General features: G+C 72.3%; 52 protein-coding genes (1 of these 52 running past the window's edge). 19 read left to right on the top strand and 33 right to left on the bottom strand.

Going from position 1 to position 55784, the window contains the following annotated elements:
* From AC0IY1_RS13115 to yajC, 5 genes are all read right to left on the bottom strand, one after another.
* On the bottom strand, positions 1 to 333 hold the 5' end (the start) of the coding sequence (locus AC0IY1_RS13115) for a phytoene/squalene synthase family protein (protein ID WP_055949120.1). Its footprint begins 549 nt before the window's first position; 333 of the gene's 882 nt are visible here — the first part of the coding sequence; it begins with the start codon at positions 331 to 333; its stop codon lies beyond the left edge, outside the window.
* Positions 330 to 719 carry an Mth938-like domain-containing protein gene (locus tag AC0IY1_RS13110; protein WP_055949117.1) on the bottom strand — a complete coding sequence of 130 codons (390 nt, stop codon included), beginning with the start codon at positions 717 to 719 and terminating at the stop codon, positions 330 to 332. The genes AC0IY1_RS13115 and AC0IY1_RS13110 overlap by 4 nt, the downstream gene beginning before the upstream one ends.
* Before the next feature lie 7 nt (positions 720 to 726).
* On the bottom strand, positions 727 to 1674 hold the full coding sequence (gene secF / locus AC0IY1_RS13105; protein ID WP_055949114.1) for a protein translocase subunit SecF: 948 nt from the start codon (positions 1672 to 1674) through the stop codon (positions 727 to 729).
* 76 nt (positions 1675 to 1750) lie between these two features.
* Positions 1751 to 3361 carry a protein translocase subunit SecD gene (secD, locus tag AC0IY1_RS13100; RefSeq protein ID WP_471770076.1) on the bottom strand — a complete coding sequence of 537 codons (1611 nt, stop codon included), beginning with the start codon at positions 3359 to 3361 and terminating at the stop codon, positions 1751 to 1753.
* A 121-nt stretch (positions 3362 to 3482) separates the two neighbouring features.
* Positions 3483 to 3818 (bottom strand): preprotein translocase subunit YajC, encoded by a 336-nt coding sequence (gene yajC, locus AC0IY1_RS13095; RefSeq protein ID WP_055949106.1) that lies wholly within the window; start codon positions 3816 to 3818, stop codon positions 3483 to 3485.
* Between the two features lie 259 nt (positions 3819 to 4077).
* Here yajC and AC0IY1_RS13090 point away from each other — a divergent pair, with 259 nt between their 5' ends.
* Entirely contained in the window at positions 4078 to 4971 is an 894-nt protein-coding gene (locus tag AC0IY1_RS13090) for an ATP-binding protein (protein WP_055949103.1), read from the top strand.
* Positions 4972 to 5189: 218 nt separating this feature from the next.
* Here the strand turns inward: AC0IY1_RS13090 and AC0IY1_RS13085 are convergent, their stop codons facing one another.
* On the bottom strand, positions 5190 to 5603 hold the full coding sequence (locus AC0IY1_RS13085) for a DUF3597 domain-containing protein (RefSeq protein WP_055949101.1): 414 nt from the start codon (positions 5601 to 5603) through the stop codon (positions 5190 to 5192).
* 360 nt (positions 5604 to 5963) lie between these two features.
* Between AC0IY1_RS13085 and AC0IY1_RS13080 the strand changes: the two genes are divergently transcribed.
* Entirely contained in the window at positions 5964 to 7001 is a 1038-nt protein-coding gene (locus AC0IY1_RS13080; protein ID WP_471770074.1) for an ABC transporter substrate-binding protein, read from the top strand.
* Positions 7002 to 7174: 173 nt separating this feature from the next.
* On the opposite strand, the gene AC0IY1_RS13075 is transcribed toward AC0IY1_RS13080, so the two are convergent.
* On the bottom strand, positions 7175 to 8743 hold the full coding sequence (locus AC0IY1_RS13075) for a helicase HerA domain-containing protein (protein ID WP_055949093.1): 1569 nt from the start codon (positions 8741 to 8743) through the stop codon (positions 7175 to 7177).
* Positions 8744 to 9219: 476 nt separating this feature from the next.
* On the opposite strand from AC0IY1_RS13075, the gene AC0IY1_RS13070 reads away from it, so the two are divergent.
* Entirely contained in the window at positions 9220 to 9426 is a 207-nt protein-coding gene (locus AC0IY1_RS13070) for a hypothetical protein (RefSeq protein ID WP_055949090.1), read from the top strand.
* Positions 9427 to 9448: 22 nt separating this feature from the next.
* Positions 9449 to 9733: a hypothetical protein gene (locus AC0IY1_RS13065; protein ID WP_103709432.1), complete on the top strand. Its 285-nt coding sequence runs from the start codon at positions 9449 to 9451 to the stop codon at positions 9731 to 9733.
* Between the two features lie 91 nt (positions 9734 to 9824).
* Here AC0IY1_RS13065 and AC0IY1_RS13060 read toward each other — a convergent pair whose 3' ends face one another.
* Entirely contained in the window at positions 9825 to 10826 is a 1002-nt protein-coding gene (locus AC0IY1_RS13060; protein ID WP_471770072.1) for a P1 family peptidase, read from the bottom strand.
* Positions 10820 to 11665 carry an NAD(P)H-dependent oxidoreductase gene (locus AC0IY1_RS13055; protein ID WP_471770070.1) on the bottom strand — a complete coding sequence of 282 codons (846 nt, stop codon included), beginning with the start codon at positions 11663 to 11665 and terminating at the stop codon, positions 10820 to 10822. Before AC0IY1_RS13055 ends, AC0IY1_RS13060 begins: the two co-directional genes overlap by 7 nt.
* Before the next feature lie 91 nt (positions 11666 to 11756).
* Between AC0IY1_RS13055 and AC0IY1_RS13050 the strand changes: the two genes are divergently transcribed.
* Positions 11757 to 12677: a LysR family transcriptional regulator gene (locus AC0IY1_RS13050; protein WP_471770068.1), complete on the top strand. Its 921-nt coding sequence runs from the start codon at positions 11757 to 11759 to the stop codon at positions 12675 to 12677.
* Between the two features lie 70 nt (positions 12678 to 12747).
* On the opposite strand, the gene rarD is transcribed toward AC0IY1_RS13050, so the two are convergent.
* The 7 genes from rarD to AC0IY1_RS13015 all read right to left on the bottom strand — a co-directional run bounded on the left by rarD (position 12748) and on the right by AC0IY1_RS13015 (position 18933).
* Positions 12748 to 13605, bottom strand: coding sequence for an EamA family transporter RarD (gene rarD / locus AC0IY1_RS13045; RefSeq protein WP_471770066.1), 858 nt, complete (start codon positions 13603 to 13605; stop codon positions 12748 to 12750).
* 134 nt (positions 13606 to 13739) lie between these two features.
* Positions 13740 to 14189 carry a hypothetical protein gene (locus AC0IY1_RS13040; protein ID WP_471770064.1) on the bottom strand — a complete coding sequence of 150 codons (450 nt, stop codon included), beginning with the start codon at positions 14187 to 14189 and terminating at the stop codon, positions 13740 to 13742.
* Positions 14190 to 14315: 126 nt separating this feature from the next.
* The gene (locus tag AC0IY1_RS13035; protein ID WP_471770062.1) at positions 14316 to 14516 is read right to left on the bottom strand and encodes a hypothetical protein; all 201 of its coding nucleotides are present in this window, start codon (positions 14514 to 14516) and stop codon (positions 14316 to 14318) included.
* A 244-nt stretch (positions 14517 to 14760) separates the two neighbouring features.
* Positions 14761 to 15513: an amino acid ABC transporter ATP-binding protein gene (locus AC0IY1_RS13030; RefSeq protein ID WP_471770224.1), complete on the bottom strand. Its 753-nt coding sequence runs from the start codon at positions 15511 to 15513 to the stop codon at positions 14761 to 14763.
* Entirely contained in the window at positions 15513 to 16649 is a 1137-nt protein-coding gene (locus AC0IY1_RS13025) for an amino acid ABC transporter permease (protein WP_471770060.1), read from the bottom strand. The genes AC0IY1_RS13030 and AC0IY1_RS13025 overlap by 1 nt, the downstream gene beginning before the upstream one ends.
* Before the next feature lie 41 nt (positions 16650 to 16690).
* Positions 16691 to 17905 (bottom strand): amino acid ABC transporter permease, encoded by a 1215-nt coding sequence (locus tag AC0IY1_RS13020; RefSeq protein WP_471770058.1) that lies wholly within the window; start codon positions 17903 to 17905, stop codon positions 16691 to 16693.
* Positions 17902 to 18933 carry an amino acid ABC transporter substrate-binding protein gene (locus tag AC0IY1_RS13015; protein ID WP_471770055.1) on the bottom strand — a complete coding sequence of 344 codons (1032 nt, stop codon included), beginning with the start codon at positions 18931 to 18933 and terminating at the stop codon, positions 17902 to 17904. The genes AC0IY1_RS13020 and AC0IY1_RS13015 overlap by 4 nt, the downstream gene beginning before the upstream one ends.
* A gap of 235 nt (positions 18934 to 19168) precedes the next feature.
* Between AC0IY1_RS13015 and metC the strand changes: the two genes are divergently transcribed.
* Positions 19169 to 20356: a cystathionine beta-lyase gene (metC, locus tag AC0IY1_RS13010; protein ID WP_471770053.1), complete on the top strand. Its 1188-nt coding sequence runs from the start codon at positions 19169 to 19171 to the stop codon at positions 20354 to 20356.
* A gap of 627 nt (positions 20357 to 20983) precedes the next feature.
* Here the strand turns inward: metC and AC0IY1_RS13005 are convergent.
* The 5 genes from AC0IY1_RS13005 to AC0IY1_RS12985 form a co-directional block, all read right to left on the bottom strand.
* Positions 20984 to 21577, bottom strand: coding sequence for a pyridoxamine 5'-phosphate oxidase family protein (locus AC0IY1_RS13005; RefSeq protein ID WP_471770051.1), 594 nt, complete (start codon positions 21575 to 21577; stop codon positions 20984 to 20986).
* Positions 21574 to 21915 (bottom strand): lipid-A-disaccharide synthase N-terminal domain-containing protein, encoded by a 342-nt coding sequence (locus AC0IY1_RS13000; protein WP_055949066.1) that lies wholly within the window; start codon positions 21913 to 21915, stop codon positions 21574 to 21576. Before AC0IY1_RS13000 ends, AC0IY1_RS13005 begins: the two co-directional genes overlap by 4 nt.
* Positions 21916 to 21918: 3 nt before the next feature.
* On the bottom strand, positions 21919 to 22644 hold the full coding sequence (locus tag AC0IY1_RS12995) for a glycosyltransferase (protein ID WP_103709444.1): 726 nt from the start codon (positions 22642 to 22644) through the stop codon (positions 21919 to 21921).
* Positions 22645 to 22665: 21 nt separating this feature from the next.
* Positions 22666 to 24573 carry an ArnT family glycosyltransferase gene (locus AC0IY1_RS12990; protein ID WP_471770049.1) on the bottom strand — a complete coding sequence of 636 codons (1908 nt, stop codon included), beginning with the start codon at positions 24571 to 24573 and terminating at the stop codon, positions 22666 to 22668.
* A 124-nt stretch (positions 24574 to 24697) separates the two neighbouring features.
* Complete coding sequence (locus AC0IY1_RS12985) at positions 24698 to 25864, bottom strand: GlxA family transcriptional regulator (protein WP_471770047.1); 1167 nt, start codon at positions 25862 to 25864, stop codon at positions 24698 to 24700.
* Positions 25865 to 25921: 57 nt separating this feature from the next.
* Between AC0IY1_RS12985 and AC0IY1_RS12980 the strand changes: the two genes are divergently transcribed.
* The 5 genes from AC0IY1_RS12980 to AC0IY1_RS12960 all read left to right on the top strand — a co-directional run bounded on the left by AC0IY1_RS12980 (position 25922) and on the right by AC0IY1_RS12960 (position 31657).
* Entirely contained in the window at positions 25922 to 26629 is a 708-nt protein-coding gene (locus AC0IY1_RS12980) for a DJ-1/PfpI family protein (protein ID WP_471770045.1), read from the top strand.
* A gap of 130 nt (positions 26630 to 26759) precedes the next feature.
* Positions 26760 to 28079: an O-antigen ligase family protein gene (locus AC0IY1_RS12975; protein ID WP_471770042.1), complete on the top strand. Its 1320-nt coding sequence runs from the start codon at positions 26760 to 26762 to the stop codon at positions 28077 to 28079.
* Positions 28076 to 29236, top strand: coding sequence for an acyltransferase family protein (locus tag AC0IY1_RS12970; protein WP_471770040.1), 1161 nt, complete (start codon positions 28076 to 28078; stop codon positions 29234 to 29236). The genes AC0IY1_RS12975 and AC0IY1_RS12970 overlap by 4 nt, the downstream gene beginning before the upstream one ends.
* Positions 29237 to 29397: 161 nt before the next feature.
* Complete coding sequence (locus tag AC0IY1_RS12965; RefSeq protein WP_055949227.1) at positions 29398 to 29703, top strand: GCG_CRPN prefix-to-repeats domain-containing protein; 306 nt, start codon at positions 29398 to 29400, stop codon at positions 29701 to 29703.
* A 163-nt stretch (positions 29704 to 29866) separates the two neighbouring features.
* On the top strand, positions 29867 to 31657 hold the full coding sequence (locus tag AC0IY1_RS12960) for a methanol/ethanol family PQQ-dependent dehydrogenase (RefSeq protein WP_471770037.1): 1791 nt from the start codon (positions 29867 to 29869) through the stop codon (positions 31655 to 31657).
* A gap of 100 nt (positions 31658 to 31757) precedes the next feature.
* On the opposite strand, the gene AC0IY1_RS12955 is transcribed toward AC0IY1_RS12960, so the two are convergent.
* Both AC0IY1_RS12955 and AC0IY1_RS12950 read right to left on the bottom strand, forming a co-directional pair.
* Positions 31758 to 32261, bottom strand: a complete 504-nt coding sequence (locus tag AC0IY1_RS12955) for a hypothetical protein (protein ID WP_055949046.1) — start codon at positions 32259 to 32261, stop codon at positions 31758 to 31760.
* A gap of 115 nt (positions 32262 to 32376) precedes the next feature.
* Positions 32377 to 33471 carry a replication protein RepA gene (locus AC0IY1_RS12950; protein ID WP_471770034.1) on the bottom strand — a complete coding sequence of 365 codons (1095 nt, stop codon included), beginning with the start codon at positions 33469 to 33471 and terminating at the stop codon, positions 32377 to 32379.
* 616 nt (positions 33472 to 34087) lie between these two features.
* On the opposite strand from AC0IY1_RS12950, the gene mazG reads away from it, so the two are divergent.
* Positions 34088 to 34897: a nucleoside triphosphate pyrophosphohydrolase gene (gene mazG / locus AC0IY1_RS12945; RefSeq protein ID WP_280137529.1), complete on the top strand. Its 810-nt coding sequence runs from the start codon at positions 34088 to 34090 to the stop codon at positions 34895 to 34897.
* A gap of 49 nt (positions 34898 to 34946) precedes the next feature.
* Here the strand turns inward: mazG and AC0IY1_RS12940 are convergent, their stop codons facing one another.
* Genes AC0IY1_RS12940 through pabB form a run of 4 tightly spaced genes read right to left on the bottom strand, consistent with a single transcriptional unit; the run spans position 34947 to position 38256 of the window.
* Positions 34947 to 35348 (bottom strand): DoxX family protein, encoded by a 402-nt coding sequence (locus AC0IY1_RS12940; RefSeq protein WP_055949043.1) that lies wholly within the window; start codon positions 35346 to 35348, stop codon positions 34947 to 34949.
* A gap of 13 nt (positions 35349 to 35361) precedes the next feature.
* Positions 35362 to 36195, bottom strand: a complete 834-nt coding sequence (locus tag AC0IY1_RS12935) for an aminotransferase class IV (RefSeq protein WP_055949040.1) — start codon at positions 36193 to 36195, stop codon at positions 35362 to 35364.
* Complete coding sequence (locus AC0IY1_RS12930; protein WP_055949037.1) at positions 36182 to 36802, bottom strand: anthranilate synthase component II; 621 nt, start codon at positions 36800 to 36802, stop codon at positions 36182 to 36184. Before AC0IY1_RS12930 ends, AC0IY1_RS12935 begins: the two co-directional genes overlap by 14 nt.
* Complete coding sequence (pabB, locus tag AC0IY1_RS12925) at positions 36799 to 38256, bottom strand: aminodeoxychorismate synthase component I (protein WP_471770032.1); 1458 nt, start codon at positions 38254 to 38256, stop codon at positions 36799 to 36801. The genes AC0IY1_RS12930 and pabB overlap by 4 nt, the downstream gene beginning before the upstream one ends.
* A 269-nt stretch (positions 38257 to 38525) precedes the next feature.
* Between pabB and rimO the strand changes: the two genes are divergently transcribed.
* The gene (gene rimO / locus AC0IY1_RS12920) at positions 38526 to 39881 is read left to right on the top strand and encodes a 30S ribosomal protein S12 methylthiotransferase RimO (RefSeq protein ID WP_055949031.1); all 1356 of its coding nucleotides are present in this window, start codon (positions 38526 to 38528) and stop codon (positions 39879 to 39881) included.
* Between the two features lie 354 nt (positions 39882 to 40235).
* Here the strand turns inward: rimO and AC0IY1_RS12915 are convergent, their stop codons facing one another.
* Together AC0IY1_RS12915 and AC0IY1_RS12910 are read right to left on the bottom strand one after the other, a co-directional pair.
* Positions 40236 to 40868, bottom strand: a complete 633-nt coding sequence (locus AC0IY1_RS12915; protein ID WP_103709456.1) for a nicotinamidase — start codon at positions 40866 to 40868, stop codon at positions 40236 to 40238.
* A gap of 28 nt (positions 40869 to 40896) precedes the next feature.
* Positions 40897 to 41871 (bottom strand): quinone oxidoreductase family protein, encoded by a 975-nt coding sequence (locus AC0IY1_RS12910; protein ID WP_471770030.1) that lies wholly within the window; start codon positions 41869 to 41871, stop codon positions 40897 to 40899.
* A gap of 342 nt (positions 41872 to 42213) precedes the next feature.
* Between AC0IY1_RS12910 and AC0IY1_RS12905 the strand changes: the two genes are divergently transcribed.
* Complete coding sequence (locus tag AC0IY1_RS12905; protein ID WP_471770027.1) at positions 42214 to 42492, top strand: hypothetical protein; 279 nt, start codon at positions 42214 to 42216, stop codon at positions 42490 to 42492.
* A 3-nt stretch (positions 42493 to 42495) separates the two neighbouring features.
* Here the strand turns inward: AC0IY1_RS12905 and AC0IY1_RS12900 are convergent, their stop codons facing one another.
* Positions 42496 to 43887, bottom strand: a complete 1392-nt coding sequence (locus AC0IY1_RS12900; RefSeq protein WP_471770025.1) for a GntP family permease — start codon at positions 43885 to 43887, stop codon at positions 42496 to 42498.
* Positions 43888 to 44073: 186 nt separating this feature from the next.
* Between AC0IY1_RS12900 and AC0IY1_RS12895 the strand changes: the two genes are divergently transcribed.
* A complete protein-coding gene (locus AC0IY1_RS12895) occupies positions 44074 to 45285 on the top strand; it encodes an FAD-dependent monooxygenase (protein WP_471770022.1) in 1212 nt (403 codons plus the stop codon).
* On the opposite strand, the gene AC0IY1_RS12890 is transcribed toward AC0IY1_RS12895, so the two are convergent.
* Complete coding sequence (locus tag AC0IY1_RS12890) at positions 45286 to 46572, bottom strand: patatin-like phospholipase family protein (RefSeq protein ID WP_471770020.1); 1287 nt, start codon at positions 46570 to 46572, stop codon at positions 45286 to 45288.
* 227 nt (positions 46573 to 46799) lie between these two features.
* On the opposite strand from AC0IY1_RS12890, the gene AC0IY1_RS12885 reads away from it, so the two are divergent.
* Together AC0IY1_RS12885 and hspQ are read left to right on the top strand one after the other, a co-directional pair.
* Positions 46800 to 47852, top strand: coding sequence for an HpcH/HpaI aldolase/citrate lyase family protein (locus AC0IY1_RS12885; RefSeq protein WP_055949013.1), 1053 nt, complete (start codon positions 46800 to 46802; stop codon positions 47850 to 47852).
* A gap of 107 nt (positions 47853 to 47959) precedes the next feature.
* Positions 47960 to 48286: a heat shock protein HspQ gene (gene hspQ / locus AC0IY1_RS12880; protein WP_244472571.1), complete on the top strand. Its 327-nt coding sequence runs from the start codon at positions 47960 to 47962 to the stop codon at positions 48284 to 48286.
* Positions 48287 to 48408: 122 nt separating this feature from the next.
* On the opposite strand, the gene AC0IY1_RS12875 is transcribed toward hspQ, so the two are convergent.
* Positions 48409 to 49203, bottom strand: a complete 795-nt coding sequence (locus AC0IY1_RS12875; RefSeq protein WP_471770018.1) for an invasion associated locus B family protein — start codon at positions 49201 to 49203, stop codon at positions 48409 to 48411.
* 460 nt (positions 49204 to 49663) lie between these two features.
* Between AC0IY1_RS12875 and AC0IY1_RS12870 the strand changes: the two genes are divergently transcribed.
* Both AC0IY1_RS12870 and AC0IY1_RS12865 read left to right on the top strand, forming a co-directional pair.
* A complete protein-coding gene (locus AC0IY1_RS12870) occupies positions 49664 to 51064 on the top strand; it encodes a class I adenylate-forming enzyme family protein (RefSeq protein ID WP_348271569.1) in 1401 nt (466 codons plus the stop codon).
* Between the two features lie 307 nt (positions 51065 to 51371).
* The gene (locus AC0IY1_RS12865) at positions 51372 to 51716 is read left to right on the top strand and encodes a hypothetical protein (protein WP_055949215.1); all 345 of its coding nucleotides are present in this window, start codon (positions 51372 to 51374) and stop codon (positions 51714 to 51716) included.
* A 202-nt stretch (positions 51717 to 51918) separates the two neighbouring features.
* Here the strand turns inward: AC0IY1_RS12865 and mfd are convergent, their stop codons facing one another.
* On the bottom strand, positions 51919 to 55515 hold the full coding sequence (gene mfd / locus AC0IY1_RS12860; protein ID WP_471770016.1) for a transcription-repair coupling factor: 3597 nt from the start codon (positions 55513 to 55515) through the stop codon (positions 51919 to 51921).
* Positions 55516 to 55784: the final 269 nt, after the last annotated feature.

Below are 55784 nucleotides of genomic sequence, written 5' to 3'. Positions count from 1 at the left end.
CTGGCGCCCGAGCTTGCGCCGGACGATGGCGTCGTCGAGGGCGGCGGCCACGGGGTTGGCCTTCACGTCGCCGCGGGCCTCGCCCTGGAGGGCGTCGCGCCACCATTGCAGGCGGATCTCGCCGGCCATCGGGTTGGAGGCGGCCTCGCGCACCCGCGCGACGGTGAGGCTGAAGGCGATGAGGGCGAAGAGGTGGGGACGGGCGCTCGCGGGCGCGAACAGGGTGGCGAAGTAGCGGTCGGGATCGCCCGCCCGGACCAGGGCCTCGCAATGCTGGAAGGCGAAGGCGAGGTTGCCCTCGGCCGGGCTGGTCCGGGTGTCCGAGTCCGTCATGCGACCGCGATCAAGGCGGCGGCGACCTTGCGGTTCTCCGCCATGAGGATGTTGTAGGTGCGCGCCGCCGCCCCCGTCTGCATCACGTCGAGGCCGATGCCCCCCTCCTTCAGCCAGCGCCGGAGCGCATCAGGAAAAGGCGCGATATCGAGCCCGGTTCCGATCAGGAGCAGTTCGACCGTCCCGGCCTCGGCCAGGATCGGGCGAAGGGCGTTCCGGTCGATGGCGCGGGGCTCGCGCACGTCCCAGGCCCGGATGCCCGACGGCGTGACCAGGATCGAGCCGCGATGCGACATCTCGGCGAAGCGGAAGCCGCCGTTCCCGTAGGCGTCGATGAGGTGGCGCCCGGGAACGAAGCCGTCGTGCAGGCTGCCGGAGGACGCCATGCCCGCGCTACTCCGCCGCCTGGGGCACGCGCCCGCCGGCCGGGCGCCCCTGCGCCTTCACGCCCGAGAGCATCAGGCCGAGATAGATCAGCACCGGCGTCGAGACGAAGATCGCCGAGTAGGTGCAGATCACGACGCCGGCCAGCATCACGATGGCGAAGCCCTTGATCGCCTCGCCGCCGAACAGCACCAGGGCGAGCAGCGACAGGAAGGCCGAGGTCGCGGTCATCACCGTGCGCGACATGGTGGAGTTGATCGAGAGGTTGAGGAGTTCCACCGTCGGAATGGTCTTGTAGCGCCGCATCAGCTCGCGGGTCCGGTCGAACACCACCACGGTCTCGTTGAGCGAGTAGCCCACGATGGTGAGGATCGCGGCGATCGAGGTCATGTTGAACTCGATGCGGCTGATGACGAAGACGCCGAGCGTCAGCACGATGTCGTGCAGGGTGCCGACGATGGCGCCCAGCGCCAGCTCCCGCTCGAAGCGGAACCAGAGGTAGAACAGCACGGCGAGCACCGAGAGCACGACGCCGATGGTGCCGGACTGCACGAGTTCGCCCGAGACGCGCGGCCCCACGGTCTCGGTGCGGCGGAAGACGTAGTCGGCGTCGAAGGCGGCGTGCGCCTTCTGCATCACCGCCGTCTGGCCCTGCTCGCCCGGCTGCAGGGGGAAGCGGACCAGCACCGTGCCCTCGCCGCCGAGCTCCTGCACCTCGGTCTCGCCGAAGCCGAAGCCGTTGGCGGTATGGCGGACGGCCCCGACATCGGCCGTCTTCGACTTCGCCTGCAGCTCCACCAGGGTGCCGCCCTTGAAGTCGATGCCGAAGTTCAGGCCGACGGTGAGGAACAGCACCACCGTCGCCACCGACAGGAACGCCGAGAGCGGGAAGGTGAAGCGCCGGAAGCGCATGAAGTCGACGTGCGACTCGTCGGGCCAGAGGCGGAGCAGGCGCATGATCGGTCTCGAAACTCTTGTCCGGGACGTCGGCCGGGAAAGCCGTGTCCGTCCCCGGGAGGCGGCAGGGCCGGGATCAGAACGGCAGGGTCTTGGGCCGCGCCATGTTGTACCACAGGGCGATCATCATCCGGGTCAGGGTCACGGCGGTGATGACCGTCGTGAGAATGCCGAGGATGAAGACCACGGCGAAGCCCTTCACGGGGCCGGAGCCGAGGAAGAACAGGATCAGGGCGGCGATCGCCATGGTCGAGTTCGAATCGATGATGGTGGCGAAGGCCTTGTCGAAGCCGGCCTGGAGCGCCGACACGATGGAGCGCCCGGCCCGGACCTCCTCGCGCACGCGCTCGTAGATCAGCACGTTGGAATCCACCGCCGTGCCGATGGTGAGCACGATGCCGGCGATGCCCGGCAGGGTCATGGTCGCCTCCAGCACCGACATCAGGCCGAGGATGAGGCCCACGTGCACGATGAGGGCGATGTTGGCGAAGAAGCCGAACACCCCGTAGGTGGCGAACATGAAGGCGATGACCAGGGCGCCGGCCACCAGGGTGGCGTACTTGCCGGCCTGGATCGAGTCGCTGCCGAGGCCGGGGCCGACGACGCGGCGCTCCACCACGGTGAGCTTGGCCGGCAGCGCGCCGGCCCGCAGCAGGATCGAGAGCTCGTTGGCCTGGGCCACGGTGAAGTTGCCGGTGATCTGGCCGGAGCCGCCGGTGATCGGCGTGTTGATGCGGGGCGCCGAGACCACCTCGTTGTCGAGGACGATGGCCATGCGGCGGCCGACATTCTCCGAGGTCGCCTGGCCGAAGCTCTGGGCGCCCTTCAGGTTGAACTTGAAGCTGACCATCGGCTCCTGGGTCTGATGGTCGAAGGCCGGCTGGGCGTCGGTGAGGTCGGCGCCGGAGGCCATCACGCGGCGCTCGACGGGGACGCGGGCGCCCTTCTCGTCCTTGGAGGGCAGCAGGTCGACGTCGCCGGAGGGCGAATCCGCCAGCATCCGGAACTCGAGCTTGGCCGTCTTGCCGAGCTGGTCCTCCAGCTTCTGCGGATCCTGGAGGCCGGGGACCTGGACCAGGATGCGGTCGGCGCCCTGCTGCTGGATCGAGGGCTCCTTGGTGCCGCCGAAATCGATGCGGCGCCGGATGACCTCGATGGCCTGGGTCACGGCCCGGCGCGTCCGGTCGGTCAGGCCCGCATCCGTCAGGGTGATCTGGATCACGCCCTCGGGCTTCTCGGTGATGTTGAGGGTCTGGCCGCCGCCCTGGCTCACCAGGGCGTTGGAGATCGGCTGCGAGAGCTCGCGCAGCTTCGGCAGCACCTTGGCGCGGGCGGCCTCGTTCGCGATCCGGAGCTGGACGCCGCGCGGGATGATCTGGATGCCGCCCTCCGGGGTCACGCCGCCGGCCTCGCGCAGGACCCGGCGGACATCGTCGCGCAGGGCCGTCGTCAGGGACTTGGCGAGGTCGTTCTGGTCGACCTCGAGGAGGAGCTGCGAGCCGCCCTGGAGGTCGAGGCCCAGCACGATGGCGCGCTGGGGCACGATCCAGCTCGGGAACCAGCTCGGGAGCGAGGCCATGAAGCCGGCGCGCTGCTCGGCCGAGAAGAAGCTCGGCACGGCGAGGCTGAGGCCGATCAGGATGACGGCCAGCGTCGTGACGATCTTGGTTCTCGAGAAGCGCAGCATCCGCCGGGTCCGTCCTGTGTCCGTGTTCTCAGGGGCGATGCGGGCCCTTGTGCCCCGCCCGCAATCCCCGCCCGCAATCCCCACCCGTATGACCGGGTGGCTGCCGTCAGGCGGCCTTGCGTCAGGCGGCCTTGACCGGCGCGCCCTTGACGCGGACTTCCGAGATCATCGCGCGCACGACCTTGACGCGGACGTTGGGCGCGATCTCGACCTCGATCTCCGAGGCCTCGTCGGCGACCTTGGTGACACGGCCGACGATGCCGCCGGTGGTGACGACGGTGTCGTCGCGGCGGACGTTCTTGACCATGTTCTGATGCTCCTTCACGCGGCGCTGCTGCGGGCGCAGGATCAGGAAGTACATGATCACGAAGATGAGGACGAACGGCACCACCTGCAAGGCGATGTCCGCTCCGCCAGCGGCCGAGGTGGCCCCTTGCGCGAAGGCGGGGGTGATCAAGCGGGTGACTCCTCGAGGATAAGGCCCGCGCCGCCAGACCCTCGGTCGAGGGGGCGTCCGGGCTTGCCAAAAAGCGCGCGGACTATAGCCAGGGCCTAAGTGAAAGCAACGCCGCCCGGGTGAGGCGAATGGGTCAGCGGGCCGCAAATCGCCGGCCGCGACGCGATTTATCGGGTTCATCGCGGCGCGCCGGCACCGTAAAGCACGGCACCCGTCGCCACGGCCCCATCGCTCGACCCCGCGTTTCGAGGAACCGTCCATGACCGCCACGCCCCCCGCCGACTCCTCCGCCCTTGCGGCGTTCCTGCCGGTGCTGGAGCGGATCGCCGCCGCCCTGGAGCGCGCCGCCCCCGCCTCCCGCGCGCCCGTCGACCTGACGGCCGCGGACGCCTTCCTGTGGGGACCGGAGCGCCGGCTGATCCCGGTGGCTAAGGTCAACCGGGTGGCGATCGGCCTGCTCACCGGCATCGACCGGGCCCGCGACACCCTGGTGGAGAACACCCAGCGCTTCGCCGACGGCCTGCCGGCCAACAACGCGCTCCTCTGGGGCGCGCGCGGCATGGGCAAGTCCTCGCTGGTCAAGGCGGCGCAGGCCGAGATCAATGCCGCGCGGGCGCCCGGCGCCCTCCCCCTGAAGCTGGTGGAGATCCACCGCGAGGACATCGAGGCGCTGCCCGACCTGATGGCGACGCTGCGGGGCGACGCCCATCGCTGGATCGTCTTCTGCGACGACCTCTCCTTCGACGGCGACGACACCTCGTACAAGTCCCTGAAGACGGCGCTGGACGGCGGCATCGAGGGACGCCCCGAGAACGTGCTGTTCTACGCCACCTCGAACCGGCGCCACCTGCTGGCCCGGGACATGGTGGAGAACGAGCGCTCCACGGCGATCAATCCGGGCGAGGCGGTGGAGGAGAAGGTCTCGCTCTCGGACCGCTTCGGCCTCTGGCTCGGCTTCCACAAGTGCAGCCAGGACGAGTACCTGGCGATGATCCGCGCCTACGTGGCGCGGCACGGCCTCCGGGCCGATCCCGAAAGCGTCCGGGCCGAGGCCCTCGAATGGGCGACCACCCGCGGCTCCCGCTCGGGCCGCACCGCGTTCCAGTTCATCCAGGATCTCGCCGGACGCCTGGGGCAGCGGCTGGAGGGCTGAGGCGGGCTCCCGGCTCGTCGTTGCGCGCCGTCTTCCCGGGTCGTCGTCGCGCGCCCCGGCGGCGCAGCGGGGGGCGACGGCTCCGTCTGCGCCGCGGCCGAGGGCCGGGAACCGCAGGTCAAACGAAAAGGGCAGAGGACGATGTCCCCTGCCCCCTCGGGCGTCACCCTGAATCAGGCCAAGCCGAAATCAGGCCAAGCCGAACCTTTGATCAGGAATCAATCCTTGAGATCGGCCGGCACCTTGCCGCCGTTCTCCTCGAGCTTCTTGATGACCTGCTTGTGCAGCCAGACGTTCATCGTGGCCGAGTCCTCCTTGTCGCCGGTGTAGTGCAGCTCGTCGGCGAGCTGCTTGCGGGCGGTGAGGCTCGAATCGAGATCGAGGAGCTTCATCAGGTCGACGATCGAGGTGCGCCAGTTCAGGGACTGCGAATTCTTCGCCGCCATGCCGTTGAGGACCTGCTCGACGTCGACGGGACCGCCGGCCGGGGCGCCGGTGCTGGTGGGGGTCGAGGCGGGGGCATCCGAGCCGCCGGCGGAGGGCTGTGCGTTCGCCTCGGACGGCTTGGCCTGCGCGTCGCCGCCGCCGAAGGGGTGGAGGATCTTGCTGACGATGCTGCCGAGGAGGCTCATAACGGGGTTTCCCTCAATCTCACGTCGGCGGCCGGTGCCGCGACGGGGTGACAACGACAGGCGTCCGGCCGCGTTCCCGTAACGAGACAGATCACCGGACGGCCCGTCCGAATCCGGTGGGTTCCCGACCGTGCCGGTCCGTGCTCCGGTTCTTCGCCGGCGGGAGATTCCGCTTCTCCCTTACACGGCACGGAGAGATGAAAACCCTAAACATCCGGGGCGGGACGCCGAGACCGGAGCGGATTCTTGCGCTGCGGTCCCGTGCGTGCCACTGCGCGGCATCCTCGTCCCCGGCCCCGCCGCACGCCGTCCCGCCGCGTGCGGGCCCGGGTTCGGCCTGCCCCTGACCGGAACCACCCGATGCGCCTGACCCGCCGGACTGCCACCTTCGCCGCCACCCTCGCCGCCTGCGCGGGTCTCCTCGCCGCCGGACCGTCCGCGGCGCAGACCGCCGCCCCGGTCCCGGTCCGCATCGGCGTCATCCCGGTGATCGGCGCGGCGCCGGTCTTCGTGGCCAACGGCGAGGGCTGGCTCAAGGAGGCGGGCCTCGCCCCCACCTTCACCACCTTCGAATCCGGCCCGAACATGATCCAGGCCCTGGCCTCCGGCACCATCGACGTCTACGTCGCGGGCGTCGCGCCGCTGGCCGTGGCCCGCACCAAGGGCATCGACGTGCGGGTGGTGGCCGCCACCGCCATCGAGGAGATGGTGTTCGTGGCGGGCCCGAAGCTCGCCCCCTACTTCGCCGACGGCGCCGACAAGGCGGAGGCCTTCGCGAAGTTCCGGGCCAAGGAGGGCAAGGCCGCCCGCCTCGCCACCCAGCCGGCGGGCTCGGTGCCCAACACCACCCTGCAGCACTGGCTCTGGCAGGTGGCCAAGGCCGACAAGGCCAATGCCGAGGTGGTGGCGATGGGCATCGACGCGACCCAGCAGGCGATGCTGGCCGGGGCCGTCGACGGCGCCTCGATCCGCGAGCCGGCGCTCACCATCGTGCAGATGCGCAATCCCGCCATCAAGCTGATCGCCACCGGGGGCGAGATGTTCCCCGACCAGCCGGGCACCGTGGTGGGCGTGTTCGGCGCCTTCGCCGACAAGAACCCCGCCGCCGTGGAGGGCCTGGTGACGGCCGTGATGCGCGCCACCGAGCTCCTGAAGAGCGACCCGGCCCGCGCGGCCAAGCCCGTGGAGGCGGCCCTCGGCAAGGGCATCACCGACACCGCGACCATCACCAAGGCGCTGACCTCGCCGGCCGCCCGGTTCACCGCCGATCCGCGCCAGATCATCGCGGCGACGAAGGCGATGCAGGCCTACCAGGTCTCCATCGGCACCCTCGACAAGGACGTGCCCCTGGAGGGCCTGTTCGAGCCGAAATACTACGAAGCCGCCACGAAGCGCTGAGGCATCCTGTCAGCCCCGGTCCCGGGCACGCCGCGCCTGGGTGAGCCCGCCGGAGCCCCGGGACCCGGATCGGCAACACGGCGCGGGGTCAACCGGCGCGAAACGAGACCGGCCCCGATCCGCCCTCCCCCAGGGGATCACGCGGATCGGGCCAACGGAGGCCGTCAGCGGGCCTACTCGGCTGCGAACAGCCCGGGCAGGCCGGATTCTGGGTCGGCCGGCGGGGACGCGGTGCCGGGCTTCGCCTCCAACGGTGCCTTGGGGTCGCCGGGTCCGGTCTCGCAGGCCAGGGCCGGCAGGGCGACGATGCGGTTGCCGCGGTAATCCATGCGGCAGACGATGGTGCCGCGGGTCTCCACGTAGGCGAGCAGGCGCCGGGCCCGGCCGGGCGAGCGGCTGCCGATCGCCCGCGCCAGGGCCTCGTCGCCGGGGCAGGGCTCGCCGGCGAGCGCCGCCCGGGCGAGGAGCAGGAACAGGCCCTGGACCTCGTCCGGCAGGGTGGCGGCGACCCCTTGCGCCTCCTCCCAGCGCCCGTCCGCCTCGTCCGGGGCGACGTCGGCCCCGTCGAACCCGGCGCGGGCGACGCCGAGGCGGCGGCGGAAGGCGGCCAGGCTGATCGCCTCGCCGTCGAGGCCGCGCATGCGGCAGCGCACGAGGAAGTCCTGGTAGACCACCGCCACCGGCTGGCCGCCGGCATCGGGGTCGGCGGCGATGCCCCGCAGGACCGTGTCGAGCCCGGCCCGGATCTCCTCCTCGCTGAGGGGCGTGGGCGCCTCCACCGGCTCGGGCCGGTAGGCGCTGAGCTCGCGCATGAGGTCGGCCGGCGTGGCCCGCGGCGCCGGCGGGGTGCGCGGCGCCGGCGCCCAGGCCTGCGCCGGCTCGTCGGGCGAGCGGGTGAGGATGAGGGCGCGCAGGTCCGCATCCGCCGGGGCGGGCAGCGGCACCAGCTTGGGCGAGCCCGAGCGCGCCGAGGTCGTCACCGGACCGATGCGCAGCGCCAGGGGCCGCCGGCTCAGGGCCGGGCCGAGGGCGACGAACTCGCCCCGCGACAGGTCGCGAAAGCGCTCGGCGCCGCGCCGGTCGAGGCCCAGGAGGTCGGCGGCACGGGCCATGTCGATGTCGAGGAAGGTGCGGCCCATCAGGAAGTTGGTGGCCTCGGCCGCCACGTTCTTGGCGAGCTTGGCGAGGCGCTGCGTCGCGATGATGCCGGCCAAGCCCCGCTTGCGGCCCCGGCACATCAGGTTGGTCATGGCGCCGAGCGAGGCCTTGCGGGCCTCGTCCGAGACGTCGCCCGCCGCCGCCGGGGCGAAGATCTGCGCCTCGTCGACCACGATGAGGGCGGGGTGCCAGTGGGTGCGCTCGGCCTCGAACAGCCCGCCCAGGAAGGCGGCCGCGGCGCGCATCTGCGCCTCCATGTCGAGGCTCTCCAGGGTGAGCACCACCGAGACCCGGTGCGCCCGCACCCGCGCGGCGATGGCCTGGAGGTCGGCCTCCCCGTGGGCCCCGTCCACCACCACGTGGCCGTAGGCCTCGGCCAGGGTGACGAAGTCGCCCTCGGGGTCGATCACCACCTGCTGCACCGCGCCCGCGCTCTGCTCCAGCAGGCGCCGCAGCAGGTGCGACTTGCCCGAGCCCGAATTGCCCTGGACCAGGAGACGCGTGGCCAGGAGCTCCTCGAGGTCGAGGCGCGCGGGCTCAGCCCCCGGCCCCATGCTCAGACCCATCTCGATGCCGACCGTCATGCCTGCTCCGGCTCTCGCCCCGGGGCTGGTTCCCCGGCGCGCCCTCAGCTCTCGCACGAAGGTCTTAACACGCGCGTCCGCCGGCGGGTCCGGCCCGCGCCGCCGGCATCCACAGGCCAGGGGCCGCACCCCGGGGGCGAGGGCGCCGGCCGGTCGCGATGTGTTCTTCTTTCGTTCGAGGTGCCGCGGTGGACCCCTGTATTCTGTCCTAGGCTTTTGTGCCTGTGTGTTTTGTCCTAGGTTCATTTCCTTATCCGGCGGCAGGTGTCCGGATGGACGCACGAACAAACGGGAAACATCGGCCTGTCCAAGCCTGATTGGCCATGATCGGCTATGATCGGCCGAGGACGGGCCCCGGCGGCCCGGCGATCGGCCGAGGACGCGCTGCGGCGGGCCGGCACCAACCGGCACTAAGTTGCACACGAATGCGGGAGAGGCCCTTGCCGCACGGGAGCCCCGACCCAGTTACTCCGGGCATGAACCCGATCCTCGTCGTCGCCCTCGTCTGCGCCTCCACCGTCCAGGCTCCGGATTGCTCCCGCGAGACGGCCCTCGACATCATCACCGGTCCGGCCCACACCCTGCAGGAATGCCTGGTGCAGGGACCGGTGCTCGCCGCCAGTGCCGGGCGCGGCAGCGCGGAGAACACCTACGTGAAGACGCGCTGCGAACCGCGGCGCTGAGCCGGCCGGAGCGGAGCAGCCGATGGACGATGTCAGCCCCGAGCGCGCGGTGATGATCCGCCTGCGGGCCCGCCTCGCGGTGGTGGAGCGCGCGGCCTGGTTCGGCCTCGTCCAGGCCATGCGCACCCAGCCGGCCGAGACCGAGGCCTATCTCGCGGCCGAGCGGGCCAAGTGCGCGGAGGGCTTCGGCCAGCGCGGCTGGGCCGCCGACCTGACGGAGGCCGAGCGCAGGATGCTCGGCGCCGAGGTCGATGCGGGCCTCGCCGGCCTCATCGCGGACGCCAAGGCCGAACTCGGCCCATCCTGAAACCGTCCGAACGCGGCCCATCCTGAAGCCGTCCGAACGCGGCCCACCCTGAAACCGTCCGAACGCGGCCGGCGCCGGAGCCGTCCGGTCGTCACCCGTCGAAGCGGTCGACCCAGGCCGGTGGCCCGGCCCATCCGGGCGGGACCGTGGCGCGATGCACCCCGATCGCCACCGCGCGGGCGAGGGTGCGCGCCGCCGCGTCGCCGATCCGCGCCAGGTCGATGACCGGGTCGGCGAGGGGAACCCGGCCGGTGGCCACGGCGAAGACGGCGTCGCCGTCGAGCGGCGTGTGGACCGGCTGGATCGCCCGGGCGAGGCCGTCCTGGGCCATCACGGCGAGGCGGCGCGCCTGCGCCTTGGTGAGGACGGCGTCGGTGGCGACCACCGCCAGGGTGGTGCTGGCCCCGGCCCCGGACAGGGCCTTGCGCGGCCAGTCGAAGGCGTCGGCCGGCATCGCGGCGGGGAGCCCGAGGCCGCCGAACTCGGCGCCGACCTCGTAGGGGCCGGCCCAGAAATGCGGCCCCGCCCCCACCGTCGCCCGGCCGAAGGCGTTCACCGCCACCAGGGCGCCGACGCGGATGCCCAAGCCCGCGACCGCCGCCGAGGCCGAGCCGATCCCGCCCTTCAGGTTGGCGGTGGCCGCCCCTGTGCCGGCGCCGACGGAGCCGAGGGCGACGTCGCGCGTCGCCGCCACCGCAGCGGCGTAGCCGAGGTCGCGATAGGGCGAGAACCGGCCCCAGGCCTTGTCGCCGCCGTTGAGGAGATCGAACAGGATCGCGGCCGGCACGATCGGGACCCGGGCCGGGCCGACGGGAAAGCCGCGCCCGGTCTCGGCCAGGTGGGCGGCGACGCCGGCGGCGGCGTCGAGGCCGAAGGCCGAGCCGCCGGAGAGCACCAGGGCGTCGATGCGCTCCACGCTGCGCTCGGGGTCGAGGAGGTCGGTCTCGCGGGTGCCGGGCCCGCCGCCGCGCACGTCGACGCCCGCCACCACGGGTTCGTCGAACAGGAGCGCGGTGACGCCGCTGGCGCGCCGCAGATCGGTGGCGTGGCCGACCCGAAGGCCGGCGATGTCGGTGATGCGGTTGGTCAGCACGGCGCCTCCCCGGAGGATGTCCCTCGCGATCCGCGGATCGAACCCTCCGCCTCGGGCGCCGCCGCGCGGTGGGCGTCGAAGCCGGTCGCAGCCGGTCCGGCCGCCTCGGAGCGTAGCTCCATCGCGGGCATCGTGTAATCCCCGCCGTTCTGGCGCCGGAACGGAATCGCCGGGATCGCGAACAGGGTCCGCATCCGGTCCTCCAGGGCCGCGGCGGTCCGGTCGAACGTGGCCGCGTCCATCCGGTCCGCCCGGTACACGACGAACGGCGGCAGCACGTCGTAGCCCGGATAGAACAGCACGCCGTGCTGGATGGGGAAGAGCAGGTCGTCGATCGGCCCGTTGATCCCGCGCGGGCCGTAATGCGACGGCCAGCCTCCGGCCGTGACCACGAGCATCGCGCGCTTGCCGGCGAGCGTGCCCTCTCCGTAGCGATCCCCCCAGCGTGTCTCGCTGTGCTCGCCGACGCCGTAGGCGAAGCCGAACGTGTAGACCCGGTCGATCCAGCCTTTCAGGATCGCCGGCATGGAGAACCACCAGAGCGGAAACGCCAGGATCAGGGCATCGGCCCAGAGCAGGTCGGCCTGTGCGGCGACCACGTCCTGCGTGAGGCGCCCGCCGGCGAACGCCGCGCCGGAGGCCGCGGGCACCCGCAGGCGCTCGGACGCCGGGAGGGCGGGGAAATCGCGCCAGTCGACCGCGGATTTCCAGTTGATGGCGTAGAGGTCGGTCACGCGGACCTCGTGCCCCTCGGCCAGGAGTGCGGCCACCGCCACGGCGCGCAGGGCGTTGGTCAGGGATGCGGCGTCGGGATGGGCGGAGACGACGAGGATCTTCATGCTTGCGGCTCACCGGAGGAGGGAGGCACGAGGCTAGGCGCGGCGCGATCCATCCGGTAGCTGACGGAAACGGATAGGATCATGCCGCGCAATGGATCGATCGGGCGTCACCCTGGAGCGCATGCGCAGCTTCGTGCGCGTGGCGGAGCGCGGCAGCCTGTCCGCGGTGGCGCGCGAGCAGCGCGTGGGACAATCGACCGTCTCGCGCCACGTGGCGGACCTCGAAAGCGTGCTCGGGGTCACGCTCCTCAACCGGACCACCCGGCGCGTCACCCTCACCGACGAGGGCCGGCGCTACCACGAAGAGGCCCGCACCATCCTGCGGCTGGTGGACGAGGCGACGGACGGGGCCCGGAGCGCCGGCGGCGGCCTGACGGGCACGATCCGGGTGTCCTGCACCGCGGCCCTGGGAATCCGGCACGTCTGCGGGATGGTCTTCGCCATCCAGGATCGCCACCCGGGGATCGTGGTCGACCTCAGCCTCTCCGACACCCGCATCGACCTCGTGCAGGAGGCGGTCGACGTGGCGATCCGGCTCGGCCCCCTCGCCGACAGCACGCTGCAGGGCCGGACCCTCGGCCAGTCACGCCGCATCCTGGTGGCCTCCCGGGCCTATCTCGCCGAGCGGGGCAGGCCGCGGACGCTCGCCGACCTCGCGGGCCACGCCGCGATCCGCATGAGCAACGTCGCCGGGAGTGCGATCGTCCCCCTGCGCGGGCCGGACGGCGCAGAGGTCCGCGTCCCCTTCGACGGACGCCTGCGGGTCGATCACGGCTTGGCGGCCCGCGAGGCCCTGGCGCGGGGGCGGGGCATCGCGGTCGCGCATCTCTGGCTCGTCGACGACCTGCTGGCGGACGGGACCCTCGAACAGATCCTGCCGGACGTCACCCCCGAACCCGTGCCCCTCTCCCTTCTGATGGTGCCCGGTCGCACGCGCATCACGCGCGTTCGCATGCTGGTCGATGCGCTCGCGGCGTCCCTGGCGGGGCTCCCCGGCCTCATCCGGGCGTGACCGCCGCGACCGCCCCCGGTGCGACGCCGCCGCTTCGGCGCCCGCTTCGGCGTCCTTTTCGGCGCCCTCTTCAGCCGGCCCGCGCCTGCCGGGCGGCGCGATAGGCGTCGGCGGCGTAGATCGCCAGCGCCAGCCAGATCAGCCCGAACAGCACCGCGCGGTGGGGCTCCAGCCGCTCGCCGTAGACGAGGGTGCTGAGGACGAGGAGGCAGGAGGGCGCGAGGTACTGCATCAGCCCGAGCGTCGCGAGGGTGAGCCGCTCGGCCGCCGCCGCGAACCAGATCAGCGGCAGCGCCGTGGTGGCCCCGGTGAGCAGCAGGAGGCCGGCCCGCACCGGGTCGCCCTGGATCACCGGCGGCGCGAAGGCCGTGAGGTAGATCAGCGCCACCGGCAGGAGCACCAGCGTCTCGGCGGCGAAGCCCACCATGGCGTCGACGCCGACGACCTTGCGGGCGAGCCCGTAGAGCGAGAAGCTGCCGGCCAGCGCGAGCGAGACCCAGGGCAGGCTGCCCGCCAGGGCGACGGCCAGGAGCACGGCGCCGGCGGCCAGCGCCACCGCCGCGGCCTGGACCGGCCGCAGGCGCTCGCCCAGCACCACGGCGCCCAAGGCCACGCTCATCAGCGGGTTGATGAAGTAGCCGAGACTCGCGTCGAGCATGTGCCCGGACTGCACGGCCCGGAGGTAGAGGAGCCAGTTCACGCCGATCAGCCCGGCCGACAGGACGAGGAGCCCGTGGCGGCGCACCAGGGGGAAGGGGTTCCGGATCCGGCGGCGCAGGGCCACGAGCAGGCCGGCGACGAGCAGGCTCGACCAGACGATGCGGTGGGCCAGGATGCTGGGGGCCGGCACGGCGTCGAGCAGGCGGAAATGCACCGGGACCACGAGGCCCCAGCTCAGATAGGCGCCGAGCGCGTAGATCAGACCCAAAGGCCGCCTCCCCTTGCCGCCGGCCCTTTGCCGGCCGCCTCGCCGCGGCCCGCGGGGGGACCGGGCGCGGCTTATAGCAGGCGTTCAGGGACCCGCCCGTGCGGGATGGCGCATGGCGGGGGCGCCCGGCGCGCTCAGCGGGTGCGCGCGAGGGTGACGGCGGGGTCGCCGCGCATCAGGGCGTTCAGGCGCTCGGTGTCGAAGCCCTCGGCGGCCTTCTTCACCGGCTTCGGGGCCGGCGCGGCGGCGACCCGGGCCACGGGCTTGGCCGGGGCCCGGCCCGCCGCCTCGCGGGCGGGGGTCTCGCGCGTGGTGGAGGCCTTGGGCACGGGGGGCCGGGTGACCGTCTGGCGGGCGACGGCGTCGCGCCCGAGGATGTCGCCGATCGAGGGTCCGGACTCGGCCGGGAGCGCGCCCGTCACGGTGGGCTCGGGCGGGCGGATCCGGGTGAGGGCGGCCACCGGCGCGGAGGCGGTGGAGGCCTTGGGGGCCGGGTGGTCGAGCCGGTCGACGCAGGCGAAGGCGATGACCAGGGCACTGCTGCCGAAGACGCTGCCGACGACGATGTTCCGCAGGATACGCAAGGGACGGGCTTCCCGGATACGCGAGTACCGGGATGGATTTAGCGGATCGGCGTTAACGAACCGGAGCGTCCGGTCTCGCGAACGGTCCTGCGCCGGCACAACTCCGCGCAGGCCGATGCCGGGCGATCACGCGTCTCCGCCATTTCGAAGGAGCGCATCCAACTGTTCCGCCTTCATCCGCTTGACGCGCTTCTCAACCCGACGGTCGTAGGTGCGATCGTTCGAATCGAGCCGGGATCGGGCCTTGCGGCCGTAGCGCTGGACGAAAAGCTGCAGGTCCGCAGCCTCTCGGGCCTTCCGGTCCATCAGCTTCGTCGACAGTTCCATCCCCGTGATCGTCCCAGACGATGCGGATGATGATGGACGCCTACGATTGCAACTCTCATTTGTAAATACGCCTTGCGGCCGTCCGAGCCCCTGCAGACCGTTGCAGGTTGCAGCCCGTCCATGACACGCGTCCAAGACACTCGTCCCTGACATGGGGCCTTCTTCCCATCCTCGGACATCGCTCGCCCTGAAATCCCCTCGTGGCCCTTGCGACGAGGATTTGAGAGAGAGAGCCTCCCATCCCTCAGAGAAGACGTGCGAGAAATCCCCGGGTGCGGGGATGCTCGGGGCGGTCGAAGAAGGCCTCGGGCGGCGCGACCTCGACGATCTGGCCCGCGTCCATGAACACCACCCGGTCGGCGACCCGACGGGCGAAGCCCATCTCGTGGGTGACGCAGAGCAGGGTCATGCCGCGGGCCGCGAGATCCGTCAGGGCGTCGAGCACCTCCTGCACCATCTCGGGATCGAGGGCCGAGGTCGGCTCGTCGAACAGCATCACCGCCGGGTCGAGGCAGAGGGCGCGGGCGATGGCCACCCGCTGCTGCTGGCCGCCGGAGAGCTGGCCGGGCATGCGGTCCGCCAGATCCGCGACGGCGAGGCGTTCGAGTTCGTCCCGCGCCCGGGCCTCGGCGGCCCGGCGCCCGATGCCGCGCCCGTGGATCGGCGCCAGGGTGCAGTTCTCCAGCACGGTGAGGTGGGCGAACAGATTGAAGTGCTGGAACACCATGCCGACGGCGCGCCGCACCGCCGGGAGGCGGGCCGGGGTGAGGTCGTGGCCCGCGACCCGGATCGTGCCGCCTTGGTAGGCCTCGAGGCCGTTGACGCAGCGGATCAGGGTCGACTTGCCCGAGCCCGAGGGGCCGCAGATCACGAGCCGCTCGGATTTCGCCACCGTGAGGGAAACCTCGCGCAGGACGTGGGCGGTGCCGAACCATTTGTTCACGCCGCGGAACTCGACGGCGGGGGTCTTGAGATCAGGGGTCGCGGGGCCGTCCATCACGACCGGCCCCCCTCGCCGGCGGCCAGCCGCCGCTCGATGAAGGCGGCGTAGCGCGCCATGGAAAAGCAGACCGCGAGGTAGAACAGGGCCGCGAAGGCGTAGGCGGTGGCGGGAATGGTCGGTGCCGACCAGCGCGGATCGGCGCGGGCGGCCTCCAGCACCCGGATGAAGTCGGCGATGCCCACGATGGAGACCAGGGTGGTGTCCTTGAACAGGCCGATCAGCGTGTTGACGATGCCGGGCACCACCACCTTGAGGGCCTGGGGCAGGATCACGAGGCGCAGGGCCTGGACCCGGGTGAGGCCGAGCGCCAGGGCCGCCCGCCCCTGCCCCGCGGGGATCGCCTGCAGGCCGCCGCGCACCACCTCGGCCATGTAGGCGGAGGCGAACAGCGCGATGCCGACGAGCGGGCGCACCAGCCGGTCCACGGTCAGGTCCCCGGGCAGGAACAGCGGCAGCATCACGTTGGCCATGAACAGCACGGTGATCAGCGGCACCCCGCGCCAGAACTCGATGAAGCCGATGCAGGCATAGCGCAGCACCGGCAGGTCGGAGCGCCGCCCGAGGGCCAGCAGGATGCCCAGCGGCAGGGCGGCGACGATGCCCACCAGCGAGACCACCAGGGTCACCAGGATGCCGCCCCACAGGCTGGTGGCCACGGGGGCGAGGGCGAGGACAGGGGTCCCCGCGAGCAGCCCGTAGGACAGGAGCGGGCCGACCAGGAAGACGAACACCGCCCCGAGGCCGCGGCGCGGCGCGTCGAGCCACAGCATCCAGACCGCGCTGAGCGCCACGAGGCCGAAGAACAGGTTCGGGCGCCAGCGCTCGGCCGCCGGGTAGGAGCCGTAGACGAGGTAGTTGATCTTGGCCCCGATGAAGGCCCAGCAGGCGCCGACCGGGCGCCCGGCGACCTCCGGGCGGCAGGCCTCGCCCGACCCCCCGCTCCAGACCGCGTCGGTGACGAGGAAGCGGAACACCGGCGGCAGCAGGAGCGCCAGCCCGGCCAGGATCACCAGGGTGGTCAGGGTGTTGCCCGGCCCCGAGAACAGGTTCGTCCGGAGCCAGCCGACGGGGCCGCCGGTCCGGCGCGGCGGCGGGGCCGGGGGCAGGAGGGTCTCGCGCACGATCGTCATGACACGGTTCTCATGGCACGATTCTCACGGGGAGATCCGCCTCATCGCGTCACCGGCGCCGCGCGGCGGTTGTAGGCGTTCATCAGAGCGGCGAGGCCCAGGCTCAGGGTCAGGTAGACCGCCATGGTGATCGCCACGACCTCCACGGCCTGGTTGGTCTGGTTGAGCACCGTGCCCATGAAGACGTGGACGAGGTCGGGATAGCCGATCAGCACCGCCAGGGACGAGTTCTTCGTCACGTTGAGGTACTGGCTGGTCAGCGGCGGCACGATCACCCGCATGGCCTGCGGGATGGTGACGAGGCGCAGGGTCTTGGCCCGGCTCAAGCCCAGGGCCGCCGCCGCCTCCCCCTGCCCCCGGGCCACGCTGTTGAGGCCGGCGCGCACGATCTCGGCGATGAAGGCGGCCGTGTAGGTGGACAATCCGAGGAGCAGCGCGGCGAATTCCGGCAGGATTCCGAGCCCGCCCTCGGGTCCGAAGGGGCCGGGGGACGGCCAGGCGATCCCGACCGGATGGCCGGCGAGGCCGAGCCCGATCCAGGCCAGGGCCGGCAGGCCGAGCACGAGGGCCAGAGCCGGCAGGCCGAGGGCGAGGACCGGGGCCGCGACCGGGCCGGGTTCGGCCCCGGCCGCGTCGCGCCGGGCCCTCCGGCGCATCCAGGCCCGCGCCCCGACGAGCCCCGCCACGAAGGCGGCGGGCACGAGCCAGGCGGCTCCGACAAACTCCGGGCGCGGCAGGACCAGCCCGCGCTGGCTGAGATAGGCCCCGCCCCAGGCCGCCGGGTCGCGGGCCTCGGGCAGCATCACCCGCACGGCCACGTACCAGACCAGGAGCTGGAGCAGCAGCGGCAGGTTGCGCAGGGCCTCGACATACGTGGCCGCCAGGGTCCGGAGAAGCCAGTTCGGCGAGAGCCGGGCGATGCCGACCGCGAAGCCGATGAGCGTGGCGAGCCCGATGGCGAGGCCCGAGACCAGCAGCGTGTTGAGGAGCCCGACCCAGAACGCGTCGAGGTAGGTCGAGGTCGCGGCCGCGTAGGGGATCAGCCGCTGGCCGATGTCGAACCCGGCGGCCCGCGCGAGGAAGCCGAAGCCGGCGGTGATGCCCTGGCGCGCGAGTTTTTCGGATGCGTTGGTGACGGCGAGACAGGCCAGCCCGGCGAGGGCGAGCGCGACGAGGACCTGGAGCGCGAGGGCCTGGAGCGCGAGGCCGCGCGCGGATCTCGGTGCCGATCCGGGCCTGGGCGGACCGGCCCTCACCGGATCGGCGGCCCGTAGTGCAGGCCCCCGTTGGTCCAGAGGGCGTTCAGCCCGCGGGGAATCTTCAGGGGCGTGCCGTCGCCGAGGTTGCGGGCGAAGACGTCGCCGTAATTGCCCACATGATGGACGATCCGGTAGGCCCAGTCGCCGGTCAGCCCGAGGCCCTGGCCGTACCGGCCCTCGAGGCCGAGGATGCGCTTGACGTCCGGGCTCAGGGTCTCGCCCCGGAGCCGGTCGACATTGGCCTGGCTGATCCCGGCCTCCTCCGCGTCGATCATGGCGTAGTGGGTCCAGGCGACGAGGTCGCGCCAGGCATCGTCGCCCTGGCGCACGCCGGGCGCGAAGGGCTCCTTCGAGATCGCCTCCTCCAGGATGACGTGCGCCTCCGGGTGCGCGGTCTTCAGGCGCTCGCCGTAGAGGGAGGACTTGTCCGTGGAGTAGGCGTCGCAGCGGCCGGATTCGTAGGCGCCGAGGGTCTGCTCGCTGTTGGCGAAGGTGACGACCTGGTAGCTCAGGCCCCGCGTGCGGAACCAGTCGGCGGTGTTGAGCTCCGTGGTGGTGCCCTGCTGCAGGCAGATCGTGGCCCGGTCGAGCTGCTTGACGGCGGTGATGGCCAGGGATTTCCGGACCAGGAATCCCTGCCCGTCGAAGAAGGTGATCACCGGAAAATTCATCGCGGCGGTGTCGCGCGACAGGGTCCAGGTCGTGTTGCGGGCGAGCACGTCGATCTCGCCGGATTGCAGGGCGGTGAAGCGCGCGGCCGAGGATTGCGGGATGAAGCGCACCGCGTCGGGATCGTCGAAGATGGCCGCGGCGAGCGCCCGGCAGAAATCCACGTCGAGGCCGTGCCAGCGCCCCTGCCCGTCCGGCATGCTGAAGCCCGCCACCCCGCCGCTGACCCCGCAGACGAGGTGCCCGCGGGCCCGCACCTGGGCGAGGGTGTCGGCTTGCGCGCGCGCCGCAGTCTGGGTCAGCGCCGGAGACGCGGCGAGCAGGGCGGCGAGGAGCGGGATCGGCAGGGATCGCATGCGCGCATTGCAGGGCATCGCGCGCCGGGGTCAAGCCGCCGGCCTCACACCTGGCCTCGCACCTGGCCAACCGACCCAACCCCGTCAAGCCGGGGCGCCGCGGGCGAGCCCGAAATGACGGGTTGGGTGGGACGGGGGCGCGGTTCCGCTTCCGACCCTGCGGCGCCCCGGCTTGACGCCGGCGCGCGCGCCGGGCTTCGGTCGCGGCACGTCCATCCCTCGCCCACCGGTGCCGATGTCGAACACCCCTCCCCGCGATCCCGCCCGCTTCGGGGCGAGCACCCGCCTGGTCCATGCGGGCCGCGACCCCTCCGCCCAGCACGGCTTCGTCAACACGCCGATCTATCGCGGCTCGACCGTGCTGTTCCCGACCTACGACGACCTCCAGCACCGGCGCGGGCGCTTCGATTACGGCACCTCGGGGACGCCGACCACCGAGTCCCTGACCCAGGCCTGGAGCGAGCTGGCCGGCGCCGCCGGCACCGTGCTGACGCCGTCGGGCCTCGCCGCCCTGACGGTGGCGCTGATGGCGGTGGTCTCGGCCGGCGACCACCTGCTGGTCAGCGATTCCGCCTACCGGCCGACGCGCATCTTCTGCGACGGCGTGCTGAAGCGCTTCGGCGTCGCGGTCGAGTACTACGATCCGCTGATCGGCACCGGCATCGCCGACCTGATGCGCGACACCACGAAGGCCGTGCTGGTGGAGGCCCCGGGCTCGCAGAGCTTCGAGATGCAGGACGTGCCGGCCATCGCCGCGGTCGTGCACGCGCGGGGTGCGGCCGTGATCATGGACAACACCTGGGCGACGCCGCTGCTGTTCCCGCCCCATGCGCGCGGCGTCGACATCGCGGTCGAGGCCGGGACCAAGTACCTCTCGGGCGGCTCGGACCTGCTCCTCGGCCTGACCTCGGCCAACGCCCGATACTGGCCGGCCCTGCACCGGACCTTCGAGCACTTCGCCATGTGCCCCGGCCCGGAGGACGTGTTCCTGGCCCTGCGCGGCCTGCGCACCATGGCGCTGCGCCTGCGCGAGCACGGGGCCCAGGGGCTCGCCATGGCGCGGTGGCTCCAGGCCCGGCCGGAGGTGGCCCGCGTGCTCCATCCCGCGCTGCCCGACGATCCCGGCCACGCCATCTGGACGCGCGACTTCTCCGGCGCCTCGGGCCTGTTCGGCGTCATCCTGAAGCCCGCCCCGGAGCGGGCCGTGGCGGCCATGCTCGACGGCCTCGAGCTGTTCGGGATGGGCTTCTCCTGGGGCGGCTTCGAGAGCCTCGTCATCCCGTTCGACTGCAAGGCCTACCGCACCGCCACCCAGTGGAATCCCGGCGGACCGGGCCTGCGCTTCCACATCGGCCTGGAGGATCTTTCGGACCTGCAGGCGGATCTCGACGCGGGGTTTTCGCGGTTGCGCGCCGCCCTGTGAGCAGCCGGGCGGCCCCGGCATCGCCCCCGAAAAACCTTGACAATATTCCTATTCTGTGGTTCCGTCCGGGCACTCGCCTTCCACACGGGAGGCCCTCCGGCGGACCGGGTCGGGGGGCTCGGGGGGAGGAGACGGCGCCCCGCGTCGATGGCCCGGTTTCGCCATCGCCCCGGGCCGCATCGGCGACGCAAGGCGTCTCGGACGGGAAGGCCGCACGGCTGCAAGGCCGCACGGCTGCACCCGGTCCCCTGAGGCGCACCGAGAGAGCGGACGGCCCGCCCACTACGAGGCGGGTTCGGGGCTTCGCGCCCTGATCAGACGGCCGCCGGACTGCGCCGCCCGCACGGGCGACGGGGTCCGGAGGGGGGCTGCCACCAGCCGGGTCGCCGGTGCCGAGAAGACGCCGTGACGAAAAGGATCGGCCCCGCAGGGGGCCGGGCCGAGGGACGCCGGGGGACCGGCATAGCAGTTTCGAAAACGTGGTCTCGCGGCGTCCCGCGTCTCCCGTTTCGCATCGGGTTTCTTTGGCCCTCCCCCGCGCCGAACCGGCGGCGGGGCCGCGTCCCCGTGGCCGAACCGGCGGCGGGCCGCCTGCCCGTGTCCGGGCCGCCCGGACGGGGCGTGCCCTCAGGGCGCCAGCCAGACCCCGCGCCAGCCGTCGGCCCGCGTCCAGGCGGCCCGCCGGTGGCCGCGCCGGTCGAGGTAGAGGAATTCGAGGCGGGCGAGCGTGACCACCACGGCGCAGAAGTTCGGCCGGCCCAGGGTCACGGCCGCCTCGGCATCCGGCAGGGTGTAGGCATCGCCCGTGGGCAGCACCGCCCCGGGGGCGGGGTCGGCGCCGTAGCAGACCCGGCTCATCGCCATCGCGCCGGCCCAGGCGGCCTCCGCGAGGGCGTCGTCGGTGTGGAGCGTCGCGGGGCCGGCGGCGCGGATCTGGATCTTCGCGTCGGAATCGTAGCCGTGCAGGGCCGCGATCCCCGAGGCCGCGATCTCGGACGCCTTGTCGGAGCGGCGGTCGCAGTGGAAGCGCAGGGCTCCGGCCACCGGGTCGGCCGCGCGCAGCACCACGGTGCGCACCTGCGGGTGTCCCCGCGCGTCGACGGTGGCCAGCGCCGGCATGTGGAAGGCGTTGCGGCGCAAGCGCGGCCCGTCTTCCAGCAGGCGCCAGACCTCGGCGCGGGCCGCGTCGAGGTCGTCGTGGAAGGGCGGCAGCGGCGTCATCGCGCCGGGGCACCGGCCCGGGCGGCGCGGCGCTCGCGCAGGATCAGGACGACGTTGCGCAGGTAGATGAAGGTCGAGAGGGCCTGTCCGAAGATGATCACCGGCTCGCGCCGCACGAGGCCGTAGACCAGGGTCATCAGGCCGCCCGCGATGGAGAGGAACCAGAAGGCCAGGGGCATCACGCTCTTGCCCGCCCGCTCGGAGGCGAGCCACTGCACCACGAAGCGGGCGCCGAACACCGCCTGGGCCAGGATGCCGAAGACCAGCCAGGCATCGAAGCGGGTGACGAAGACGTCGTAGACGTAGCCGCGCACGTCCTCGGCGAGCTGGATCAGCATGGCTCAGGCTCCCGTCACGTCCGTGACCCGCGGGGTGACCCGCTTGCGCCGGATCAGCCACCACACCCCGGCGAGGTCGAGGAGCCCGACCCAGAGGCGGTCGAACAGGCCGTATTTCGAGGTGCCGGTGAAGCGCGGCCGGTCGACCACGTCGCGGTGGACCACGCCGAAGCCCTCGCGGGCGACGAGGGCCGGCATGAAGCGGTGCTGCCCGTCGAAGAACGGGAGCGTGTGGTAGACGTCCCGGCGCACGAGCTTGTAGCCGCAGCCGGTGTCGCGGGTGGCGTCCTTCAGGATGCGGACCCGGACCCCGTTGGCGATGCGCGACTGGAGGCTCTTCAGCCGCCCGTCCTTGCGTCCGACGCGCTGGCCCTGGGCGAGGCCGACCCGCGCGCCGCCCGCCTCGATGGCCTGGAGCAGGGACTCCAGGAAGGCCGGGTCGTTCTGGCCGTCGCCGTCCATCAGGGCGCAGACCGGCGCCCGGGCCAGCGCGATGCCGCTGCGGATGCCGGCCGCCTTGCCGGCGGTGCGGTCGTGGCTGAGCACCCGCAGCCAGGGCCGGCCGACCCGGGCCGCCCGCAGGGCCTCGGCGGTGCCGTCGGTGGAGCCGTCATCGACGTAGATCACCTCGAAGGGCGCCAGGGTCGCGCAGGCGGTCTCGAGTTCGGCGACGAGGCTCGCGATGTTGCCGGCCTCGTCCTTCACCGGGATGATCACGGAGAGGCGCATGGGTGTTCGATCCGAGGAGGGTCAGGGCGTCACCGCGTAGGCCGAGAGGTCGACCCGGCGTCCGCCGTTGATGTTGAAGCCCGAGACGGTGCCGACCCGGTTCGGCGCCAGTCCGGCCGCCGCGGCCGCCGCGGCGAACTCCGCCGCGAACCGGCCTTCCACGTAGACGAGGCGGCAGCCGTCGCCCGGGCGCGGACCTTCACTGTTCGGCGAACTTGCACCGTTCGGCGAACTTGCGCCCTTCGGCGAACCTGCGCCCTTCGGCGAACCTGCGCCGTTCGGCGAACCTGCGCCGTTCGGCGACTTCGGCCCCTTGAGGAACTCGACGGCCTCGGTGCCGGTGCCGAGCATGGCGAGGTCGGTGCCGATCAGGAAGACGAAGCTCGGCTCGCGGTAGCCGAGGCTGGCCACGGCCGGCCGGGGGCAGGGCACGGCCTCGCGGAGCGCCGCGAGGCGGGGCGAGACCTTGAGGGCGGCCATCACCGGCTGGGTCAGGCCGAACACGGCCGGCGAGAGCAGCATCGCGGCCAGGATGCCGAGGCCGAGGGCGCGCTCGGGCAGGCCGCGGGCGAAGGCGTGCCAGGCCAGGGCCGCCACGGCGCTGGCGCCGAGCAGCAGGGGCAGTCCGGCCCAGGGCAGGGTCCGGTCGTAGGTCCAGGCGAAGGCCGAGAGGCCGAGGGTGAGGCCGACGGGGATCAGCACCACGAGCCCGGCGGTGAGGCGCGCGCCGCGGCGCTCGGGATGCAGGGCGCCGGCGGCCAGCGCCCGCACGGTGAGGATGGCGATGGCCGGCATCAGCGGCAGCACGTAGTGCGGCAGCTTGGTCGGCACGATCTCGAACAGGATCCAGGTCGGCACGATCCAGGCGAGGAGGAAGGCGATGGCGGGCTCGCGCCGGTAGCCCCAGGCGAAGGGCGCGCTCAGCGCCGCGAAGGCCGCGCCGGGCCAGAAGGTGCCGAAGAACGCCACCAGGTAGGCGCCGGGCGGGGCGAAGTGCTTCTCCGAGCCGCCCTGGACCTTGCTCAGCATGTCGTGGCCCACCGCCTCCCCGTAGAAGGCGCCGCCGCTCTTCCAGGTGATGGCCGCGAACCAGGGCGCCACGATCAGCAGGGTCAGCGGCAGGCCGAGGCCGGGCCGCAGGGCGCCGAGCCAGCGGGCGGAGCGCCAGCGGACGGAGAGGATCAGGGCCGGCAGGCCGCAGAACAGCGGCACCATCGGGCCCTTGATCAGGATGCCGAGGGCGAGGCCGAGCCAGAAGGCCAGCACCGTGGCGGTGTCGAGGGGCCCCGCGACGCCGTGCCCTCCGGCCCCATTTTCTCCGGCCGCATGTTCTCCGGCTGAATGCCCGTCCGGGCGCTCGCGGCGGAGCCAGGCGCGGGCGAGGCCGCCGAAGGTCGCCACCGCGCAGGCGCAGAGCAGCGCGTCGGTCTTGGCGAGGCGGGCCTCGGCCGAGAGCACGACGCAGGCCCCGAACAGGGCGGCGGCAAGGAACGCGCCCCGCCGGGGCAGGAAGACCAGGGCCGACCAGTAGGTGAGGAGCACCGCCCCGATGGCGCCCAGCAGGGACGGGATGCGGTAGAGACCGATGGTGGTGCGGGCGTTCGGCACCCCGAGCGCCTCGGCGGCGCCGACCACCGCGGCCTGGGCCCAGTAGATGCCCACCGGCTTCTTGTGCCGGGCCTCCGCCTGGAAGCGGATGTCGACGAGGTCGCCGGTCTCCAGCATCTGCTTGGAGGCCTGGGCGAAGCGCGGCTCGTCGCGGTCCATCGGCTGGAGCGAGGCGAGGCCGGGCAGGAAGCAGACGAGGCAGAGGGCCACCAGGAGGGCGCAGGCCCAGGCATGGCTCCGGGCCGCGGCGGACAGGAGGGTGTCCGGGAACGCGAAGGCGTCCCCGCGGGCCGGGCGGGGCACGGTGGCACGGTCGGTCATGCGGGCGGATGGGCCGTCAGGGGGGACATACGCGGCTCCGGACCGGCACCCGCCCCCAGGAATCCGGTCGATGATTCCGGCCGATGCCGCGAGGCCGGCGGTGTCGATGATGCGGCCGGGAATGTCAAATCCCCGGTTCCGCAGGGGCGCCGGCCGCCGCAACCGGCGCGCCCTGCCCCGCCCCCGACTCCACCCCGGCCCCGGCCCCGGCCGCGCGGAACCGCTGGCGGTAGGCCGCGGGCGCCACCGCCACGTGGCGGAGGAAGCTGCGCCGCAGGGTCTCCTCGGAACCGAAGCCGCAGCGCGCCGCGATGCGCTTCACCGGCAGCGCGGTCTCGGCCAGGAGCCGCCGGGCCGCCTCGACGCGCTGGCGCTCCAGGGCGCGGGCGGGGGTCAGCCCCGTGGCCGCCCGGTAGTGCCGGGCGAAGCCGCGCGGGCTCATGCCGGCCGCCTCGGCCAGGCGCGGTACGGTGAGGTCCTCGGCGAGGTGGTCGGCGATCCAGGCCTGGAGCGCCTCGAAGCGGGCGCCGCCCGGCACGGGCGACAGCACCTGCTGCGACAGGACGGTGCTGAACTGGGCCTGGCCGCCCGGGCGCTTCAGGAAGACGACGAGGTGGCGGGCGACCGCCAGGGCCGCGGCCTGTCCGAGATCGGCCTCCACCAGGGCCAGGGCCAGGTCGATGCCCGCCGTCACCCCGGCGGAGGTCCAGACCGCGCCGTCCCGGATGAAGATCGGGTCGGGCTCGACCCGGGCCTCCGGATGGCGCCGCGCGAGCGCGGCGCAGCGGGTCCAGTGGGTCACGGCCCGGCGCCCGTCGAGGAGGCCGGCCGCCCCGAGCAGGAAGGCGCCGGTGCAGACGGAGGCCACACGCCGGGCCTGGGGCGCCCGGGCGGCGATCCAGGCCGGCAGCCCGTCCGCGATCGCCCCGTCGACGCCGCGCCCGCCGGCGACCACGAGGGTGTCGACGGGGGCATCCGCCTGCGGAAGCGGCTCCGTCGCGAGGCCGAGCCCGGCGGAGCTCCGGACCACGCCGCCGCCCGCCGCCGCCACCCGCAGGGCATAGGGCGCCGGGCCGGCGCGGTCGTCGGTCGTGGCGAAGAGGTCGTTCGCGGTGGCGAACACCTGGAGCGGTCCCGACACGTCGAGCAGCTGCACCCCCGGGAAGGCGAGGATCTCGATGCGACGGGATTCGTCGCAGAGGGATTCGCGGCGGCGGGATTCTGGACGGAGGGATACGCGGAGCGGTTCGTCCGCGATGCGCTCTGGCAGGAAACGAGGTCTCGTTGTCATTTCGGCCAGAGCCTGCCGGGTTAGGGTCGTTCTGTCCAGACAACCGGAGACAGCCCGATGCCCCTCGAGATCGGCCTTCTGACCTTCCCCGACGTCCAGCAGCTCGACCTGACCGCGCCCTACGAGGTCTTCGTCGGAATCCCGGAGGCGCGGGTCCACCTCGTGGCCGCCGACCGGGGGCCGGTGACGAGTTCCACCGGCCTCGTGCTCGCCCCGACGCTGGCCATGGCCGACTGCCCGCAGCTCGACGTCGTCTGCGTGCCCGGCGGCCTTGGGGTGAACCCGCTGATGCAGGATGCGGCGGTCCTGGCCTTCCTGCGCGAGCAGGCGGAGGGGGCCCGCTACGTCACCTCCGTCTGCACCGGGGCCCTGGTGCTCGGGGCGGCCGGGCTCCTGCGGGGCCGGCGCGCCACCACCCACTGGGCCAGCCTCGACCTCCTGGCGGCCTTCGGGGCGATCCCGGTTTCCGAGCGGGTGGTGCGCGACGGCAACCTCCTCACGGGCGGCGGCGTCACCGCCGGGATCGACTTCGCCCTGACCCTGGCGGCCGAGCTCTCCGGGCGGCCGGCGGCGGAGGCGATCCAGCTCGGCCTCGAATACGCGCCCGCCCCGCCCTTCGCCGCCGGTACGCCCACCGCCGCCGGCCCGACTGTGCTGGCGGCCGTGCGGGGGCGCCTCGCTGCCGGCCGGGCCGAGCGGGAGCGCATCGTGGGCGCGATCACCGGGGCGACCGACATCGTCCCCTGGGGACCGACCGGGCCCTGAGCTGGGCCGCGCCGGTCCTTTCCGCGTTCTTAAACGTATTCTGCGCGCCTAGCGGGCGGCACCGGCGAATCTAAAGTGCGCGACCTCGGAACTGAACGACGTTGCCGGCCCTCGAGCACGGGAGTGGACCATGACGACGGGCATCGCCACCGGCGCGGGCGCGACGCGGCGGGCGGATCTCCCCGATGCCCTGCGCATGGGGGCGATGGGCGCGATCCTGCTCTTCATGCTGATCGGAGCCGATCCCTTCCTCGACGGGACGGCGGCGGAGAACGCCGCCTCGCGGGCCGGCGGCAACCTCGTCAACCAGGTGCTGTTCCTGGTCATGGCGGGCATCGCGGTGGCGGTGCTCGCCTGGCGCGGGCGCGAGGCCCTGCGCCCCCTGGCCACCCTGCCCATCCTGGCGATGCTGGCCTGGATCGGCGTCTCCACCGTCCTCTCGATCGAGCCCGCGGTCTCGGCGCGGCGCCTCGTCTCCCTCGTCATCATGTTCGGCGGGGTGGTGAGCGTGCTGGTGCTCGCCCGCGACGCGCGCCAGTTCGCCCACGTCCTCGGTGGCACCGTCCTCCTCGTGCTGGCGACCTGCTACCTCGGCCTCGTGCTGGTGCCCGAGCGCGCCATGCACACCGCCCTCGACCTGATCGAGCCCGAGCATGCGGGCAGCTGGCGCGGCGTCTTCTCCCACAAGAACGGCGCCGGCGCGGCCATGAGCCTGTTCATCATCGTCGGGCTGTTCTGGGCCGGGATGGGCCAGCGCCTCCTGGGCTCTGCGGTCGTGGTGCTGGCGGGCGTGTTCCTCGTCTTCACCAACGCCAAGACCTCGCTGCTCATGACCCCGGCGGTGCTCGGCCTGACCTGGGCCTGCACCCTCTCGGCCTCGGGTGCCTGGCGCCGCCTGGTGCTCCTCGGGCCCCTGGGGCTGCTGCTCCTGCTCACCGTGGGCTCGGTGATGTCGTCGGGCCTCGGCGCCCTGGTGGCGGGCCTGGCCACCGACCCGACCTATACCGGCCGTACCGAGATCTGGCGCTTCGCCCTCGACAACATCGCCAAGAAGCCGATCACCGGCTTCGGCTACGGCGCCTTCTGGGAGAGCGTGTTCTACGGCGGCGGCGGCGATGCCACGACCTGGGTCAACCGCGCCACCGACGCCCATGACGGCTACCTCAACACCGCCCTGGAGAGCGGCCTGCCGGGCCTCGCCCTCACGGTGTGGTGGATGGTGCTGGCCCCCCTCTCCGACCTCCAGGCCCAGCGCCGGTCCGAGGCCGGCCCCGCCCTCGACCCCCTGCGGCTGCTCTTCCTGCGGATCTGGCTGTTCGGCCTGATGGTGGGGGTCTTCGAGTCGGTGTTCTACCAGGCCACCAACGCGCTGTTCTTCCTCGTCGCCCTCTCGGTCTTCGGCCTGCGCTTCGGGGCCGCCGGGCAGGTCGTCGCGGAGTCCCCGCGATGAGCGCCCCCTCCCCGCCCGCCCATCCGCCGGCGGCGCCGCTGCCGGCGCTCACCGCCCTGCGCTTCGTGGCCGCCGCCTACGTGGTGGCGTTCCACTACGCGACCTTCTTCTTCGCCGACGCGGCGATCCCCGGGGCGGTGCGCCTCGGCTATTCCGGGGTGACCTTCTTCTTCCTGCTCTCGGGCTTCATCCTGGCCCATACCTACCGGGACGTGGACCTGACCGACCGCGCCGCCCGCGCGCGCTTCGCCTGGGCCCGGGTGGCGCGGGTCTACCCGGTCTACCTGGTCTGCCTCGTCCTCGCCCTGCCCTGGTTCGCCGCCTGGGTGGCGAAGTCCACCCCGCCCCTGCAGGGGCTGATGGCCGCGAGCGCGGTGCTGGCGCCGCTGGGCCTGCACGCCTGGGTGCCGGGGGCCGCCTGCGCCCTCGACTGCCCAAGCTGGTCGATCTCGGTGGAGGTGGTCTTCTACGCCCTGTTTCCCCTCCTGCTGCCCCTGGCGCGCCGGGCGCCCGGCCGCACCGCGCGGCTGACCCTCGCCGCCTGGATGGCCCTGACCGCCGGGACCGCCCTCGCCTTCGCGCGCTACGCCCCCGGCGTCTCGCTCATCGATCCGGAGGCGGGGGGCGCCGGCCCGGTGCTGCTGGCCCAGGCCATCAAGTACAACCCCCTGCTGCGCCTGCCCGAATTCGTGGCCGGGCTCCTCCTCTACGGGGCTTGGACCCGCTGGCGCCTGCCGACGCCCGCCCTCCTCGCCCTGGCGGCCCTCGCGGGCCTGGGGCTGGTGGCGGGGGCGCCCCACCTGCCCGCGGTGCTGCTCCACAACGGCCTCACGGCCCTGGCCTGGGCGCCCCTGATCCTGGCCGGCGCCCAGCTTCGCGGCGGCCCCCTGGTGAAGCCCGGCTTCGTCTTCCTCGGCCGGATCTCCTTCGCCCTCTACCTCATCCACGTCCCGGCCTACGCCCTGGTGAACAGCCTCGACCGGATCGCCCTCGGGGGCCGCCTCGCCGCCGCGCCCTGGCTCGGGGCGGGGCTCGCCGCCGCCCTGGCCCTGGCCCTGAGCGTCCTCCTGCACCGGGGCCTCGAGGAGCCGATGCGCCGGCGCATCCTGCGCTGGGCCGCGCGCCCGCGGAGCGCCGGCCCCGTCGCCGTGGGCTGAACCGCCCCCGTCAGGGAGCGTTCAGCAATCCCCCGGCAGGATCACCGTCCTCCGGCCTCCCGGCGGCCGGATGGTCAAAGACAACACAGGTCACACCAGCAGAAGGTCATGGCTTCATGTCCGTGAAATCGCTGTTTCACCCGAAATCGCTGTTTCGCACGATGCTCGCCCGCGCGACGCTGACCGCGTCGCTCGGTGTCGCGGGTGCCGTCGGCCTCGCCGCAGCCGCCCAGGCGGCGCCCCTCGCCCCGGCTCCCGCCGGGACGCTGACGGGTCCCGCCCTCGAGACCGTCGCCTATGGCTGCGGTCCAGGCTTCATCCCGAACCGGTTCGGCGATTGCCGGCCGATGTACCGCCCCGACGGATATTACCGTCCGCGGCCGTTCTACGGGCCCCGTCCCTTCTACGGACCGCGCTACGGCTACTACCGCCCGCGCCCGCGCCCGCCCTTCGGGCCCTATTTCTAGACTCGGACGCGTCTCGACTTCGAACCCGTCCCCCTTCCGGGCTTGTCCCGACACCAGACCGGGCGGCGGCGCGCCGCCCGCGTCACTTCGCTGCCGCGCGCCGGCGCCGTGCCGGGACTAGGACCCTTGGCCTGTCCCGAAACCCCGCACCCGGGGAACTCCCATGCGCGCGCTCCTCCTCCTTGGTCCGTTCCTGATCGGCCCGTTCCTGATCGGCCTGTCGGCGATCGTCCTCCCGGGTACCGCCAGGGCCGAGACGGTGCTGCCCACGGTCGACGCGGCCAACACCCGCTATTCGGATCTCGACCAGATCACCGCCGCCAATGTCGGCCGGCTCCGGGTGGCCTGGACCTTCTCCACCGGCGTGCTGCGCGGCCACGAGGGGGCGCCCCTGGTGGTGGACGGGATGATGTACGTCCACACCCCCTTCCCCAACACCGTCACGGCCCTCGATCTCGACCAGGACGGGCGCATCCTCTGGCGCTACGAACCGAAGCAGGACCCGGGGGTGATGCCGCTCCTGTGCTGCGACACGGTCCATCGCGGACTCGCCTATGCCGACGGCGCCCTCTTCCTGCAGCAGGCCGACACCACCCTGGTCTCCCTCGACGCGAGGACCGGCCGGGTGAACTGGTCGGTCCGCAACGGCGACCCGGCCCGGGGCGAGACCAACACCGCCGCCGTGCTGCCGGTGAAGGGCAAGGTCCTGGTGGGCCTCTCGGGGGGCGAGTTCGGGGTCCAGTGCCACGTCACCGCCTACGACGCCCAGACCGGCGCCCGGCTCTGGCGCGCCACCGCGACGGGCACCGACGAACAGATGCGGGTCGACCCCACGCGCACGACGGCGCTCGGCAAGCCGGTCGGCCCGAATTCCTCCCTGAAGAGCTGGGAGGGCGACCAGTGGAAGACCGGCGGCGCCTGTGCCTGGGGCTGGTTCGCCTACGATCCGGGCCTCAACCTCGTCTATTACGGCACCGGCAATCCCTCGACCTGGAATCCGCGCCAGCGCCCCGGCGACAACCGCTGGGCGACGTCGATCGTGGCCCGCGACCCCGACACCGGCATCGCCCGCTGGCTCTACCAGATGACGCCCCACGACGAGTGGGACTACGACGGCGTCAACGAGATGATCCTCACGGACCAGAAAATTGACGGCGTCACCCGCCCGCTCCTGACCCATTTCGACCGCAACGGCTTCGGCTACACCCTCGACCGCGCCACCGGCGAACTGCTGGTGGCGCAGAAGTTCGACCGCTCCGTGAACTGGGCGAGCCACGTGGATCTCGACCGGGCCTCGCCGGATTACGGCCGCCCGGTCCGCGACCCGCGCTATTCCCCGGAAGCCACCGGCGAGGACGAGACCACCACGGGCATCTGCCCCGGCGCCATCGGGGCCAAGAACCAGCAGCCGGCGGCCTATTCCCCGCGCACCCGGCTGTTCTACGTGCCGACCAACCACATCTGCATGGATTACGAGCCATTCCAGGTCAGCTACACCCCCGGCCTGCCCTATGTGGGCGCCACCGTGAGCCTGCACCCGGCCCCCGACGATCCCCGCACCGGCACCCTGACCGCCTGGGACGGGGTCGCGGGCGCGATCCGCTGGTCGATCCCCGAGCCGTTCTCGGTCTGGTCCGGGGTGCTCGCCACCGCCGGGGACGTGGTCTTCTACGGCACCCTGGAGGGCTACCTGAAGGCCGTGGACGCCCGCTCGGGACGCGAGCTCTACCGCTTCAAGACTCCCTCAGGCATCATCGGCAACGTCACCACCTACCGCCATCGGGGCCGGCAATACGTGGCCGTGCTCTCCGGCGTCGGCGGCTGGGCCGGAATCGGCCTCGCGGCCGGGCTCACCGACCCGAACGACGGCGCCGGGGCGGTGGGCGGCTACGCCGCCCTGTCGCGCTACACGGCGCTCGGCGGCCAGCTCACCGTGTTCGCCCTGCCCGAGTGATCTTCGCCCTGCCCGAAATCCCTGCCCCGGAAGTCCCTGCCCCAAATCATCTTTGGGGAGCGCCGGGGATCTTTCGGACGGCGCGAGAGCCGGCCGCCGGTCAGCCGAGATCCTCGTCCTCCTCCGCCGGGGCGTAGACCGCCTCGCCGAGGCGCTTCAGCGGGCCGCCCGGTCCCGAGCGCTTCCACAGGCGTGTGTTGAGGGCGGCCACGGGGTCGTGCCCCGGCACCGCGAAGCCCAGCGCCGTCAGGCCCTCGAGGATCTCGCCGGCATGGAGGGGCCGGCCGGCCTCGTGCAGCAGGTTGACGGCAGCCGCCACCAGGGCGCGTCCGTGCCGGCGGGCGGCCACGAGGTCCTCGCCCGCCCGCGCCGCGTCCGGCAGCGGGTCGAGCCCTTGACCTTGCCCGGCGCCGGGCACGGGAATGGAAGCAGGTTCCGGAACCTCCGGCCGCCCCGGCGGCACGTCGGCGGCGCGGCTCGGCCCGCCGAGGCGGCGGCCGAGCTCGAGGTAGAGCTGGTGCTCGGCGATGGCGCGGTCGAGCGCGTCGCGACGATGGCGCAGGTCGCGCAGGGCGGCCTCGGCCTCGGCCTCGGACAGGAACATGGACGCCTCACGGAATATTCTTCAGAACCGACCGGGGTCAGATCGGTTCGTCGAATATTCCTTATGCCCAGCGTCTCCGCAAGATATATTCCCTAGGCCATAGAGGGAATATCCGTCACGCCACGGCCTGCGTGGCCTTGCGCGGCGGCCTGGCACCCCGCGGCGGGATCAGCAGGGTGCTCGGGTCGGCGGGCTGCAGCAGCATGCCGGTGTCGTCGAGGCGGATGGGCAGCTTCGGGAACACCTCCTGCAGGTGGGCGAGATCCGCCTTGAAGGCCTGCCGGAAACTGCGGATGCTGGCATTGTCGGCGCCGAACTGCTTGTGCAGGTTGTCCCAGGTCAGCCGCAGGGGCCGCTGCAGGGCGCGCAGGCGGTAGCCGACCCAGAACAGCAGGTCGAGCTTGCGCGCCGAGCCCGAGAAGGCCTTGGCCGCGCGGATGTCCACCGGCAGGGCGTGCTGGATCAGGTTGTCGTAGAAATCCTGGTGGAACTGGACGCTCTTCTGCCAGACCACCCCGTCGGCGCCCTGCGGCAGCCAGAGGTCGAGTTGGCGGAAGGGCGGCACGTTGAGGGTGCTGGCGCTGCCTGCCCCGTCCCAGAGGCCGATCTGCAGGGTGCAGGCGGCCAGCCGCGCCAGTTGCTCCTTGAACTGCCGGATGGTGCCGCGCTCGCCGCCCGTGACGGCGAAGCCCATCTCCTTCATGAAGCCCGACAGGCTGTCGGCCACCGCCACGGTGGGGCTGCGCTGGCGCACGGCCTCGGTGCAGAGGTGCAGCAGGACGAGGCGGGCCTTGGGGCCGTAGGGCAGGCCCTGGAACTCCATCTCGCCGGTGGCGGGGTTCTTCAGCCGCCCGGCCAGGAGGCTGAGGGAATTCCGGCCGTATTCGCGGAAGAACTCGCGCGTGTCGCCGGGGTCGCGATAGGGGAGGCCGCAGAGCGCCAGCACCGAGTGGATGTGCTGGAGGTTCTCCGGGCCCGTGGGCTCGGTCTCGATGACCTCGCGGATGGCGTCCCGGCGCCGCTGGTCGCGGCCCATGGCCTGGCGCCGGTCGACCACGGCACCGCGGGCGGCGGCCTCCGCGTCCCGGGCCCGCTGCCGGTGCAGGATGGTCTCCGCGATGGTGGCGAACAGGAAGCTGCCGCGGGCCGCCTCGACCTCGGCCAGGAGGTCCGCGTCGCGGATGCCCGCCAATGTGTCCTCGATCCCCAACAGACCCTGCCCCGATCGACCCCGAACCACGCCACCCGGCGACCATGCCCGATTCCCCGCCCGGGAGTCTCGGCGACCGAGGCGGAAGGTGGACGTCATCCCGGCTATCCACCGGCCGGGACGGGACAAAGGCTCGCGGGCCTGCACGCGGGATCCGGCCGCAGCGCCCCGACGCAGAGTTCGATACGGGGCCGGATTCGGCACAATCCCCAGAGTTCACCGCTCCCGTCCCGGATCCACGCCGAACCCGATACGCAGTTACGCAGAATCCCATGCACCGCCCGGGTTTGCGCACGCAGAGTCCGATACGGATCTGCGCAGAGTTCCATACGCAGCTGCGCAGAGTTCGATGCGCGAACACCCGTCAAGCCACGGGGAAAGCAGGGGTTTTGGCGCCCCCATATAACTCTCAGAAATGACTCTCTGAGAATCTCTTACTGATACCTTTCCTAAGGGTCCGGGTGTCGTTCGGAAGAACGAACACACCCCCGGCCAAGGCTTTTTCATGGGAATTTTCCAAAGCAAGCCACCGCCTCTCCCGCCTCCATCCCCAGCCTCACGGGTTGACCCGCAATCCGCTAAGGCAAGCGGATCGCGGTCGGATGGGAGGATTGGCGTGAGGATCGAGGATTTGCTGGCGCTGATGGCACAGCTGCGCGACCCGGAGACCGGCTGCGCCTGGGACGTGGCCCAGGATTTCGCCAGCATCGCGCCCTACACGGTGGAGGAGGCCTACGAGGTGGCCGACGCCATCGCCCGCGGCGACGCGGAGGATCTGCGCGACGAGCTCGGCGACCTCCTACTCCAGGTAGTCTTCCATGCCCGAATCGCGGAGGAATCCGGGCTGTTCGCCTTCCCGGACGTGGTCCGGGCCGTGATGGAGAAGATGGTCCGGCGCCACCCGCACGTCTTCGCACCGGACGGCTCCCTGCTGCCCGCTGGCTCCCCCCGGCGCGACCCCGAGGCCGTGGCCGTCCAATGGGCGGCGATCAAGGCCGAGGAGCGCCGGGTCAAGCCCTCGCGAGAGCCGGGACCGCTGGCGGGCATTCCCCTGCCGCTGCCCGCCCTGACGCGGGCGGAGAAGCTTTCGGCCCGGGCCGCCAGCTACGGATTCGACTGGACCGATCCGGCGCAGGTGGTGCTGAAGGTGCGCGAGGAGATCGACGAGGTCGCCGACGCCATGGCCCATGGCACCCGGGCGGCGGTGGCGGAGGAACTCGGCGACCTCTTGTTCTCGGTGGCCAACCTCGCCCGCCACCTCGGAGTCGATCCGGAATATTCCTTACGAGAAGGGAATAGGAAGTTCGAGCGCCGCTTCAACGCCATGGTGGCAGCCCTGGCGGCGCAGGGGCGCGGACTCGCCGACAGCGACCTCGACGCGATGGAGGCGGCCTGGGCGGCGGTCAAGGTGGCGGAGAAGGGCTGACCCCGGCGGTGCCCCCGGCTGGGCACACTCGAGCGCTCGCCCCGGGAGCTCAGGCCGGGCGTCGGCGGAACGGCCAGTCGATGACCCCGCCGGCATAGAGGGCCCACCAGACGAAGACCGGCTGAAACGCCAGTCGGGGGCCGTGGTACCACCAGCTGTCGGGCAGGCCCGGCACGACGATGCCCTCCAGCGCGTGCTTGAGGTTGGCCGGGAAGACGCAGACCGCGTAGAGGGCCAGGCCGATCCCGGCCCAGCGCCGGGTCGGACCCCAGGCGAGGCCGAGCACCCCGGCGAGCTCGCACAGGCCGGTGACGATCACCACGAGGCGGGGCTCCGGCACCCAGTCCGGCATGATCGGCAGGAAGGCGTCGGGGGCGGCGAGGTGGACCACGCCGATGAAGCCGTAGGCCGCCATCAGGGGCAGGCGCCACCAGACGCGCGGCGCCGTCATGACTCGAGTGCCGTCATGGAGCGAATGCGTCGCGCAGGTCGGCCACGAGGGCTGCCACCACGGGGTTGTCGGCGCTCGCGAAGGGGGTCTCGCCGATCGCCGTCACGGGGGCGAGACCCCGCAGGGAATTGGTCACGAACACCGCCTCGGCGCGCCGCAGCGCGTCGAGGCCGAAGCTGCGTTCGGCGACGGACACGCCGAGGCGCGGGGCACATCCCGAGAGAACCTCGGCGCGCAGGATGCCCGGCAGCACGCCGTCCGACAGGGGCGGGGTGACGAGGCCGCCGTCGATCACCGCGAACAGGTTGGCCGTGCCGGCGCAGGCGACGTGCCCCCGCGTGTTCCGGAACAGGGCCTCGTCGAAGCCCGCGGCCCGGGCCGCGCCGACGGCCAGCACCGCGTCGAGGTAGCCCAGCGTCTTCAGCTGCGCGGCCGGCGAGGTCTCGTTGCGACGGATCTCGGTGGGGTGGAGGGTGAGGGGCGCGAAGGCGAGGGCCGGTCCCACCGGGGCCGCGCTCGCCCACAGCACCGGCCGCGGCTCGGCCGGGGGGCTGAGCCCGCGCGGGCCGGAGCCCCGGGTCACGGTGGTGCGGATCGCCGCCAGGGGATGGGCCCCGCCGGCGCGCGCCGCGAGCGCCCGCATGGCGTCCGCGATGCGCTCGGGCGCCACGGGAAAGCCCAGCGCCGCGGTGGCGGCGGCGAGGCGGTCGACATGCGCAGCCTCGAACACGATGCGGCCGCGCCGGGCCAGCGCGGTGTCGAACACCCCGTCCCCGAGGGTCAGGCCCCGGTCGGCGAGGTCGAAGGGCACCGGCCCCTCGGTGAGGCCGCCGTCAAACCACAGCATCGGTCTGGGCCGGCAGGGCATGGTCGGCGCGCCAGTCGCGGGCGAGGCGCAGGAAGTTGGCGAAGACGGCGTGACCGTTCTCGGTGAGCACCGATTCCGGGTGGAACTGCACGCCCCAGGTCGGGTGGCTCCGGTGCGACAGGGCCATCACCTCTCCCTCGGGGGAGACCGCGTCGACGCTGAGGCGGTCGGCCATGCCGGGTTCGGGCGCCACGATGAGCGAGTGGTAGCGACCGACCTGCATCGGGTCGGGCAGGCCGGCGAAGAGCCCGGCCCCGTCGTGGCGGATCGGCGTGGCCTGCCCGTGCAGCGGGCGCCCGGCCCGCGCGACCCGGCCGCCGAAGGCCGCGCCGATGGCCTGGTGGCCGAGGCAGACGCCGAGCAGCGGCACCGCGCCGGAGAGCTCCCGGATGGCGGGGAGCGAGATGCCGGCCTCCGCCGGGGTGCAGGGACCGGGCGAGATCACGATCGCCTCGGGCTCCAGGGCGCGGATGCCGGCGACGTCGAGGGCGTCGTTGCGCGCCACCCGCACGGTCTCGCCCAGCTCCTCGAAGTAGCGCACCACGTTGAAGACGAAGCTGTCGTAGTTGTCGATGACGAGGATCACGGCGCCCTCCCAGCCCCGGGCTCGGCTGCCAAGACCTCGGTTTCGGCTGCCAAGGCCTCGGGCTCGGCTGCCAAGGCTTCGGGTTCGAAGGCCTGGAACACCCGGGCGGCCTTGGTCAGGGTCTCCTCGTATTCGGGGCCCGGCTCGGACAGCAGGGTGACGCCGCCCCCCGCCTGCAGCACGGCCCGGTTCCGGTCCATGAACACGGTGCGGATGGCGATCGCGGTGTCGAGGTCGCCGCTGAAGTCGAGGGCGCCGATGGCGCCGCAATAGAGTTCGCGCGCGTCGCCCTCGATCTCCGTGATGATGTCCATGGCGCGCAGCTTCGGCGCGCCGGTGATCGAACCGCCCGGGAAGGTGGCGGCGATCAGGTCGAGGGCGTCCATGTCCGCTTTCAGGGTTCCGGTGACCACCGACACGAGATGGTGGACCGAGGCGTAGGATTCGAGGCCGCACAGCACCGGCACCCGCACGCTGTGCGGCTCGCAGATGCGCGAGAGGTCGTTGCGCAGGAGATCGACGATCATGATGTTCTCGGCCCGCTCCTTGGCGTTGGCCTGCAGCGCCTCGCCCAGGCGCGCGTCGGCGGCCGGGTCGGTCACGCGCCGCACCGTGCCCTTGATCGGCCGGGTCTCGATCGCCCGCCCGCTGAGCTTGAGGAAGCGCTCCGGGCTGCTGGAGGCGACGCGCAGGTCCTCGAAGGCGAGATAGGCGCCGAAGGTCGCCGGGTTTGTGGCGCGCAGGCGCCGGTAGAGGCCGAACGGGTCGAAGCCCTCCGGCAGGTCGGCCTCGAAGCGCTGGGCGATGTTGGCCTGGTAGATGTCGCCGGCGCGGATGTAGTCGCGCACCCGCTCCACCGCCGCCTCGTAGCCGGCGCGGGTGAAGTTCGAGCGCCAGGCGAGCGGTCCCTGCGCCGCCGGCTCGGGGCTCGGCCGGGCCCCGGCCAGGCGTGCGGCGAACTGGGCCAGCCGGGCCCGGGCCCGGGCCTCGCGCGCCGCCGGATCAGTCTCGGGAAAGCCCGTGGCGATCAGGCGGCAGCGCCCGGTGCCATGGTCGAGGCTCAGCACCGTGTCGTAGAGGTTGAAGGCGATGTCGTCGCAGAGGCCCGCCCGCCGGGCCGGGGGGGCCACCCGCTCCAGCGTCGCGCCGAGGTCGTAGGCGAAGTAGCCGATGGCGCCGCCCGCGAAGGCGGGGCCGTCGGGGTCCCGCGCCGTGCGGTAGGGAGCGAGGCAGGCGCGCAGCGCCTCCAGGCCGGAGCCCGGGACGGGGCGTCCATCCAGGGTGGCTTGGCCATCGCGGAACCGGAAGCGCCCGAACGGGTCCGCCGCCAGGGTTGAGGTCCGCCCCAGGGTGTCGTGGTGCATGGCGCTGTCGAGGAAGGCGAGTCCCGGCTGGGCGGCCAGGGCCTCGGCCGCCGCGACGGGCTCGACGAACGGAATGTCAGCAATCCACATGACGACTCGAAGCTTTCAGGGCTGCGACGGACCGACGATCCCGGTGTGCCGAAGCATCGGGGGCCGACGCATCCGTCCCGGCCTGCGGTATCATGCACAGGTGGCATGCGCGATGCCGTGGCAAAAGCGCGATCCGCGCATGGCTCGACCCTGCGCGGCTCGCGTGACGGAGCGAATCCCGTTATAGGGCTGTCAACCTCTTTGTCCCGCCCTTCCCCGATTCCACGGCCGGTCCGGTTCCAGCAGCCGTGCCGGCCCGACGAGCATCCATGACCGCATCTCCCCTGTCATCGACCCCCGCCGAGGCGGCGCCGAAGAGCGCCCCGAAGATCTCCTTCGTCTCCCTCGGCTGCCCCAAGGCGCTGGTGGATTCCGAGCGCATCCTCACGCACCTGCGCGCCGAGGGCTACGAGCTCGCCCGGCGGCATGACGGCGCGGACGTCGTCATCGTCAACACCTGCGGCTTCCTCGATTCGGCCAAGGCGGAGTCGCTCTCGGCCATCGGCGAGGCCATGGCGGAGAACGGCCGGGTCATCGTGACCGGCTGCATGGGCGCCCAGCCCGACGAGATTCGCGAGAAATACCCGAACCTGCTCGCGGTCACCGGTCCCCAGGCCTACGAATCGGTGGTGGCGGCGGTGCACGAGGCGGTGCCCCCGGCCCATGACCCGTTCCTCGACCTGGTGCCGCCGCAGGGGGTGAAGCTCACCCCGCGCCACTACGCCTACCTGAAGATTTCCGAGGGCTGCAACAACCGCTGCACCTTCTGCATCATCCCGTCCCTGCGCGGCGACCTGGTCAGCCGCCCGGCGGGCGACGTGCTGCGCGAGGCCGAGAAGCTGGTGAAGGCCGGCGTCAAGGAACTCCTGGTGGTCTCGCAGGACACATCCGCCTACGGCGTCGACATCCGCTACGCCACGAGCCCCTGGCGCGACCGCGAGGTCCGGGCGAAGTTCTACGACCTCGCCGCCGAACTCGGCGAGCTCGGGGCCTGGGTGCGGATGCACTACGTCTACCCCTACCCGCACGTGGACGAGGTCATCCCCCTGATGGCGGAGGGCAAGATCCTCCCCTACCTCGACATGCCGCTCCAGCACGCGAGCCCCTCGGTGCTGAAGCGCATGCGCCGGCCCGGCAACCAGGAGCGCCAGCTGGAGCGCATCCGGCGCTGGCGCGAGATCTGCCCGGACCTCGCCATCCGCTCGACCTTCATCGTCGGCTTCCCCGGCGAGACCGAGGCCGAGTTCGAGGAGCTGCTCGCCTGGATCCGGGAGGCCAAGCTCGAGCGCGTCGGCTGCTTCGAGTTCGAGCCGGTGGCCGGCGCCGTGGCCAACGGCCTCGGCGACCTCGTTCCCCCGGAGGTCAAGGCCGAGCGCAAGCGTCGCTTCATGGAGGCCCAGCAGGGCGTCTCCGCCCGCCTGCAGAAGGCCCGCATCGGCAAGCGCCTGCCCGTGATCATCGACGCGGCCGATGGCACCGTCGCCAAGGGCCGCTCGAAATACGATGCCCCCGAGATCGACGGGAACGTTCACATCACGGCGCGCCGACCCCTGCGGGTGGGCGACATCGTCACGGTGAAGATCGAGCGCGCGGACGCGTACGATCTCTATGGCAGCGCGGTGTAGACCGCGACGCGTCTCTCTCCCCGTCGTGAGGAGGCGGTAGGGTGGTCGTGTGCCCCTCGGCCGACTGCGGCTGGCGGAGCCGCCTCTCCCCCTAAGGGCAAGTCTATCGCCTCGGGTGGCGCGCCGTCATTCCTGGACGCCGAGGGCGAACCTGGAATCCAGGGCCGCTGACGGTGCGAGGCCTCGCATCACCTGGGTTTCTGGATCCCGGGCTCCGCTGCGCTGTCCCGACGATGACCGGGTGCTGCGAGCGCGTTTCCGAAGCGCAGTTCGGCCGCGCTGCCCTGTCCCAAGGGAGAGGGCAGCGCGTCTTGTTCGGACAGGGCAGCGCCGCCGAGAGACGGGCTCGTAAGCCTACCCGCCCCCGATCGCCCCGCTCATGATTCGCCCGACTCCGGCCGCCGCCATGTCGCCCCAGGCCCTTTCCACCGAGCCGTCCCGGTCGATGCCCCGCACGGCGTCCGCGACCACCAGGGCCTCGAGACCGGCCGCCCGCGCATCGCGGGCGCTCCAGGCCACGCAGTGATCCGTGGCGAGGCCGCACAGGACCACCCGCGTGAAGCCGCGCTCGCGCAGGTAGCCGGCCAGCCCCGTGGGCGTGCGGCGGTCCGCCTCCAGGAAGGCCGAGTAGCTGTCGACCCCTGGATGGTGGCCCTTGCGGATCACCAGCTCGGCGCGGTCCGCCGCGAGGCCGGGAGCGAGGGCGGCCCCGGCGCTGCCCTGCACGCAATGCTCCGGCCACAGCATCTGCGGGCCATAGGCCAGCGCTACGGTGTCGAAGGGCGCCCGGCCGGGATGGCTGCTCGCGAACGAGACGTGCCCCGGCGGGTGCCAGTCCTGCGTCAGCACCGCGTGCGGGAACAGGCCGAGGAGGCGGTTCACCGGGCCGACCACGGCGTCGCCCTCGGGCACGGCGAGCGCCCCCCCGGGCAGGAAGTCCACCTGCACGTCGATGACGAGGAGGACGTCCCGGGCTCCCGGGGTCACGCGATCCTCCGATCTCGGGAAAGCCGGATCACGGGATCATCACCGTGGCGCCGGTGGTCTTGCGGGCGGCGAGATCCCGGTGGACCTGCTGCACGTCGGCGAGCTTGGCCGTGCTGTGGACCGGGATCTTCACCGCCCCGCTCGCCACCACCGAGAACAGGTTCTTGGCCATGGCATCAAGGGTCTCCCGCTTGCCCGCATGGGCGAAGAGCGAGGGGCGGGTGGCGTAGAGCGAGCCCTTCTGGCCCAGCAGCGCCAGGCTGAAATCGTCCACCGGACCGGAGGCCGAGCCGAAGCTGACGAACAGGCCCAGCGGGCTGATGCAGTCGAGGGAGGCCGGGAAGGTATCCTTGCCGACACCGTCATAGACCACCGGCACGCCCTTGCCGCCCGTGATCTCCCGGACGCGGGCCGAAAAATCCTCGTCGCGGTAGAGGATGACGTGGTCGCAGCCGTTGGCGCGGGCGAGCTCCGCCTTCTCCGCCGAGCCGACGGTGCCGATCACCGTGGCGCCGAGATGCTTGGCCCACTGGCAGGCGATGAGGCCGACGCCGCCGGCAGCGGCGTGAAACAGGATGGTGTCGCCCGGCTTCACCGCGTAGGTCCGGTGCAGCAGGTACTCGGCAGTGAGGCCCTTGAGCATCATCGCGGCGGCGGTCTTGTCGTCGACGTCGTCGGCGAGGTGCACGGCGGCGCTCGCCTCGATCACCACCTCCTCCGCGTAGGTGCTCGCGGCCGAGCCGTAGGCGACCCGCTCGCCGACCCGGAAGTCGGTGACGCCCTCGCCCAGGGCCACGATCACGCCGGCGCCCTCCTTGCCGGGGATGAAGGGCAGCTGGGGTGCCTTGTAGGCGCCCGAGCGGAAATAGATGTCGATGAAGTTCACCCCGATGGCGGTCTGGCGGACGTGGATCTGGCCGGGGCCCGGAGCCGGCAGCGCCACGTCCTCGTAGCGCATCACCTCGGGGCCGCCGTACGCGTGAACCTGGATCGCCTTCGGCATCGTGTCGTTCCTCAGTGTGGGTCTTCAGTGCGGATCTTCGGCGGGACGGATGCGACGCCACCGGCCGCGATGACGTGCGACATAGACGGTCCCAGACCGCCGGCAATGGCGCAAGGCTCGCATCCCTCCCCTGCTGGCCCATGTGCCGCCCCCGCGGACCCATGTGCGCCCGCGCACGGGGCCGGCGCCTCCGGGCGGCGGGGGCGACCGGATTGCGTCCGCGACGGCCCCGTGATTAACGCAGGTTAATGAGCCGGTCCGCGTCGCGCTGCCGAGGCTTGGACCCGGAGAGCGCCGACTCGGTCCGGCCGGGGCGACACGACCATGAGGGCGGATCGGCGGATGGATGAGATCGTGTGGATCCGGCCCGCCGGCTACGACCCCGCGGTCCAGCCGGGCACGATCCTGCGCCCGGATGCGGGGCTGCCGGAGTTCCGGGTCCTGGCGCGCCGGCCCGTGGTGATGATGTTCCATGCCGGCCCGGCCTGGGACATCCGGCCCTTCACCCAGCTCACCCTGCGGCTCGTGGCGCCGGAGGAGACCCCGGTGCGCGCCGGATCGGAGCGATCCCCCGGGCCTGGGGGAGCCGGAGGCGACGCCGGTTCGGGCGCGGCGGGTTAAGGCTCACACGATGCCGGTGAGGTAGTAGACACCGATCACCAGGAACACCGCCACGGTCTTCAGGAGCGTGATGGCGAAGACGTCGGTATAGGCCTGCCGGTGGGTCAGGCCCGTCACCGACAGCAGGGTGATGACCGCGCCGTTGTGCGGCAGGGTGTCCATGCCGCCGCTCGCCATGGCGGCGACCCGGTGCAGCACCTCCATGGGGATGTTGGCGGCCTGCGCCGCCGCGATGAAGGTGGAGGACATGGCCGCAAGCGCGATGCTCATGCCGCCGGAGGCCGACCCGGTGATGCCCGCCAGCGCCGTCACGGTCACGGCCTCGTTGACCAGGGGGTTCGGGATCGCCGAGAGGGCGTCGCGGATGACGAGGAAGCCCGGAAGGGCCGCGATGACCGCGCCGAAGCCGTATTCGGAGGCGGTGTTCATCGCTGCCAGCAGCGAGCCCGCCACCGCGGCGCGGCTGCCCTCGGCGAAGCCCTGGGAGACGGGGCGCCAGGCAAAGACCAGCACCGTGAGGATGCCGGCGAGCAGGGCCAGCTCCACGGCCCAGATCGCGGTCACGGAGGAGACCGCGGTGACGATGGGCTTGTCGAGGCCGGCCAGGACCGTCTCGGCCTTGGCGCCGTAGAGGCGCGGGATCGCGGCCGTGAAGGCGAGGTTCGACAGGCCGACCACGATCAGCGGCAGGAGGGCGATGGCCGGGTGGGCGCGGGCGGCCGCGTCCATCACCTGCGGCTCGTTGCTGTGGCCGGTGCCGTAGCCCTCGCCCCGGCGCTTGGCCGAGGCGATGCGCCGGTCGAGATAGGCGACGCCGGCCACCAGGATGAAGGCCGCCCCGATCAGCCCGAGCCAGGGGGCGGCCCAGGTGTTGGTGCCGAAGAAGGTGGTGGGGATGATGTTCTGGATCTGCGGCGTGCCGGGTAGCGCGTCCATCGTGTAGGAGAAGGCGCCGAGCGCGATGGTGCCGGGGATCAGGCGCTTGGGGATGTCGCTGAGGCGGAAGGCCTCCGCCGCGAAGGGATAGACCGCGAACACCACCACGAAGAGCGAGACGCCCCCGTAGGTGAGCAGGTTGCACACCAGCACGATGGAGAGCACCGCCCGCCGGGCGCCCACCAGCTCGATCACGGCGGTCACGATGGAGCGGGAAAAGCCCGACATCTCGATGACCTTGCCGAACACCGCGCCGAGCAGGAACACCGGGAAGTACAGCTTCACGAAGCCGACCATCTTCTCCATGAACAGGCCGGAGAAGACCGGCAGCACCGCCGCGGGATCGGTGAGCAGCACTGCCAGCAGGGCCGCCACCGGCGCGAACAGGATGACGCTGAAGCCGCGATAGGCGACGAACATCAGGAATCCGAGCGCCAGCAGCGCGATGAACAGGCTCAAGGGAACGGGCGTCCTCCGGGCGGCCGATGTCCACGGCCTTGCGCCGGATGCTACAAGCCTCGCCCCTGCGGCACCATCGCGGCCTTGACCGGCGGGGTGACACGCCCCTGTTAGCGTTAGGTTTTACGAGGGCGCGTCGGCCTGCACAGGCGACGGGCCCGAGGCCGTTCAGGAGACCGCGAGCCCGTGGCGACACTTCCTCCGAAATCCGAGACCTTCGCGGTCGCCGTGGTCGGTGCCGGCGCGGCGGGCCTGAGTCTCGCCCTGGCGCTCGCCCGCGAAGGCGTCGCCACCGCCCTGGTGGGCCGACACGCCCCCGTGGCCGACGGGCGCACGGTGGCGCTCCTCGACGGCTCGGTGCGCTTCCTCGATGCCCTCGGGGTCTGGGCCGCGATCGCGCCCCAGGCGAGCCCCCTGGCCGAACTCCACATCGTCGACGACACCGGCAGCCTGTTCCGCCCGCCCCCGGCCCGCTTCGTCGCCACCGAGATCGGCCTCGACGCCTTCGGCTGGAACGTCGAGAGCGCCCGCCTCGTCGAGGGCCTGCGCGCCGAGGCCCGGGCGGCGGCCCACCTGACCCTGTTCGAAGAGGATGCCGCGGGTTTCGCGGCCGGCGCCGACGCGGCCACGATCACGCTGGCCGGAGGGGCCACCCTGTCGGCCCGGCTCGTGGCCGGGGCGGACGGCGCCCGCTCGAAGCTGCGCGAGGCCGCCGGCATCCTGCCCCGCACCTGGTCCTACCCGCAGAGCGCCATCACGACGATTCTCGCCCACACGCGGCCCCACCGCGACGTCTCCACCGAGTTCCACACCCGGCAGGGGCCGTTCACCCTGGTGCCCCTGCCCGGCGGGCTCCGCTCCAGCCTCGTCTGGGTGATGGGCGAGAGCCCGGCCAAGCGCTTGGCCGCTCTCGACGACGCAGCCCTGGCCCGGGCGGTCGAGCACCAGGCCCAGGCGATGCTGGGGGCGATGCGCGTCGACGGGCCGCGCGGCCTCGTGCCGATGCGGGGCCTGTCGGTGCCGAGCCCGGTTGCGGCCCGCCTCGCCCTGATCGGCGAGGCCGCCCATGTCTTCCCGCCCATCGGCGCGCAAGGATTGAACCTCGGCCTGCGCGACGCCGCGTCCCTGCGGGATGCGGTGATGCGCGCGGTGTCCGATGGGCGCGACCCGGGTTCGCGCGCGGCGCTGGCCGGCTTCGCCCGCGGGCGCGACCTCGACGCGCGCTTGCGGTCGACCGCGGTCGATGCGCTCAACCGCAGCCTGCTCGCCGACCTCCTGCCGGTGGACGCCCTGCGCGGCCTCGGTCTCCTTGCCATGACGACGATCGGCCCGTTGCGTCGCATCGTCATGCGCGAGGGCGTGCTGCCCCGCCTCGGCGCCCCGAGCCTGATGCGCTGATCAGCGCCCGGCCACACTCCGGACCGGCGGCTGGACCGGATTCTCCTGCGCCGCCCTACGGTCGACCGAGCCGGTGGCGATCTCCGCCGCCGGGTCCGTCGCGCCGTCCTGGAAAGCGGTGCCAGCCTTGCCCAGGGCGACGCCGTGGGCGAACAGGGCCTTCATATACGCTTGGTCGAACGGCGTAGCGGAGGTTTTCCCGAAGCGCCCGTCGATCTGGGCGACCTGAAGGTCGAGGCCGGTGCGCCGGGCGAAGCCCTGGCTGAGGGCGAGCGCGGCCCGGGTCTGCGCCTTGATCGCCGCCGACATCGAGCGGCCGAGCACGCTCAGGGTGGTGCGCGACGCCATCTGAAAGTCGGGCGCCAGGCTGTTGTTGACGACGAGGTAGACCCGAGGCGTCGGCAGGGGCGCCGGATCCTTCGCCAGGAGCATCGATTCCGGAGCGAGGTAGTACGGCGCGGTGGTGCCGCCGTCGTCGTGCATCTCCTGGAAGTGCTTGCCGTCGCCCGCCACCGCGTCGATCATCACCGGCGGGAACACGCCGGGCACGGCCGAGGAGGCCAGGATCACCGACCGGAACAGCGCCAGCGCCTTCGGGCCCCCGGTCTGCGCGATGGCGCCCAGGTCCCACAGGACCGGCCGCTCGCCATCCACCGCCGTGGTCGCCACCAGGAGCCGGCGGCCCTTGGCGTGCTCCGCGGCCACCGCCTTCAGAAGGGCCGGGGTCACCGCCCGGTCGATCCTGCGCTTGAGGGGCCAGGTATCGGTGAGGGCCTCGTTCGTGCCGCCGAACTCGAACACGTCCGCGGCGGAGATCTCGGTGTAGTTCTGGCGCAGGGCCGCGTCGCCGGCGGCGCCGATGAAGGCGAAGGGTGCGATCATCGCGCCGGTGCTCACGCCCGTGATGATGCCGAAATCCGGCCGGGTCCCAGCTTCGCTCCAGCCGTTGAGCAGGCCGGCCGCGTAGGCGCCGTTCTCGCCTCCACCCGAGAGAACGAGCCAGGGCTGAGTGGCGGCCGAGGCCCCGTCGAGGAGGGTACGGAAGGCGGCGGCATCGTCGCCGGGAATGCGGAGCCCTGCGGCCAGGCCGTCCGGCCGCGCCGTCGCGGCCTCCGCGGCCGTGAAGGCCACGCGCCCGGATGGCGTCTCCGCCGAAACCTGCTTCTCGGCGGCCGGTCTGGCACGCTCGGCGGCGAACGCGGTCTGCGGAAGGCTGAGCCCGATCAGGGCTGCCCCGAGTAGCACCGGATGGCGGAAGCCGGTCCGCCGGGTCGATGATCCGGACATGGGTCCGTCCTTCGTAGTCCGTGAGGTGCCCCCCTCGATCGTGAGAACGTGAGCCGGAGACGCGCGTTCCACCGCCTGTCCCGCAGCGACGGCACGGCAAACGGCGTGCGTGCGCCCGCGCACCTTTACGGTAGGGTCAACCTTGCCCTAACCGCTGGTTCGGGACGCCGATCTCACACACAAAAACGCATCTCACACAAAGAAACTCCTGGGAGCCAGAAACCCTCATGAAACTGCCACGCCGCTTCTTCCAGCCGCTCGCCACCGGTGCACCGGCGCCCTTCCGCGAGCTTCCCGTCAAGCTGGAGCGGATGATCCACTTCGTTCCGCCCCACAACGACAAGGTCCGGGCCCGCGTGCCGGAGCTCGCCGCCACCGTCGACGTGGTTCTGGGCAACCTCGAGGACGCGGTGCCGATCGACCAGAAGGAGGCCGCCCGCAAGGGCTTCGTGGCCATGGCCCAGGCCACCGATTTCGCCGCCTCCGGCACCGGCCTCTGGACCCGGATCAACGCCCTGAACTCGCCCTGGATTCTCGACGACCTGTTCGAGATCGTCTCCCAGGTCGGGAACAAGCTCGACGTCGTGATGGTGCCCAAGGTCGAGGGGCCGTGGGACATCCACTACATCGACCAGTTGCTGGCTCAGCTCGAGGCCCGGCACGGCGTGACCAAGCCGATCCTCGTCCACGCCATCCTGGAGACCGCCGAGGGGGTCGCCAACGTCGATGCCATCGCCTCGGCCTCGCCCCGCATGCACGGCATGAGCCTCGGACCCGCCGACCTCGCGGCCTCCCGCGGCATGAAGACCACCCGTGTCGGCGGCGGCCATCCGGATTACCGGGTCGTTGCCGATCCGACCCAGGACGGGGCCGCCCGGGCCTCCGCCCAGCAGGACCTCTGGCACTACACCATCGCCAAGATGGTCGATGCCTGCATGGCCAACGGTCTCAAGGCCTTCTACGGCCCCTTCGGCGACTTCTCCGACGGAGAGGCCTGCGAGGCCCAGTTCCGCAACGCCTTCCTGATGGGGTGCGCCGGGGCCTGGACCCTGCACCCGAATCAGGTCGCCATCGCCAAGCGGGTCTTCGCCCCCGACCCGGCGGAGGTCGCCTTCGCGGTGCGGATCGTCGAGGCGATGCCCGACGGCACCGGCGCGGTGATGCTCGACGGCAAGATGCAGGACGATGCCACCTGGAAGCAGGCCAAGGTCATCGTCGATCTCGCCAAGCTCGTGGCCGAGAAGGATCCGGAACTCGCCAAGACCTACGGTCTCGCCTGAGCGTTTTTCGCCTCCCCTTCGTCATCGGCGGTGCTCCGCCGATGACAAGTGGCCCGGAGCCGCTTATTTTCCGTCGCATGACCGATACGATCACTGCTGATTCCGTGATGAGAACCGCCAAGTTCGGCCTCGGTGCCGTCGTGCGCCACCGCATCTATCCCTTCCGCGGCATCGTCTTCGACATCGATCCGGTGTTCGACAACACCGAGGAATGGTGGCTGGCGATTCCCGAGGAGGTCCGGCCACGCAAGGACCAGCCGTTCTACCACCTGCTCGCCGAGAATGCGGAGAGCGAATACGTGGCCTACGTGTCCGAGCAGAACCTCGTGACCGACACCTCCGGGGAGGCCCTCCGGCATACCGGGATCGCCGAGGTGTTCGAGCGCGGCGCCGATGGCAGCTACCGGATGCGCGGGGCTGCCCACGCCAACTGAGACCCTACCGGGCCGATCGGCGCCGGGAGACAGGCCCGTGAAACGCAATGAGGCCGGGCATCGCGCCCGGCCTCATTGCGTTGGAAGGCCGGCCGCGCGAGCGGCCGGCGGGAGTCGCGATCTCAGGGCTTCGGCGCGGTGGCCGGCGCACCGGCGGCCGGTGCCGCGCCGTTGGCGTTCTGCTGCTCGAGCTTCTTGCGCATGTCCTCGCTGCGCTTCTCCAGCTCGGCCTGCAGCTTCTTCTGCTGCTCCTCCAGCACCTTCGGATCGATGGCGGGGCCGTCGAAGGCCTTGCCGAAGCCGGTGATCGGCACCGCGAAGGTGACTTCGCGCTGAGTCTGGTTCTGGACGCTGACGTTGAGGGTGGTGCCCTTCTTCATCGCGGTGACGAGCTCGGGGCCGACATTGCCGGCCTCGGCGAAGCAGCCGTTGGGGAAGCACACGGCGAACTTGCCGGCGGTGCCCTGCTGGCCGTCGATGGTGAAGCGGATGCCCGGCTGCAGCAGCAGGCCGAGGGGCAGCAGGTAGCGAATCACCCGCACTTCCTGCTTCTGAGCGGCATTCTTCATCTCGTAGACGGCGACCGCGAGCACGGGCTGGCCCTGATCGGAGACGAAGTCACGGGTGGTGTAGCAGACGTCGGTGCCGCTGGCTTGGTCCTTGCCGCAAACCTTGGTCCATTCCGTCTGGGCCGGATCGGATTTCACGTTGACGATCTGCGGGCCCGTCTGGGCCGCGCCGGTGGGAGCGGCGGCCGGGGGGGCCGTCGGCGCGGGGGCGGTCGGGGCCGGCACGGCCTTGCCCTTGCCTCCCTGCGCGAGAGCCGGTCCGGCAACCCCCGTCACTCCGGTAAGGCCCGCCAGGGCGAGGAACGCGGCGACGCGCAGCGGGCGCGCGGGACGGTTGGCGAAGAACATCAGCTCTGACCCCTTAAGATGACGGCGTAACGGATTCGGCTCGCGGGATGCGCCTCGAAGCTGGGGCGCGGATTCGCATCGAACGGTTCGGACTTCAAGGGCGCTTCGGGCGTTCGGACGTCCGTTCGGCCCTGGCCCGGCGCATTCATCGCACCAGGCCCGCCGGACAGGCACCTTTCGACCGAGATCGCTTCGAAGCCGACATCCCCCTGGGCCGAGACCACGACTGGACCGGGATCGCAGCGGCGCAGCGGATGAGACCCTCCGCCACCGCGCGGCAACCCGCGGACCGCACCATCGATGGCGCAGTCCCGTCCCGACGACAGGGCGGCCTGCTTTCCCCCCGAATGCGGCGAAGACATGACACCACGGCCGTGGCCGGCGGGCCGCGGCGGCGCCGGGGTTAAGGCGGGCTTAACCCTAAACCTTCATGAACGGTGGGTCGCGGGAGTCAGCGTACGTGCCGGCGCAGCAAGCAGCCCAGTTCCAAGCCTCCCATCTCCTGGACTCGGTCCGGGCGGGAATTCCCCTATCCCAGGCCAGCCGCCGCGTGGCCGGCGGGCCCCTGCCCGGACCCGGCCGTCCGGCCCTGGTCGGGTCCGGGGCCGCGCCGGGGAGTCCTGCGGGCGAGGGGCCCGACAGCGTGCGGGTTCCGCCCCGGGCGCAGCGCCTCTGCACCCTTCTGGCGGGGACAGCCCATGCCCATCCCCAGCGCGTCGCCTTCGTCGATCCGCCGCACAAGCCCCTCTGGAGCGGGCGGCCCGCCATCACCTGGACCTACGCGGCGGCGGCCGAGATCGTCGCCCGCCTCGCCAACGGCCTGCGCAGTTGGCGCCTGGCCCCCGGCAGCCGCATCGGCATCGCCCTCCCGGGCAGCTCCGAGAGCTTTCTCGCCTACCTGGCCGTGGAGGCTGCCGGCCACATCCCGTGCCTGCTGCCGCTGAGCCTCGACGAGGAGGGGCTCCTCGCCGCCGTGCAGCAGGCCGCCCTCCCGGCGGTCATCACCCAGACCCGGTTCGGCCCCCTCGCCCTGGCCGAGCGCCTGTGCCGGGTCGCGGTCCGGTATTTCGGGCTGCGCTACCTCGCCGCCTTCGGCCCGGACGTTCCGGACGGCGTGATCAGCCTCGACGCCATGGCCCTCGACCATGCGGGCGGCCCCTTCGTCCCCGGGCCCGGCGGCCTCATCAGCTTCACCGCGGGCGATCCCGCCCATCCGGTCCACCGCAGCGGCGATGCCCTGCTGGCGGCCATCGCCGTCTACCTCGTCACCGCGCGGGTCCAGCCCGGGGACCGCATCCTCAGCCTGGTGCCGCAGAGCGACCTGCGCGGCCTCGTGACCGGCCTCGGGGCGGCCCTCGTGGCGGGTGCCGGCCTCGAGACGCTCCCGGTGTTCGAGGCCCGCAGCTTTGCCGACGCCCTCGGCCGGCCGCTGCCGACCCGCCTCGTCGTACCGGCGGCGCTGGAGCGAAACCTCGCCGCCAGCCGCCTGCCGCGGACGCTGGAGGCCATCGTCCTCGCGCATCGCGCCCCGGGGCGCCTCGGTCCGCGCACCCTGGCCTCCGAGGCTCATCGCCCGGTCATCGACGTGGTCGCCTTCGACGAGACCGCCCTCCTGGCCGGTGCCCGGGAGGCCAACGACGTCGCCCTGGCGCTGACCCATCCCGAGCGCGCGCACCTGTTCTCGACCCTCATGGCCCTGCGGCGGGACCCGGACGGCCACCTCGCCTTCCGGGGCCGGGCCTGCCACGCCGAGCCGCTGCAGCGCGATATCCTGATCCCCGAGACGGTCGACGCCTGGGCGCCCTCGCCCTTCGCCGCCGGCGTCGAGGACGACCGCACCCTCGCCATCCGGCGCGCCTGAACCGCCCGGCTTCCGGCCGGCCGGCCGGGGGAGCGGGAGGCCGGCCGGCGATCGGCCACCGCTCCCGCCGCCACGCCGCGATTGCACTGCCGAAAGCCGGATTGCCGATTCACCGGAACGGGTTGGGTCGCGGGCCGCGCGTGCCAGCCCCACCGAATGATGCGCCGCATCGGTTCGGTTCATCCGCCGCTCAGGGAGTCGGCGGCAGGGTCACGTCCGGAACGTGGCCGGCGAACCAACCGCCCTCACGTGTGTTGTCACACGGGTCTCTTTCCAAGGGACAAAGGATGGGCTAGCACTGATGCTCATGGGTGCGCTGCAACAAGTTCTCGTTGTCGACGATGGTCATCGCGCCATCGATCATTCGCTCGCCGCCGAGCTCGCCGAGCTCGGCTACGCCAGCGTCACAGCCTCGCTCGAGGCGGCGCACGACGTGCTCGCGGTCATCGCGCGCCCGGCCGCCATCCTGCTCCAGGCCTCGTCCCGGCGCGATCCGGCCTATGCCCAGCTCTCCGAGCGCCTGCGCGAGCAGATGCGCCAGGCCGGCATCCCGGTGATCGTCGTCGACGAGACGATGGGCCGTCGGTCCGGCGCCTGCATCGACCTGCAGAGCCAGATCGGCCCCTACGTGCTGAACCACCCGGACCTCTGAGGGGGCGGTCGAAGAGACCGTCCCAACCTGTTCTCTTCCTTGCGAAAAGGGCGTGCCGGCGGCGCGCCCTTTTCGCGTTCCGGCCCTCACGCCGCCTGCTTCCCCCGGGCTACGCCGCCTGCTTCCCCCGGGCTACGCCGCCTGCTTCCCCCCGGCTACGCCGCCTGCTTATCCCCGGGCTACGCCGCCTGCTTCCCCCCGGCTACGCCGCCTTCTTGCGCCGGGCGATCGTGGACAGGCTGCGCAGGATCGTCGTCGTCACCTTCAGACGCTCCGGGATCGTGTCGAGCTCGCGGATGAAGACGATGCTCATGTCCGGCCGCACCTTGGCGAAGGAGGCCTGCTCGGCGACGTAGGCCACGAGCCCCTGCGGGTTGGCGAAGGCCTTGTCGCGGAAGTGGACGACGACGCCCTTCGGGCCGGCCTCGACCTTCTCCACGTTGGTGTCGCGGCACAGGATCTTGATGGTGACGATCTTGAGGAGCTGCTCCACCTCCGGCGGCAGCGAGCCGAAGCGGTCGATGAGCTCGGCGCCGAAGCTCTCCATCTCGGCGTCGTTCTCCAGGGTCGAGAGCCGGCGGTAGAGGCCGAGGCGGACGGTGAGGTCCTCGACGTAGTCCTCCGGGATCGTCACCGGCGCGCCGAGCGCGATGGTGGGCGACCAGGCCTCCTCCACCGGCTCGTCGATGCCGGCCTTCAGGGCCGTGACCGCGTCCTCCAGCATCTGCTGGTAGAGCTCGTAGCCGACCTCCTTGATGTGGCCGGACTGGGCGTCGCCGAGCAGGTTGCCGGCGCCGCGGATGTCGAGGTCGTGGGAGGCGAGCTGGAAGCCGGCGCCGAGCGTATCGAGGGTCTGGAGCACCTGCAGGCGCTTCTCCGCCTGGACCGTGAGGGTGCGGTTGGCCGGCGTCGTGAACAGGGCGTAGGCCCGGGCCTTGGCGCGCCCGACGCGGCCGCGCAGCTGGTAGAGCTGGGCGAGGCCGAACATGTCGGCCCGGTGCACGATGAGCGTGTTGGCGGTGGGGATGTCGAGGCCGGATTCGACGATGGTGGTGGAGAGCAGCACGTCGAACTTGCCCTCGTAGAAGGCCGTCATCACGTCCTCGAGCTGGCCCGCCGCCATCTGGCCGTGGGCCACCGCCACCTTGGTCTCGGGCATCTCCTGGTCGAGGAAGCGCTTGACCTCGGCGAGGTCCTCGATGCGCGGCACCACGTAGAACGACTGGCCGCCGCGGTAGCGCTCGCGCAGCAGGGCCTCGCGGATCAGCAGCGGGTCGAACGGCGTCACGAAGGTGCGCACGGCCAGGCGGTCCACCGGCGGCGTCGCGATGATCGAGAGCTCGCGCACCCCCGTCATGGCGAGCTGCAGGGTGCGGGGGATCGGCGTCGCCGACAGGGTGAGCACGTGCACGTCGGCCTGGAGGGCCTTGAGGCGCTCCTTGTGGGCCACGCCGAAATGCTGCTCCTCGTCGACGATGATGAGGCCGAGATCCTTGAAGGCGACGTTCTTGGCCAGCAGGGCGTGGGTGCCGACCACGATGTCGACGGTGCCGGCGACGAGGCCGTCGCGCACCCGCTTCATCTCGGTGGTGGAGACGAAGCGCGACATCTGGGCGACCTCGACGGGCAAGCCCTTGAAGCGCTCGGCGAAGGTCCGGTAGTGCTGGCGCGCCAAGAGCGTGGTGGGCACCACCACCGCCACCTGCTTGCCGCCGAGCGCCCCCGCGAAGGCGGCGCGGAGCGCCACCTCGGTCTTGCCGAAGCCGACATCGCCGCAGACGAGGCGGTCCATCGGCCGGCCGGCATTGAGGTCGGTGAGCACCGCGTCGATGGCGTTGGCCTGGTCCTCGGTCTCGTTGAAGGCGAAGCGGGCGGCGAACTCGTCGTAGAGCCCCTCCGGCGCGTGCAGGCGCGGGGCCTGCCGCACGAAGCGCTCGGCCGCGATCCGGATGAGCTGGCCGGCCATCTCCAGGATGCGCTTCTTCATCTTGGCCTTGCGGGCCTGCCAGGCGCCGCCGCCGAGGCGGTCGAGGGCCACCTCGGCATCCTCCGAGCCGTAGCGCGTCAGGAGCTCGATGTTCTCCACCGGCAGCAGCAGCAGGCCGCCGGCATACTGGATCTCCAGGCAATCGTGCGGCGCCCCCGCGGCCGTCACGGTCTTGAGGCCGACGAAGCGGCCGATGCCGTGGTCGGCATGGACCACGAGGTCGCCGGGCTGGAGGGCCTGCACCTCCAGGATGATGTCCTGCGGGCGCTTGGCCTTGCGCTTCTGGCGCACCAGCCGGTCGCCGAGGATGTCGCCCTCCGAGATCACCGCGAGGCGGTCGACGACGAAGCCGGATTCCAGGCCCCAGACCGCGACGGCGATGTCGGTGCCGCGCTTCAGGGCGTTCACCGCCGCGAGGGTGTTGATCGCCACGGGCTTCTTCAGGCCGTGATCGGCCAGCACCGAGCAGAGCCGGTCGCGCGAGCCGTCGGACCAGGAGCCCAGGATCACGTGATGACCGGATCCCTGCAGGTCCTTCACGTGGGCGACCGCCGCGTCGAACACGCTGGCGGCCTCGTCGGCGCGCTCGGCGGCGAAGCTGCGGCCCTGGCGGCCCTCGCAGTCGATGGTCGCCCGGTCCGGGCTCTCCGGCATCGAGAACGGCGAGAGCCGGGCGACGGAGGCCGCCGCGACCCGGTCGCGCCACTCGTTGGGGGTGAGGTAGAGGGCGGAGGGCTTCAGGGGCTTGTAGGGCGCGACTCCGGGGGACGGCGCCTTCATCGCCTCGGCGCGGGCGTCGTAATAGTCGCGGATCAGGGTCAGGCGCTCGCCCGCCGCCTCGTCCACCTGGGCGTCGAACACCATCGGCACGCCGGCCACGTAGTCGAACAGCGTGTCGAGGTGGTCGTAGAACAGCGGCATCCAGTGCTCGAGGCCGGCATAGCGCCGGCCCTCGCTGATCGTCTCGTAGAGTCGGTCGTCGCGGGTGGCGGCCCCGAAATTCGAGACGTAGCCCTGGCGGAAGCGCCGGATGGTCTCGGTGGTGAGCTGGACCTCGCTCATCGGCACGAGGTCGAGGGAGCGCAGCTGCCCGATGGTGCGCTGGGTCTCGGGGTCGAAGGCGCGGATCGATTCCAGGGTGTCGCCGAAGAAGTCGAGGCGGATCGGGTTGGGCAGCCCCGGCGGCGACAGGTCGAGGATGCCGCCGCGGACCGCGTACTCGCCCGTGTCCCGCACCGTCCCCGTGCGCAGGAACCCGTTGGCCTCGACCCAGGCCGTCACGGTGTCCATCGGCACCACGTTGCCGATCGCCGCCGAGAAGGTCTCGGTCGCGATCTTCTCTCGGGGCGGCACCCGCTGGATCAGCGCGTTGACCGTGGTGCAGAGGATGCGGGGCTGTTCCTCCGAGGAGCGCGAGCGGGCGAGCCGCGACAGGGCCGTCATGCGCTGGGCCGCGATGGCGCCGTTGGGCGAGACCCGGTCGTAGGGCTGGCAGTCCCAGGCCGGCACGCTCAGCGTCTCGATCTCGGGGGCGACGAACTTCAGGGCGCCGACGAAGGCGGCCGAGCGCCCGGAATCGCGGGCGACATGCACCAGCACCGCCGGCCCCTCGACGTCGCGGCTGAGGGCCCGGGCGAGGTCCGCCACGACCACCGCGTCGAACCCCTCCGGCACGTTGGCGAGCGTCGGGCTGTCGCCGCGCTTCAGCGCCTCCAGGGCCCGGGCGAGGGCACCGGATTTCGGCAGGGCGAAGCGCGCCGTCTGGGGCGCGGGGGCTTTGGCTTGGGGCTTGGCGGGTTGGGGTTTGGCCATCGGGTCGGGGTTTTGCACTCGTGCTGCGCCGGTCGGACCCTGACGGTTCGTCCGGCTTCGTTCGTCTGAAGGACCGCGCCGGCCACCGCGCCGGACGGGTCAGGGGTGCCGGGGCGCGAGGGACGCGCGGGCCCGGACCGTATGTAACCGCGGGCCCGGTCCTTACCAGACCCGGGCGCTCCCGTACCGGCGTTAACGCACCCCACCGCGTTGATCCAGCGCAGCGGCCGAGCGCGCAGGCTCCCCCCAGGCTCCCCCTCCCCCAGGCC

The organism is Methylobacterium sp. AC690 (assembly GCF_979256535.1).
This window is presented reverse-complemented; position numbering and strand designations above follow the sequence as displayed.

Bases quoted from the DNA above. Each gene is read 5' to 3' on its own strand.
- AC0IY1_RS12905 (WP_471770027.1), top strand. From the start codon at position 42,214: ATGGATGAGATCGTGTGGATCCGGCCCGCCGGCTACGACCCCGCGGTC.
- AC0IY1_RS13110 (WP_055949117.1), bottom strand. From the start codon at position 719: ATGGCGTCCTCCGGCAGCCTGCACGACGGCTTCGTTCCCGGGCGCCAC.
- AC0IY1_RS12935 (WP_055949040.1), bottom strand. From the start codon at position 36,195: ATGCTGTGGTTTGACGGCGGCCTCACCGAGGGGCCGGTGCCCTTCGAC.
- AC0IY1_RS13085 (WP_055949101.1), bottom strand. From the start codon at position 5,603: ATGAGCCTCCTCGGCAGCATCGTCAGCAAGATCCTCCACCCCTTCGGC.
- AC0IY1_RS13080 (WP_471770074.1), top strand. From the start codon at position 5,964: ATGCGCCTGACCCGCCGGACTGCCACCTTCGCCGCCACCCTCGCCGCC.
- AC0IY1_RS12890 (WP_471770020.1), bottom strand. From the start codon at position 46,572: ATGTCCGGATCATCGACCCGGCGGACCGGCTTCCGCCATCCGGTGCTA.
- secD (WP_471770076.1), bottom strand. From the start codon at position 3,361: ATGCTGCGCTTCTCGAGAACCAAGATCGTCACGACGCTGGCCGTCATC.
- AC0IY1_RS13070 (WP_055949090.1), top strand. From the start codon at position 9,220: ATGAACCCGATCCTCGTCGTCGCCCTCGTCTGCGCCTCCACCGTCCAG.
- AC0IY1_RS13075 (WP_055949093.1), bottom strand. From the start codon at position 8,743: ATGACGGTCGGCATCGAGATGGGTCTGAGCATGGGGCCGGGGGCTGAG.
- AC0IY1_RS12995 (WP_103709444.1), bottom strand. From the start codon at position 22,644: ATGCGCCTCTCCGTGATCATCCCGGTGAAGGACGAGGCCGGCAACATC.
- AC0IY1_RS13090 (WP_055949103.1), top strand. From the start codon at position 4,078: ATGACCGCCACGCCCCCCGCCGACTCCTCCGCCCTTGCGGCGTTCCTG.
- AC0IY1_RS12965 (WP_055949227.1), top strand. From the start codon at position 29,398: ATGCTCGCCCGCGCGACGCTGACCGCGTCGCTCGGTGTCGCGGGTGCC.
- AC0IY1_RS13030 (WP_471770224.1), bottom strand. From the start codon at position 15,513: ATGGACGGCCCCGCGACCCCTGATCTCAAGACCCCCGCCGTCGAGTTC.
- AC0IY1_RS12875 (WP_471770018.1), bottom strand. From the start codon at position 49,203: ATGTTCTTCGCCAACCGTCCCGCGCGCCCGCTGCGCGTCGCCGCGTTC.
- AC0IY1_RS13050 (WP_471770068.1), top strand. From the start codon at position 11,757: ATGGATCGATCGGGCGTCACCCTGGAGCGCATGCGCAGCTTCGTGCGC.
- AC0IY1_RS13025 (WP_471770060.1), bottom strand. From the start codon at position 16,649: ATGACGATCGTGCGCGAGACCCTCCTGCCCCCGGCCCCGCCGCCGCGC.
- mfd (WP_471770016.1), bottom strand. From the start codon at position 55,515: ATGGCCAAACCCCAACCCGCCAAGCCCCAAGCCAAAGCCCCCGCGCCC.
- AC0IY1_RS12970 (WP_471770040.1), top strand. From the start codon at position 28,076: ATGAGCGCCCCCTCCCCGCCCGCCCATCCGCCGGCGGCGCCGCTGCCG.
- AC0IY1_RS12865 (WP_055949215.1), top strand. From the start codon at position 51,372: ATGGGTGCGCTGCAACAAGTTCTCGTTGTCGACGATGGTCATCGCGCC.
- AC0IY1_RS12955 (WP_055949046.1), bottom strand. From the start codon at position 32,261: ATGTTCCTGTCCGAGGCCGAGGCCGAGGCCGCCCTGCGCGACCTGCGC.
- AC0IY1_RS12975 (WP_471770042.1), top strand. From the start codon at position 26,760: ATGACGACGGGCATCGCCACCGGCGCGGGCGCGACGCGGCGGGCGGAT.
- AC0IY1_RS12940 (WP_055949043.1), bottom strand. From the start codon at position 35,348: ATGACGGCGCCGCGCGTCTGGTGGCGCCTGCCCCTGATGGCGGCCTAC.
- AC0IY1_RS13065 (WP_103709432.1), top strand. From the start codon at position 9,449: ATGGACGATGTCAGCCCCGAGCGCGCGGTGATGATCCGCCTGCGGGCC.
- rimO (WP_055949031.1), top strand. From the start codon at position 38,526: ATGACCGCATCTCCCCTGTCATCGACCCCCGCCGAGGCGGCGCCGAAG.
- AC0IY1_RS12985 (WP_471770047.1), bottom strand. From the start codon at position 25,864: ATGACAACGAGACCTCGTTTCCTGCCAGAGCGCATCGCGGACGAACCG.
- AC0IY1_RS13035 (WP_471770062.1), bottom strand. From the start codon at position 14,516: ATGGAACTGTCGACGAAGCTGATGGACCGGAAGGCCCGAGAGGCTGCG.
- AC0IY1_RS13015 (WP_471770055.1), bottom strand. From the start codon at position 18,933: ATGCGATCCCTGCCGATCCCGCTCCTCGCCGCCCTGCTCGCCGCGTCT.
- AC0IY1_RS13000 (WP_055949066.1), bottom strand. From the start codon at position 21,915: ATGCTGATCCAGCTCGCCGAGGACGTGCGCGGCTACGTCTACGACGTC.
- hspQ (WP_244472571.1), top strand. From the start codon at position 47,960: ATGAGAACCGCCAAGTTCGGCCTCGGTGCCGTCGTGCGCCACCGCATC.
- metC (WP_471770053.1), top strand. From the start codon at position 19,169: ATGTCGAACACCCCTCCCCGCGATCCCGCCCGCTTCGGGGCGAGCACC.
- pabB (WP_471770032.1), bottom strand. From the start codon at position 38,256: ATGTGGATTGCTGACATTCCGTTCGTCGAGCCCGTCGCGGCGGCCGAG.
- AC0IY1_RS13055 (WP_471770070.1), bottom strand. From the start codon at position 11,665: ATGAAGATCCTCGTCGTCTCCGCCCATCCCGACGCCGCATCCCTGACC.
- AC0IY1_RS12885 (WP_055949013.1), top strand. From the start codon at position 46,800: ATGAAACTGCCACGCCGCTTCTTCCAGCCGCTCGCCACCGGTGCACCG.
- AC0IY1_RS12910 (WP_471770030.1), bottom strand. From the start codon at position 41,871: ATGCCGAAGGCGATCCAGGTTCACGCGTACGGCGGCCCCGAGGTGATG.
- AC0IY1_RS12990 (WP_471770049.1), bottom strand. From the start codon at position 24,573: ATGACCGACCGTGCCACCGTGCCCCGCCCGGCCCGCGGGGACGCCTTC.
- secF (WP_055949114.1), bottom strand. From the start codon at position 1,674: ATGCGCCTGCTCCGCCTCTGGCCCGACGAGTCGCACGTCGACTTCATG.
- AC0IY1_RS12980 (WP_471770045.1), top strand. From the start codon at position 25,922: ATGCCCCTCGAGATCGGCCTTCTGACCTTCCCCGACGTCCAGCAGCTC.
- AC0IY1_RS12960 (WP_471770037.1), top strand. From the start codon at position 29,867: ATGCGCGCGCTCCTCCTCCTTGGTCCGTTCCTGATCGGCCCGTTCCTG.
- AC0IY1_RS13005 (WP_471770051.1), bottom strand. From the start codon at position 21,577: ATGACGCCGCTGCCGCCCTTCCACGACGACCTCGACGCGGCCCGCGCC.